Annotated in this window: 58 protein-coding genes and 1 pseudogene (1 of these 59 only partly in view); 26 read left to right on the forward strand and 33 right to left on the reverse strand. The window is 62.5% G+C overall.

Annotated features, from left to right (window positions below; translation table 11 throughout):
- Positions 1-36, forward strand: the final stretch of a protein-coding gene (locus NKH95_RS13495; protein ID WP_013530002.1) for a ribose-phosphate pyrophosphokinase. The gene continues 900 nt to the left of window position 1, outside the view; the window shows 36 of its 936 coding nt (coding positions 901-936); its start codon lies off the left edge, out of view; the stop codon is at positions 34-36.
- A gap of 117 nt (positions 37-153) precedes the next feature.
- On the opposite strand, the gene NKH95_RS13500 is transcribed toward NKH95_RS13495, so the two are convergent.
- A complete protein-coding gene (locus NKH95_RS13500) occupies positions 154-1,038 on the reverse strand; it encodes an AraC family transcriptional regulator (RefSeq protein WP_023809816.1) in 885 nt (294 codons plus the stop codon).
- Positions 1,039-1,211: 173 nt separating this feature from the next.
- Here NKH95_RS13500 and NKH95_RS13505 point away from each other — a divergent pair, with 173 nt between their 5' ends.
- A complete protein-coding gene (locus NKH95_RS13505; protein ID WP_023809817.1) occupies positions 1,212-2,453 on the forward strand; it encodes an MFS transporter in 1,242 nt (413 codons plus the stop codon).
- Positions 2,454-2,529: 76 nt separating this feature from the next.
- On the opposite strand, the gene NKH95_RS13510 is transcribed toward NKH95_RS13505, so the two are convergent.
- Complete coding sequence (locus NKH95_RS13510; RefSeq protein WP_023809818.1) at positions 2,530-3,387, reverse strand: alpha/beta fold hydrolase; 858 nt, start codon at positions 3,385-3,387, stop codon at positions 2,530-2,532.
- A 150-nt stretch (positions 3,388-3,537) separates the two neighbouring features.
- Here NKH95_RS13510 and NKH95_RS13515 point away from each other — a divergent pair, with 150 nt between their 5' ends.
- Positions 3,538-3,966: a MarR family winged helix-turn-helix transcriptional regulator gene (locus NKH95_RS13515; RefSeq protein WP_023809819.1), complete on the forward strand. Its 429-nt coding sequence runs from the start codon at positions 3,538-3,540 to the stop codon at positions 3,964-3,966.
- A gap of 96 nt (positions 3,967-4,062) precedes the next feature.
- On the opposite strand, the gene NKH95_RS13520 is transcribed toward NKH95_RS13515, so the two are convergent.
- The 7 genes from NKH95_RS13520 to NKH95_RS13550 form a co-directional block, all read right to left on the reverse strand.
- On the reverse strand, positions 4,063-4,845 hold the full coding sequence (locus NKH95_RS13520) for an ABC transporter ATP-binding protein (protein ID WP_128303763.1): 783 nt from the start codon (positions 4,843-4,845) through the stop codon (positions 4,063-4,065).
- Between the two features lie 49 nt (positions 4,846-4,894).
- On the reverse strand, positions 4,895-6,244 hold the full coding sequence (locus NKH95_RS13525; protein WP_352440471.1) for an ABC transporter substrate-binding protein: 1,350 nt from the start codon (positions 6,242-6,244) through the stop codon (positions 4,895-4,897).
- 86 nt (positions 6,245-6,330) lie between these two features.
- A complete protein-coding gene (locus tag NKH95_RS13530; protein ID WP_128303762.1) occupies positions 6,331-7,662 on the reverse strand; it encodes an ABC transporter substrate-binding protein in 1,332 nt (443 codons plus the stop codon).
- Positions 7,659-8,729, reverse strand: a complete 1,071-nt coding sequence (locus tag NKH95_RS13535; protein WP_352630040.1) for a branched-chain amino acid ABC transporter permease — start codon at positions 8,727-8,729, stop codon at positions 7,659-7,661. The genes NKH95_RS13530 and NKH95_RS13535 overlap by 4 nt, the downstream gene beginning before the upstream one ends.
- A 3-nt stretch (positions 8,730-8,732) precedes the next feature.
- A complete protein-coding gene (locus NKH95_RS13540) occupies positions 8,733-9,614 on the reverse strand; it encodes a branched-chain amino acid ABC transporter permease (RefSeq protein ID WP_023809823.1) in 882 nt (293 codons plus the stop codon).
- The gene (locus NKH95_RS13545; protein WP_031212725.1) at positions 9,611-10,405 is read right to left on the reverse strand and encodes an ABC transporter ATP-binding protein; all 795 of its coding nucleotides are present in this window, start codon (positions 10,403-10,405) and stop codon (positions 9,611-9,613) included. The genes NKH95_RS13540 and NKH95_RS13545 overlap by 4 nt, the downstream gene beginning before the upstream one ends.
- Before the next feature lie 91 nt (positions 10,406-10,496).
- Positions 10,497-11,930, reverse strand: coding sequence for an LLM class flavin-dependent oxidoreductase (locus NKH95_RS13550; RefSeq protein ID WP_352759565.1), 1,434 nt, complete (start codon positions 11,928-11,930; stop codon positions 10,497-10,499).
- 233 nt (positions 11,931-12,163) lie between these two features.
- Here NKH95_RS13550 and NKH95_RS13555 point away from each other — a divergent pair, with 233 nt between their 5' ends.
- The gene (locus tag NKH95_RS13555) at positions 12,164-12,340 is read left to right on the forward strand and encodes a hypothetical protein (protein WP_352674774.1); all 177 of its coding nucleotides are present in this window, start codon (positions 12,164-12,166) and stop codon (positions 12,338-12,340) included.
- Between the two features lie 71 nt (positions 12,341-12,411).
- Here NKH95_RS13555 and NKH95_RS13560 read toward each other — a convergent pair whose 3' ends face one another.
- Positions 12,412-14,418, reverse strand: coding sequence for a putative bifunctional diguanylate cyclase/phosphodiesterase (locus NKH95_RS13560; RefSeq protein ID WP_352891746.1), 2,007 nt, complete (start codon positions 14,416-14,418; stop codon positions 12,412-12,414).
- Between the two features lie 293 nt (positions 14,419-14,711).
- Between NKH95_RS13560 and NKH95_RS13565 the strand changes: the two genes are divergently transcribed.
- The 7 genes from NKH95_RS13565 (at position 14,712) to NKH95_RS13595 (ending at position 20,851) form a co-directional block, all read left to right on the forward strand.
- Positions 14,712-15,746 (forward strand): class I SAM-dependent methyltransferase, encoded by a 1,035-nt coding sequence (locus NKH95_RS13565; RefSeq protein ID WP_352891748.1) that lies wholly within the window; start codon positions 14,712-14,714, stop codon positions 15,744-15,746.
- A gap of 247 nt (positions 15,747-15,993) precedes the next feature.
- Complete coding sequence (locus tag NKH95_RS13570) at positions 15,994-16,635, forward strand: 50S ribosomal protein L25/general stress protein Ctc (RefSeq protein WP_127412967.1); 642 nt, start codon at positions 15,994-15,996, stop codon at positions 16,633-16,635.
- Positions 16,636-16,658: 23 nt separating this feature from the next.
- Complete coding sequence (gene pth, locus NKH95_RS13575) at positions 16,659-17,384, forward strand: aminoacyl-tRNA hydrolase (RefSeq protein ID WP_352891756.1); 726 nt, start codon at positions 16,659-16,661, stop codon at positions 17,382-17,384.
- Positions 17,385-17,475: 91 nt separating this feature from the next.
- Positions 17,476-18,579 (forward strand): redox-regulated ATPase YchF, encoded by a 1,104-nt coding sequence (gene ychF / locus NKH95_RS13580; RefSeq protein WP_023809829.1) that lies wholly within the window; start codon positions 17,476-17,478, stop codon positions 18,577-18,579.
- 230 nt (positions 18,580-18,809) lie between these two features.
- Positions 18,810-19,784, forward strand: coding sequence for a magnesium/cobalt transporter CorA (gene corA / locus NKH95_RS13585; RefSeq protein WP_352630047.1), 975 nt, complete (start codon positions 18,810-18,812; stop codon positions 19,782-19,784).
- A 123-nt stretch (positions 19,785-19,907) separates the two neighbouring features.
- Positions 19,908-20,384: a MaoC family dehydratase gene (locus NKH95_RS13590; protein ID WP_023809833.1), complete on the forward strand. Its 477-nt coding sequence runs from the start codon at positions 19,908-19,910 to the stop codon at positions 20,382-20,384.
- Positions 20,381-20,851 (forward strand): MaoC family dehydratase, encoded by a 471-nt coding sequence (locus NKH95_RS13595; RefSeq protein ID WP_352891758.1) that lies wholly within the window; start codon positions 20,381-20,383, stop codon positions 20,849-20,851. Before NKH95_RS13590 ends, NKH95_RS13595 begins: the two co-directional genes overlap by 4 nt.
- A gap of 45 nt (positions 20,852-20,896) precedes the next feature.
- Here NKH95_RS13595 and NKH95_RS13600 read toward each other — a convergent pair whose 3' ends face one another.
- The 6 genes from NKH95_RS13600 to petA all read right to left on the reverse strand — a co-directional run bounded on the left by NKH95_RS13600 (position 20,897) and on the right by petA (position 26,375).
- Complete coding sequence (locus NKH95_RS13600) at positions 20,897-21,442, reverse strand: adenine phosphoribosyltransferase (protein ID WP_013529989.1); 546 nt, start codon at positions 21,440-21,442, stop codon at positions 20,897-20,899.
- Positions 21,443-21,451: 9 nt separating this feature from the next.
- Positions 21,452-22,597 carry an alpha-hydroxy acid oxidase gene (locus NKH95_RS13605; RefSeq protein WP_352891803.1) on the reverse strand — a complete coding sequence of 382 codons (1,146 nt, stop codon included), beginning with the start codon at positions 22,595-22,597 and terminating at the stop codon, positions 21,452-21,454.
- Positions 22,598-22,772: 175 nt separating this feature from the next.
- Positions 22,773-23,468, reverse strand: a complete 696-nt coding sequence (locus tag NKH95_RS13610; protein WP_023809836.1) for an acid phosphatase — start codon at positions 23,466-23,468, stop codon at positions 22,773-22,775.
- A gap of 127 nt (positions 23,469-23,595) precedes the next feature.
- A complete protein-coding gene (locus NKH95_RS13615) occupies positions 23,596-24,468 on the reverse strand; it encodes a cytochrome c1 (protein ID WP_352891759.1) in 873 nt (290 codons plus the stop codon).
- A 28-nt stretch (positions 24,469-24,496) separates the two neighbouring features.
- Complete coding sequence (locus NKH95_RS13620; protein ID WP_013529985.1) at positions 24,497-25,798, reverse strand: cytochrome b; 1,302 nt, start codon at positions 25,796-25,798, stop codon at positions 24,497-24,499.
- Between the two features lie 16 nt (positions 25,799-25,814).
- Positions 25,815-26,375, reverse strand: coding sequence for a ubiquinol-cytochrome c reductase iron-sulfur subunit (petA, locus tag NKH95_RS13625; RefSeq protein WP_023809838.1), 561 nt, complete (start codon positions 26,373-26,375; stop codon positions 25,815-25,817).
- 260 nt (positions 26,376-26,635) lie between these two features.
- Between petA and NKH95_RS13630 the strand changes: the two genes are divergently transcribed.
- The 3 genes and pseudogenes from NKH95_RS13630 (at position 26,636) to NKH95_RS13640 (ending at position 27,679) form a co-directional block, all read left to right on the forward strand.
- Positions 26,636-26,911 carry a type II toxin-antitoxin system Phd/YefM family antitoxin gene (locus NKH95_RS13630; protein ID WP_031212730.1) on the forward strand — a complete coding sequence of 92 codons (276 nt, stop codon included), beginning with the start codon at positions 26,636-26,638 and terminating at the stop codon, positions 26,909-26,911.
- Complete coding sequence (locus NKH95_RS13635; RefSeq protein ID WP_023809840.1) at positions 26,911-27,333, forward strand: type II toxin-antitoxin system VapC family toxin; 423 nt, start codon at positions 26,911-26,913, stop codon at positions 27,331-27,333. The genes NKH95_RS13630 and NKH95_RS13635 overlap by 1 nt, the downstream gene beginning before the upstream one ends.
- A pseudogene (locus NKH95_RS13640) lies at positions 27,334-27,679 on the forward strand (cupin domain-containing protein).
- Between the two features lie 62 nt (positions 27,680-27,741).
- On the opposite strand, the gene NKH95_RS13645 reads toward NKH95_RS13640, so the two are convergent.
- From NKH95_RS13645 to NKH95_RS13665, 5 genes are read right to left on the reverse strand one after another with little or no spacing between them, the layout of a single operon-like run.
- A complete protein-coding gene (locus tag NKH95_RS13645) occupies positions 27,742-28,053 on the reverse strand; it encodes a DUF6665 family protein (protein WP_023809841.1) in 312 nt (103 codons plus the stop codon).
- Position 28,054: 1 nt separating this feature from the next.
- Positions 28,055-28,546: a GNAT family N-acetyltransferase gene (locus NKH95_RS13650; RefSeq protein ID WP_023809842.1), complete on the reverse strand. Its 492-nt coding sequence runs from the start codon at positions 28,544-28,546 to the stop codon at positions 28,055-28,057.
- 3 nt (positions 28,547-28,549) lie between these two features.
- Positions 28,550-30,433, reverse strand: a complete 1,884-nt coding sequence (locus NKH95_RS13655) for an ABC transporter ATP-binding protein (RefSeq protein ID WP_352440373.1) — start codon at positions 30,431-30,433, stop codon at positions 28,550-28,552.
- Between the two features lie 10 nt (positions 30,434-30,443).
- Complete coding sequence (locus tag NKH95_RS13660) at positions 30,444-32,330, reverse strand: ABC transporter ATP-binding protein (RefSeq protein ID WP_352440372.1); 1,887 nt, start codon at positions 32,328-32,330, stop codon at positions 30,444-30,446.
- Positions 32,317-32,934 (reverse strand): hypothetical protein, encoded by a 618-nt coding sequence (locus tag NKH95_RS13665; RefSeq protein ID WP_352891760.1) that lies wholly within the window; start codon positions 32,932-32,934, stop codon positions 32,317-32,319. The genes NKH95_RS13660 and NKH95_RS13665 overlap by 14 nt, the downstream gene beginning before the upstream one ends.
- A gap of 284 nt (positions 32,935-33,218) precedes the next feature.
- Between NKH95_RS13665 and NKH95_RS13670 the strand changes: the two genes are divergently transcribed.
- Positions 33,219-33,677 carry a tRNA (cytidine(34)-2'-O)-methyltransferase gene (locus NKH95_RS13670; RefSeq protein ID WP_352891762.1) on the forward strand — a complete coding sequence of 153 codons (459 nt, stop codon included), beginning with the start codon at positions 33,219-33,221 and terminating at the stop codon, positions 33,675-33,677.
- Between the two features lie 161 nt (positions 33,678-33,838).
- Positions 33,839-34,300 carry a redox-sensitive transcriptional activator SoxR gene (gene soxR / locus NKH95_RS13675; protein ID WP_023809847.1) on the forward strand — a complete coding sequence of 154 codons (462 nt, stop codon included), beginning with the start codon at positions 33,839-33,841 and terminating at the stop codon, positions 34,298-34,300.
- On the opposite strand, the gene NKH95_RS13680 is transcribed toward soxR, so the two are convergent.
- On the reverse strand, positions 34,297-34,554 hold the full coding sequence (locus NKH95_RS13680) for a hypothetical protein (RefSeq protein WP_013529975.1): 258 nt from the start codon (positions 34,552-34,554) through the stop codon (positions 34,297-34,299). The two genes, soxR and NKH95_RS13680, sit on opposite strands and share 4 nt — an antisense overlap.
- Positions 34,555-34,721: 167 nt before the next feature.
- On the opposite strand from NKH95_RS13680, the gene hemF reads away from it, so the two are divergent.
- The 3 genes from hemF to NKH95_RS13695 all read left to right on the forward strand — a co-directional run bounded on the left by hemF (position 34,722) and on the right by NKH95_RS13695 (position 36,622).
- Entirely contained in the window at positions 34,722-35,636 is a 915-nt protein-coding gene (gene hemF, locus NKH95_RS13685) for an oxygen-dependent coproporphyrinogen oxidase (protein WP_023809848.1), read from the forward strand.
- Between the two features lie 311 nt (positions 35,637-35,947).
- Positions 35,948-36,208: a DUF1344 domain-containing protein gene (locus tag NKH95_RS13690; protein WP_023809849.1), complete on the forward strand. Its 261-nt coding sequence runs from the start codon at positions 35,948-35,950 to the stop codon at positions 36,206-36,208.
- Between the two features lie 228 nt (positions 36,209-36,436).
- Positions 36,437-36,622, forward strand: coding sequence for a DUF1059 domain-containing protein (locus tag NKH95_RS13695; RefSeq protein ID WP_013529972.1), 186 nt, complete (start codon positions 36,437-36,439; stop codon positions 36,620-36,622).
- Between the two features lies 1 nt (position 36,623).
- On the opposite strand, the gene NKH95_RS13700 is transcribed toward NKH95_RS13695, so the two are convergent.
- Genes NKH95_RS13700 through NKH95_RS13710 form a run of 3 tightly spaced genes read right to left on the reverse strand, consistent with a single transcriptional unit; the run spans position 36,624 to position 39,147 of the window.
- Positions 36,624-37,889 (reverse strand): CCA tRNA nucleotidyltransferase, encoded by a 1,266-nt coding sequence (locus NKH95_RS13700; RefSeq protein ID WP_352773798.1) that lies wholly within the window; start codon positions 37,887-37,889, stop codon positions 36,624-36,626.
- The gene (locus tag NKH95_RS13705) at positions 37,886-38,518 is read right to left on the reverse strand and encodes a CoA pyrophosphatase (protein WP_023809851.1); all 633 of its coding nucleotides are present in this window, start codon (positions 38,516-38,518) and stop codon (positions 37,886-37,888) included. Before NKH95_RS13705 ends, NKH95_RS13700 begins: the two co-directional genes overlap by 4 nt.
- Positions 38,518-39,147, reverse strand: a complete 630-nt coding sequence (locus tag NKH95_RS13710) for a DUF1285 domain-containing protein (RefSeq protein ID WP_352773799.1) — start codon at positions 39,145-39,147, stop codon at positions 38,518-38,520. The genes NKH95_RS13705 and NKH95_RS13710 overlap by 1 nt, the downstream gene beginning before the upstream one ends.
- A 154-nt stretch (positions 39,148-39,301) precedes the next feature.
- Here NKH95_RS13710 and NKH95_RS13715 point away from each other — a divergent pair, with 154 nt between their 5' ends.
- Genes NKH95_RS13715 through NKH95_RS13730 form a run of 4 tightly spaced genes read left to right on the forward strand, consistent with a single transcriptional unit; the run spans position 39,302 to position 46,170 of the window.
- Positions 39,302-40,306, forward strand: coding sequence for an AAA family ATPase (locus tag NKH95_RS13715; protein ID WP_352773800.1), 1,005 nt, complete (start codon positions 39,302-39,304; stop codon positions 40,304-40,306).
- Positions 40,306-41,271 (forward strand): DUF58 domain-containing protein, encoded by a 966-nt coding sequence (locus NKH95_RS13720; RefSeq protein ID WP_023809854.1) that lies wholly within the window; start codon positions 40,306-40,308, stop codon positions 41,269-41,271. The genes NKH95_RS13715 and NKH95_RS13720 overlap by 1 nt, the downstream gene beginning before the upstream one ends.
- Entirely contained in the window at positions 41,268-44,090 is a 2,823-nt protein-coding gene (locus NKH95_RS13725) for a DUF4159 domain-containing protein (protein ID WP_352891765.1), read from the forward strand. The genes NKH95_RS13720 and NKH95_RS13725 overlap by 4 nt, the downstream gene beginning before the upstream one ends.
- A gap of 1 nt (position 44,091) precedes the next feature.
- Complete coding sequence (locus NKH95_RS13730) at positions 44,092-46,170, forward strand: hypothetical protein (RefSeq protein ID WP_352773802.1); 2,079 nt, start codon at positions 44,092-44,094, stop codon at positions 46,168-46,170.
- A gap of 2 nt (positions 46,171-46,172) precedes the next feature.
- On the opposite strand, the gene clpS is transcribed toward NKH95_RS13730, so the two are convergent.
- The 4 genes from clpS to NKH95_RS13750 form a co-directional block, all read right to left on the reverse strand.
- A complete protein-coding gene (clpS, locus tag NKH95_RS13735) occupies positions 46,173-46,478 on the reverse strand; it encodes an ATP-dependent Clp protease adapter ClpS (protein ID WP_023809857.1) in 306 nt (101 codons plus the stop codon).
- Between the two features lie 240 nt (positions 46,479-46,718).
- Positions 46,719-47,084, reverse strand: a complete 366-nt coding sequence (locus NKH95_RS13740) for a hypothetical protein (RefSeq protein WP_352773803.1) — start codon at positions 47,082-47,084, stop codon at positions 46,719-46,721.
- Between the two features lie 215 nt (positions 47,085-47,299).
- Positions 47,300-47,533 carry a hypothetical protein gene (locus tag NKH95_RS13745; RefSeq protein WP_013529962.1) on the reverse strand — a complete coding sequence of 78 codons (234 nt, stop codon included), beginning with the start codon at positions 47,531-47,533 and terminating at the stop codon, positions 47,300-47,302.
- Between the two features lie 39 nt (positions 47,534-47,572).
- Entirely contained in the window at positions 47,573-47,875 is a 303-nt protein-coding gene (locus tag NKH95_RS13750; RefSeq protein WP_023809859.1) for a hypothetical protein, read from the reverse strand.
- Between the two features lie 252 nt (positions 47,876-48,127).
- Here NKH95_RS13750 and NKH95_RS13755 point away from each other — a divergent pair, with 252 nt between their 5' ends.
- Both NKH95_RS13755 and NKH95_RS13760 read left to right on the forward strand, forming a co-directional pair.
- Positions 48,128-48,844 (forward strand): response regulator, encoded by a 717-nt coding sequence (locus tag NKH95_RS13755; RefSeq protein ID WP_127290180.1) that lies wholly within the window; start codon positions 48,128-48,130, stop codon positions 48,842-48,844.
- Positions 48,841-50,247, forward strand: coding sequence for an ATP-binding protein (locus tag NKH95_RS13760; RefSeq protein WP_352773804.1), 1,407 nt, complete (start codon positions 48,841-48,843; stop codon positions 50,245-50,247). Before NKH95_RS13755 ends, NKH95_RS13760 begins: the two co-directional genes overlap by 4 nt.
- Before the next feature lie 51 nt (positions 50,248-50,298).
- Here NKH95_RS13760 and choV read toward each other — a convergent pair whose 3' ends face one another.
- The 3 genes from choV to NKH95_RS13775 all read right to left on the reverse strand — a co-directional run bounded on the left by choV (position 50,299) and on the right by NKH95_RS13775 (position 53,390).
- The gene (gene choV / locus NKH95_RS13765; protein WP_352773805.1) at positions 50,299-51,480 is read right to left on the reverse strand and encodes a choline ABC transporter ATP-binding protein; all 1,182 of its coding nucleotides are present in this window, start codon (positions 51,478-51,480) and stop codon (positions 50,299-50,301) included.
- The gene (gene choW, locus NKH95_RS13770) at positions 51,477-52,331 is read right to left on the reverse strand and encodes a choline ABC transporter permease subunit (RefSeq protein WP_023809862.1); all 855 of its coding nucleotides are present in this window, start codon (positions 52,329-52,331) and stop codon (positions 51,477-51,479) included. The genes choV and choW overlap by 4 nt, the downstream gene beginning before the upstream one ends.
- Positions 52,332-52,454: 123 nt before the next feature.
- Positions 52,455-53,390 (reverse strand): choline ABC transporter substrate-binding protein, encoded by a 936-nt coding sequence (locus tag NKH95_RS13775; protein ID WP_023809863.1) that lies wholly within the window; start codon positions 53,388-53,390, stop codon positions 52,455-52,457.
- Positions 53,391-53,648: 258 nt separating this feature from the next.
- On the opposite strand from NKH95_RS13775, the gene NKH95_RS13780 reads away from it, so the two are divergent.
- Positions 53,649-54,260, forward strand: a complete 612-nt coding sequence (locus NKH95_RS13780; RefSeq protein ID WP_023809864.1) for a thymidine kinase — start codon at positions 53,649-53,651, stop codon at positions 54,258-54,260.
- Positions 54,261-54,330: 70 nt separating this feature from the next.
- Here NKH95_RS13780 and NKH95_RS13785 read toward each other — a convergent pair whose 3' ends face one another.
- Complete coding sequence (locus tag NKH95_RS13785) at positions 54,331-55,227, reverse strand: DMT family transporter (RefSeq protein WP_023809865.1); 897 nt, start codon at positions 55,225-55,227, stop codon at positions 54,331-54,333.
- Positions 55,228-55,275: the final 48 nt, after the last annotated feature.

Below are 55,275 nucleotides of genomic sequence, written 5' to 3' on the forward strand. Positions count from 1 at the left end.
GCGACCGAAGAATCGGTGTCGAGCCTGTTCGACTAGAGCAATTCCAGGAAAAGTGTGAAGCGGTTTTCCGTCTAGAACCGCGTCAAAACAAAGAGTTAGAGCAGATCGCCGTTTCCGTGAAACGGTGAGATGCTTCTAGAACAGCACCTGCCGTTACGGCGCAGAGCTTTCCAACCGAACCGGCCCGATCAGGCGACGAGCGACCTCGACGCTCTCTCGTGCGCCGCGCATATAGCCGCGCGGCGAGGTCCCCAGCATGCGCTTGAACATGGTGATGAAGGCCGGCACGCTGTCATAACCGAGATCGAGCGCCACCCTGGTGATCGGCTCGCCGTCCGCCAGCCTGGGCAGCGCCGCGAACAGGCAGGCCTGCTGGCGCCATGTCGACAGCGACAGGCCGGTCTGGCGCTGGAAGGCGCGCGTGAACGAACGCCGGCTCATGCCGGCGGCATCCGCCCATTCATCGATCGTCGCGTGCGGCGACGGTGCGGCGACGAAGCGCCGGCACAGCGCCGACAGCCTCGGATCGGACGGGAATGGCAGCCCGAGAGGCCGTTCCGGCAAGGTCGGGATTTCGTGCAGCAAAAGGTTCATGATCAGCCCACCGCGTCCTTCCAGAACGCCGCCTTGCGGCAGCTTTTCCGATTCCACGATCAGGCTGTGCATCAGGTCGGTGACGCCGACGACGCGCAAGCCTTCGGGCAGCCCGGGGATCGCCTGTGGCATGACATAGACCGAACGCATCGAGACATCGCCCAGCATCTCGACGGAATGCTCGGTGCCGGCTGGAATCCACATCGCGTGGTCCGGCGGCACCATCCAGCGCCCGTAGCGCGTCGTCACCAACACCACGCCGACAAGCGCATGCAAGAGCTGGCTGCGGCTGTGGCGGTGCTGCGGCACACGGTAGCCATCGGGATATTCGGTCGGCAATGCCACCGCCGGCCCGGCCACTTGCTCAAGCCACTGCCAGCGGCTCTCGTGCAACTGGCCGAGATTGGCGTTGCCAGCGTGAAAGACTTCTTTGCCGTGCGGCATCCGATATGGCCCACTTGCGAAACTATTGGACCAAACCACGAAAGAAGTCATCCCGCAAGCAGCTTATAAGGCACCGTCCCCAAGCGCTCCACAGGAGCGTCCGACAAGGCGGCCGCAGGTGCGTCCGTCAACTGCCTGCGGGCCTGCCCGCCAAAAAGACCACGGAGCCTACCTTGACCGATACGATAGCCGCCAGCGTCGCCCCACCGGCGACCACCAGTCACGCTTCAGCCCAGGCGACGGCCTTCACCGTCATCCTGGCGGTGAGCTTCTGCCATTGCATCAACGATATCATGCAGTCGCTGCTGTCGGCCATTTACCCGCTCCTGAAAGAGAATTATGGCCTCGATTTCTGGCAGATCGGCTTGTTGACCTTCACCTTCCAGGTGACCGCGTCGCTGCTGCAGCCTGTGATCGGCATGATCACCGACAAGCGGCCGATGCCCTACTCGCTGCCCTACGGCATGGCGTCATCGCTGATCGGCCTGATTGTGCTCGCCTATGCCGGGCATTATTCGCTGCTGCTGATCGGCGCCTCGCTGATCGGCATCGGCTCGGCGATCTTCCATCCGGAATCCTCGCGCATCGCCCGCTTCGCCTCCGGCGGCCGCTTCGGCCTGGCGCAGTCACTGTTCCAGGTTGGCGGCAATTTCGGCCAGTCCATGGGGCCGCTGCTGGCGGCCTTCATCGTCGTGCCGTTCGGCCAGACCAGCATTTCCTGGTTCGCCGTCGGCTCGCTGATCGGCATCATCGTTTTGTGGCAGGTCGGCGGCTGGTACAGCCGGCTGCGTGCCGCGCAGGGCACCCGCAAGGCGGCGAGCTTCGTTTCGCCTTTCCCGCGCCGCAAGGTGACGAATGCATTGATCGTGCTGACATTGCTGGTGCTGAGCAAGAATGCCTACATCGCCAGCCTCGCCAGCTACTACACCTTCTATTCCATGCATAAGTTCGGCGTTTCGGTGCAGATGTCGCAGGTCATGCTGTTCCTGTTCCTCGGTGCCTCGGCGCTGGGCATCCTGCTCGGCGGCCCGTTCGGCGACCGCTACGGACAGAAGGCGATGATCTGGTTCTCCATCGTCGGCGTGCTGCCTTTCACGCTCGCCCTGCCCTACGCCAATCTGGAATGGACGATGGTGCTGACGGTGCTGATCGGCCTGATCCTGTCCTCGGCCTTCTCGAACATCGTCGTCTTTGCGCAGGAGCTCGTGCCGGGCCGCGTCGGCATGATCGCCGGCATCTTCTTCGGCTTCGCCTTCGGCATGGGCGGCATCGCGGCGGCCGTGCTCGGCATCGTCGCCGACATGAAGGGCATCGATTTCGTCTTCCAGATCTGCTCGTATTTGCCGTTTCTTGGATTGCTCACCGTGTTCCTGCCGAACATGAAGGAAGCACGCAAAGCGCAGTTAGTTGCCTAGATCACGCTAATCTGAACCTCACAAAAAATGCACCCGCCTGATGGCGGGTGCATTTTTGTAGGCTATTCGGAAAGCCCTATGCCTTGAAGAAGGCCAGCAGGTCGGCGTTGATGACATCGGCATGGGTTGTGGCCATGCCGTGCGGAAAACCCTCGTAGACCTTAAGCTCGCCCTTCTTGAGCAGCTTGATCGTCAGCAGCGCCGAGTCGGCGATCGGAACGATCTGGTCGTCGTCTCCGTGCATGACCAGGACCGGCACGTCGATTGCCTTCAGATCCTCCGTGAAGTCGGTTTCCGAGAAAGCCTTGATACAATCATAATGCGCCTTGGTGCCGCCCATCATGCCCTGGCGCCACCAATTGTCGATGACGCCCTGCGAGATGTCCGCGCCCGGGCGGTTGAACCCATAGAATGGACCGGCGGGAACATCGCGGAAGAACTGGGCGCGATTGGCTGCCTGGGCAGAGCGGAAGCCGTCGAAGACCTCGATCGGCAGGCCGCCGGGATTGGCAGCGGTCTTGAGCATGATCGGCGGCACCGCGCCGATCAGCACCGCCTTGGCGACACGGCCTTCGGCGCCGTATTTGGCGACATAGCGCGCCACTTCGCCGCCGCCGGTCGAATGGCCGACATGGATGGCGTTCTTGAGGTCCAGATGAGCGGTGAGTTCCGCGACGTCGGCGGCATAGGTATCCATCTCGTTGCCGATATCGGTCTGGGTCGAGCGGCCGTGGCCACGACGATCATGTGCAATGACACGGTAGCCCTGTGACAGGAAGAACAGCATCTGAGCGTCCCAATCGTCGCTGCTCAACGGCCAGCCGTGATGAAAGACGACAGGCTGCCCGGTCCCCCAGTCCTTGTAGTAAATCTGCGTTCCGTCCTTGGTGGTGATCGTACCGCTGCCGGAACTGGGCTTGGTTTGCGAGGTCATCTCAATCTCCTTCTGTTATTTTCGCGATAAACGATATCGCGATAACGATTTAGCTAGCGCGACTCAAAACCCTTGTCCACAAAAATATGTATCGCGATATTATTTTTTGTGGTATCGAATTGACGCCCATATTGGCAAAAGGAATGCGCCGTGCCTCTCCCGTTGGACAATCAGCTCTGTTTCACGCTCTATGCCACCAGCATGGCCATCAACCGCAGCTACAAGCCTATGCTGGACGAGATGGGCATCACCTATCCGCAGTACCTGGTACTGAACGCACTTGGAGAGGCTGACGGCATGTCGGTCGGCACGATCGCCCACAGGCTCGCTCTGGAATCGAGCACCGTCACGCCGCTGGTAAAGCGAATGGAGCAGGCCGGGCTGGTGACCCGCCAGCGCAGCCAGACCGACGAACGCCAGGTGCAGGTCGACCTGACATCAGCCGGGCGCGGGCTGCTGGTGCAATGCAACTGCCTGAATGAAGCCTTGATCGAGCGCTCGGGCATGACGCTGGCGCAGCTCGATGCCTTGAACCGGCAGATCCAGGCGCTACGCGCCGCGTTGATCGGCGACCGGTAGCCGGCCCGGCCTTCTCGACGGTCGGACCTCACCCGCCGGCCTCTGCCCGCGAGATGCATCCTCGAAGACATTCGCGGATCGAACGCGACGACTGCGTCAGGGCGCGTCGCCCAGATAGATGCGGTGGAGATCGTCACGCGCTGCAAGGTCGGCCGCCGGCCCTTCGAGCGCCACGCGGCCGGTGTCAAGAACATAGCCGCGCTGTGCGTAGGCAAGCGAGAGAGCCGCATTCTGCTCCGCCAGCAGAAAGGCCGTCCCTTTCTCCCGGTTAAGGCGCGCGATGATCGCGAAGATTTCCTGAACGATGCGCGGTGCGAGCCCCATGGAGGGCTCGTCGAGCAGGACGAGCCTTGGTTGCGTCAACAACGCCCGGCCGATGGCCAGCATCTGCTGTTCGCCGCCGGACGCAAGCCCGGCATGCGTGCGCCGCTTGTCGCGCAGGCGTGGAAACCAGCCGTAGACGTCGTCGAGCTGACGCTGCAGTTCCTTGCGGCTTGGCCGGTGCAGAAATGCGCCGGTCAAGAGGTTCTCCTCGACCGTCAGATGCGAGAAGACATGGCGCCCTTCCATGACGTGGACGATGCCCCGCGTTGCCAGTCTGTTGGCCGCAAGCCCGAGAATATCCTCACCGTCGAGGCGAATATGCCCCCGGCGCACCTTGGCCCGATCGGCGCTGGCCAGGCCCGAAATCGCCTTGAGCACAGTACTCTTGCCGGCACCGTTGGCTCCAAGCAAAGCAACGATTTCGCCGTTGCCGATCGTCAGCGACACATCGGCGACGGCCAGAATGGCGCCCCCATAGACGACTTCGATGCCCGACACTTCGAGAAGGGTGTCCTGATCAGCCGCCGGGGCGACGGGCTTCGATGTCGTGGTCATGGCGTTTCTCCTTATCGTGGGAAACCGTCAAAGCGGCCGCCGCGTCCTGTCAGTTGCTGCCGATATCGCGGGGCGTAATTCCATGCTCCTTGGCATAGGCCTCGGATTTCGCGTCGATCAACGGACGCAGCGTTGTGCGATCGGCCTGCACCCAGTCGCTGACGAGAGACCATTTGGACCCGTTCCATTGCTGCACGCGCACCGCGCCGCCGCCCTCATGGTCCGCGGGCGTCAGTTGGAGGTTCTGCACCAGGCCTCGGAAACCTGCCCTTTCAAGGGCTGCGTCATCAAGCTTCAGGTGCTCCAGCGCCCACTGGCCTTCTTCTCCGGTGATCGGGCGGTTGCCGAACTTGGCCTGGGCCTGCCGAACGATCTCCACAGAGAGCAGGGCGCCGACGAGACCTGAATTGTAATAGACGCTGCCGAAGGCCTTGGTATCGCGCAGGTCGGACTTGCCGGCGTCGATGATGTCCTTCTTCAAACGCTCGTGGATCTTGAAGTCGGCGCCGGCCGGATAAGGCGTCAGCGCCAGATATCCCTTCGCCGCTTCGCCGGCCGGGATCACGTCTTCCTCGGACGAAGCCCAGACATCGCCGATGATGTGGTCGGCGGGAAAGCCGAAACGCACCGCGGTCTTGATGGCTACCGGCGTCGAAACACCCCAGGTTCTCAGGAACACCCAGTCCGGCTTTGCTTCGCGGACCTGCCGCCACTGCGAGGATTGTTCGCTGCCCGGATCGGCAACGGGAATCTGGATATTCTCGAAACCGTATTTCTTTGCCAGAAGGGCGAGCGGATCAAGCGTCTCGCGGCCATAGGCGCTGTCATGGTAGACGGTGGCGATCTTCTTTCCCTTGAGCTTGTCGAAGCCGCCTTCGCGCTCGGCAACATAGTTCACGACCGCCGACGCCTCGCTGTAGAAGGTCACCATGACCGGAAAGATATAGGGGAACACACGCCCGTCGGTGGCCTCGGTGCGACCGTAGGCAAGTGTTACCAGCGGTATCTTGTCCGCGGCCGCGCGGTCGGAAAGTGCATAGGCGGCAGGCGCGCCGTTCGGGAAATAGGCGGCGACCGGAGCGCCGTTCAGCCCGTGCTTGAAGCGCTCATAGCATTCGATGCCCTTTTCGGCCGTCCATTCCGTCTCGCATTCCTGCCAGGCAATCTTGACGCCGTTTATGCCGCCTTCGACTTCGTTGATATAGCGGTAATAATCGATCTGCCCGGCCCAGATGGAAGCGCCCGACGCCGCATAGGGGCCGACGCGATAGCTGGCGATCGGGAAAAACTGTTTGTCGCTGTCGGGACCCGGCTGGGTTTCAACGGCCTTGGCTGCACTGGCAAGCAGCAGCAACGAAGTGGCAGCCGCCAGGGCAGCGCGCAAGAGCTTTTGGTGCATGGCGAGCTTTTGGTGCATGGTGAACTCCTGTTTCAGGCAAGGAGGGGCACGACGCCCCTCCCCCGGTGGGACTATCAAGTGGAATATCAATTGGTTTCGGTATCTGGCGTACGCGGTGCGATGCCGTGTTCCTTGGCATAGGCGGCGGCTTGCTGCTCGATCAGCGGCCGTAGCGCTTCGTGGTCGGCCTTGATCCAGTCGGTCTGGAGAACCCACTTCTTGCCATCCCAGCTCTGGATGCGGGCAGCGCCGCCGCCTTCATGGTCAAGCGGCGTGATCTGGATCGGCTGCAGCAGGCCGACAAAGCCGATCTCCTTGAGACGGTTTTCGTCGATGGTCAGATGCTCGAAGGCCCACCGGCCTTCCTCGCCATTCAGGGGACGAGCGCCAAACTTCTTGTAGCCGGTGCGGAGCGCCTCCACGGCGAGCGCGGCATTGACCAGACCGACATTGTAATTGACGGCGCCGAAATACTTCTGATCGCGCAGGTCGGACTTGCCGGCGTCGAGAATGAATTTCTTGAGCCGCTGATGGATCTCGAAATCGGCCCCCGCCGGATAAGGCGCAAGGGCGGAATAGCCGATCGCCGCCTTCCCGGCCGGGATGACGTCGGATTCGGAGCCGGCCCAGACGTCGCCGATGATATGATCGGCCGGAAAGCCGAAGCGGGCTGCCGTCTTGATGCCCACCACGGTGGAGACACCCCAGGTGCGCAAGAACACCCAGTCCGGCTTCAGCTCATGGACCTGGCGCCATTGCGGCGACTGTTCATTGCCTGGATCGGCGACGGGGATCTGGATGTTCTCGAAGCCGTATTTCTTGGCGAGCAGGTCGACAGCGGGCTGGGTGGCACGCCCATAGGCGCTGTCGTGATAGACGGTTGCTATCTTCAAGCCCTTGAGCTTATCGAAGCCACCGACCTTGGACGCGATATAGTTGATGCCGGTCGAGGCCTGGCTGTAATAGCTGAACAGCAGCGGGAAGGCATACGGGAACACCCTGCCGTCGATGGATTCGGTGCGCCCACCGGCCGGATCGATCAGCGGGATCTTGTCGGCGGCAGCCTTCTCGAGCAGCGCATAGGTCGCGGGCGTGCCGTGCGTGAAGAAGAAAGCGATCGGCGAACCATCCTTGCCGCCCTTGACCCGCTCGTAGACCTCGACAGTCCGGTCCGGGCTCCACTCGGTCTCGAACTCTTCGTAGTTGAGTTTTATCCCGTCGATGCCGCCCTCGACCTCATTGATATAGCGGAAATAGTCCCTTTCGCCTGCCCACCAGAGTTCGCCCGAAGAGGCGTAGGCACCGACACGATAGGTCGGCAGCGGGATATATTGCGACACGTCCGCGGCGTTGAGCGTGGCGGGGCTCGCCACGAAGGCGCCACCCGCCAAAAGCGCGGCAATGATCAGTTTCTTCACGTCTGTCTCCTGATTTTGAGCCGCGCAAGGCGGCGATTGCCTAAATCTCCACGCTGTCTTTGCAGCAAGCGGGCTAGTCCCTCCGGTTCCTTGATGAGAAACCAGAGGATGAGGACCCCGAAGATCACCTTCTGGATGTTTTGAAGCAGTCCGGCGTCGACATGGCCGCCGAGCAGCCGCTGGAACAGCCAGTCGAGCGCCAGCGGCAACAGGCTGACGAAGGCGGCTCCGAAATAAGCGCCGCGAATGGTGCCCATGCCGCCAATGATGATGATGAAGAGTATCTGGTAGGATCGCGTCAGGCCGAAGCTCTGCACGCTGGCCGATCCGAGATACGCAAATGCCCAGAGTGCGCCCGCAATGCCCAAGATGAAGCTCGATACGGCGAAGGCCTGGAGTTTCGCGCGCAGGATCGGCACACCGATCACGGCCGCTGCCGTATCCATGTCGCGGATGGCCATCCAGTTGCGACCGGTCTGGCTGCGCACGAGATTGTAGGAAAGCCAGGTCAGCACGGCGACGCTGGCGAGCGTCAGGTAATAGCGTCCGTGCGGGCTGTTGAGATCGATGCCGAAGACGGACAGACCCGCTGGAAGCGAGATCGTGGCGGACGGATCACCGTTGTAGAACCACGGAAATTTGAGAAACAGCCATTCGAAGAAGAACTGCGCGGCAAGCGTGCTGACGATCAGATAGAAACCCTTGATGCGGGTCGAGGGAAAGCCGAAGGCGAACCCGACCGCGCCGGCGACGATGCCGGCTGCTATCAGTGCCAATGGCAGCGGCAGTTCGGGCAGCCGCAGCTGGAAGGCAAATGCCGCATAGGCGCCCACCATCATGAACGCACCGGCGCCGAGCGATATCTGGCCGGCATAACCCGTCAAAAGGTTGAGGCCGAGACCTGCCAGCGACAGAATAAGGAACGGCACGGCGATAGCATTGATCCAGTATTCCGTGGCGAGGAAAGGTAGGGCAACAATGAGGGCAGCCGCGGCTATGCCGACCAGTGTCCGGGTGCTTGCGCCCTCGCCTATGCCGCCGGTAAGCCGGAGTTCAATATCGGACATGATTCAGACTCTTTCGATTTTCTGTTCGCCAAACAGACCTGCGGGGCGGATGAAGAGGAAGGCGAGCGCCAGCGCATAAGCAAACCAGGGCGTGATGCCGCCGCCGAGGAAGGGGCCGATATAGGTTTCGGCTAGGCTTTCCGTTGCACCGACAACGAGCCCGCCGACGATGGCGCCGGCGATAGAGGTGAAGCCGCCGATGATGAGCACCGGCAGGGCCTTCAGCACCACCAGCGACAATGAGAACTGCACGCCCTGGCGGGCGCCCCAGAGCAGACCGGCCACAAGCCCGACGAGCCCCGCAATGGTCCAGACGATCTGCCAGATGCGGTTGACATCGATGCCGATGGAGAGAGCGGCGCGAGTATCGTCGGCCACGCCCCTGAGCTCAACTCCGAGGCGGGTCTTGTTGAACAGCAGCGACAGGGCCACCACCAGGACGAGCGCGACTGCGGCGGCGGTGAGATCAAACTGGCTGATCATGATGTCGCCGAGGAAGATCGGCAGATCCTCGATGCCGAGATCGAGCGCCCTGACCTGCGACCCCATGAGCCCTTGGGCTGTCCCTTCGACGATGTAGGCCAGCCCGAGCGTCGCCATGAACAGCGTCATCGGGCTGCGGTTGACGAGCGGGCGCAGGATCAGCCTCTCGATCCCGACTGCCATCAGCGCAAGCACGACCACCGTGATCGCCAGCGCCACCAGCACCGGCACACCCTGATCGGTCAGCGACACGAAGGTCAGGGCTGCAAACAGCAGGATGGACCCCTGCGCGTAGTTGAAGACGCCGGAGGCCTTGTAGATAAGCACGAAGCCGATGGCGACGAGCGAGTACATCGTGCCCGCCAGCAGGCCGCCGATGAGGGTTTCGAGAAACATGTTCATGCGGCGATCTCAACCTTGTCGTGGCCCAGATACGCGGCGATGACCTCGGGATTGTCGCGAATGGTATCCGGCGCGCCATCGGCCAGCTTGCGCCCGTAATCGAGCACGACGACATGGTGAGCGAGCTTCAGCACGATGCCGATATCGTGCTCGATCAGCACGATCGTCAGCTTCAGGTCGCGGTTCAGCCTGGCAATGATCTGCGCGATTTCCTGTTTCTCGGCGCTGTTCATGCCTGCCAGCGGTTCATCGAGAAGCAGCAGGCGGGGAGCCGCGACAATGGCGCGCGCTAGTTCGACCTTCTTCTGCACGCCGTAGGGCAGCAAGGCCACGGTGGTCTCGGCATGCCGCTCCAGATCGAAGAGGCGCAGGACTTCATGGGCGCGCTCGCGGAAACGGCGCGCCTCGGCGCGTGCGCGCGGCAAAAGCAGTGCTTCTTCCAGGAGCGTTGCGCGAGCATGCCTGGACAGGCCGGCAATGACATTGTCGGCGACACTCATTCCCGAAAACAGCGCGTTGTTCTGGAACCCGCGGCCGATGCCGCGGCGCGCGGCCTCCAGCGGCTGCATCCGATGGAAATGTTCGCCCTCGAAGATGATCTCGCCTGAATCGGGAACATAGACGCCGTTCAGTATGTTCAGCAGCGAGCTTTTTCCCGCCCCATTCGGGCCGATCAGGGCGCAGATTTCCTGAGGCGCCACCTCGAAACTTAGATCGGAGATCGCCTTCACGCCTTTGAATGCGAGGGAGATGTTCTTGACTTCCAATGCGGGTGCGGATGGCGTTGTCATGAATTCAGCGCTCCATGGTGGCTAACAGAGGCAAAGTCCGACGGTCCGGCGGCGCGGGCCGCTTTCCCTTCGGCGCCGTGCAGGGATGATGTCAGGCCGGTTCGGATTGGCGGGCGTGCCCTTCGGTCAAGGTTGATTGCGCCGCGGCCTCGTCGCGCTTGACGCGTTCGATGTCGCGGAAGCGATGGGCCGGATGGTTTGCCGGCAGATAGGGGCCTTCGCCGAACAGCTTTTCGCGCAGTGTGCCCTCGCGATACTGCGTCGCGTAGACCCCGCGCTTCTGCAGTTCCGGCACGACGTATCCGATGACGTCGGCAAAGCTGTCATGCGCCAGCGCATAAGCCAGGTTGAAGCCGTCGATGTCGGTTTCCTCGACCCACTCCTGCAGAAGATCGGCGATCGTCGATGGCGATCCCACGAAAAGCGGCCCGAGACCGCCAATGCCGCCCCATTTTGCAAGCTCTTCGATGGACCAGACCTTGTCGCCTCCGGCCAGATGCTCGACGGCGGAGATGATCGCGTTTGTCTTGACCTTCTTGACCGTATCCGTCGGTTTGTAGTGTCCGAAATCGATGCCGGTCCAGCCAGACATCAGGACCAGGGCGCCGTCATAGGAGGCGTGGTTCGCGTAATCCTGATATTTAGCCCGTGCCTTTTCGTCGGTTTCATCGACGATGATGGTTGCCATCGCGTAGATCAGCACCTTTTTCGGATCGCGACCCTGCTCGGCGGCGCGCTTGCGGATTTCCGCGACATAGGCGCGGGTGGCATCCTTCAGAGGCGTCGAGATGAACACGCATTCGGCGTGGCCGGCGGCGAACTGCTTGCCGGCACCCGAGGCGCCGGCCTGGAAGAGAACGGGCGTACGCTGTGGCGAAGGTTCGCATAGGTGAAAGCCCGGCACATCAAAATATTTTCCCTTGTGGCCGATCTCGTGGATTTTTGTCGGATCGGCAAATATCCCGCGCTCCTTGTCGCGCAGCACGGCTCCCTCTTCCCAACTGCCCTCGAACAGCTTGTAGAGGACTTCGACATATTCGGTTGCAACGTCATAACGATTGTCGTGGCTGCGCAGCCCGCCCTGGCCGATGTTCTTGGCCCCGCTCTCCAGATAGGACGTGACGATGTTCCAGCCGATACGGCCCTTGGTATGGTGGTCCGCCGTCGAGAGGCGGCGTGCGAAGGTGTAGGGGTGCTCAAAGCTCGTCGAAGCCGTGATGCCGATGCCGAGATGTTTGGTGGCCAAGGCGATCGGGTTGGCGAGCTGCAACGGATCGTTCACCGGGATTTGCACGCCTTGCAGCAACGCATTGTCGAGGTTGCCCTTGTAGACATCATAATAGCCGATCACATCGGCGATGAAGACGGAGTCGAAGAATCCGGTCTCCAAAAGCCTGGCGAGATCTGTCCAATACTCCAGATCCTTGTAGTCCCAGGACCGGTCACGCGGGTGGCGCCAGAGGCCAGGCGACTGGTGACCGACGCAGTTCATTTCGAAGGCATTGAAGCGGATGGTCTTGCTCATTGTCGGTTCCGGAATCCTGCAAGCAATCGTGGTTGAGCTGGCAGGGTAGGGCCGGGAGCCAAATATCAAAGTAAATATATGGTTTTAATAGACTAATCTAGGGAATAGCATTCCTCGATCGAGCCGTTTCGCGGAAGCAAGGTGTTTGCGCGAGATCCCCATCAGGAAAAAGTAGACGCAATCACCTTGCCGCCGGTGGCGATCTTGACCCGGTCCGCCAAGCGGATGGTGCGATGATCCTGACGGCGATGGTCGGGCTGATCTGGCGCCGGCCTTCTCCACGTGGTCGTCTTTGGTGCCGGGCCGCGTCTCGACATCCGCCGCGGCTCAGCCCGCTGACGGTGTTCCTGCCGAATATGAAGCAGGCCAGAAACTGGAAGCCGGCGCGGCGCTCAGGTGAAGTCAGCTAGACTTCGGCTTTTGGCCCGTCGCGGCCAAATAGCGGCCTAAGCTCTAAGCCAAATGCCACCGCCCACACGTATCATGCGGACTTAAGCACGGCAAATGACCGTTTGCGCATGGCCCGCTTTGCCTGGAAACTGACGGCGGGAGCGGGGCGGCCGACATGGAAGCCCTGGATCTTGTCTATGCCGAATTCGCGCATCAAGACCATCTGCTCGTCGGTTTCCACCCCTTCGACCAGGATCTTGTGGCCGCGATTTCGGACCAGGGTGATAATGTCCTGCAGCATTGCCTTGCCGCTCGGGGAACTGCAGTCGTGAAGAAACGAGCGGTCGATCTTCACCGTATCGAAATCGATCAGGCGAAGCCACGAAAGGCCCGCGAAGCCCGTCCCGAAATCATCGAGCCATATCTTGATCCCGAGCAGCTTCAGGTCGCTGATGCAGCGCAGGATGTCCGAATGCATCTCCATCTCCAGCCCTTCGGTGATCTCGAAGGCCAGTCTGCTGCCGGCGACGCGGGTCTCGCCCAGAATGGTCGCAACAGACGTTGCGAAGCCCGGTGTCTTGAGCTGGATCGGGGAGACGTTGACACTGACGACACGGACGTGGTCATCCGCCAGGAGCTCGGCGCACACCGTCCTTATCGCCCAGCGCCCGAGCTCCAAGATCGCGCCGGTTCGCTCGGCGACGGGAATGAACAGGCTCGGCGGAACCGATGTACCGTCCAGCATCTTCAGGCGCATCAGAGCCTCTACCGCTTCAACCCGGTCCGATTTGACATCCTGGATGGGCTGATAAACGAGTGAAACGAGATTCTGGCCGATCGCGATCTTCAGCAAGGCCGCAATGTTCTCGCTCTCGTCGCTGCTTTGCGGATCGGTTGGGTCGAACAGCCGGGCACAGTTTCGGCCACCGGCTTTTGCCAGATAAAGCGCGCGATCGGCCTCGTGGATGATCTTCTCCAGCTTGGCCCCGGTCTGCGTCCTGGTGAATGCCGCGCCAACGCTCACGGTTACGATCGAGACGCCGTCGCGCCGCAGTTCGTGCGTCAGCGCCAGGTTCTCCACCGTGCTGCAAATGGCTTCCGCGATGTCCAGGATCTGCTCTTTTTTCTCCATGCGAGCCAGGACGATGAACTCTTCACCGCCATAGCGGCCGATGGAGCCATTGTACTGTTTGATCATATCGCTAAGGGCATTGGCGACATGGATCAGGCAGCGGTCGCCTTCCTGATGGCCGTAGCAGTCGTTGAATTTCTTGAAGAAGTCCACGTCGATGAGGATTGCCCCGAAACTGGTGCCGACCTTTTGCCAATCGCTCCAATAGTCCCGCAGCTTCTCGTCGATCGCGCGCCGGTTCTCCAGACCTGTCAGCGGATCGGTCCGCGACAATCTCAGCAGGGCCTTGCCGCGTTCGGTCGCCTCATTGTGCTGGATCTTGGCTTCCAGGGCATTCAGGAAGACGTTGTAGCGTTCCTCATTCAGCTTCCAGTTCACATACGAGGTGAACGTGAAACAGGATATATAGAAAGCCCCGAATACCATTTTGTATGTAAGGGTTGAAGGAACGAAATAATTCACGATGTAAAGTATGCACAATATTATTGCGGAAGTTACGATGGAAAGCTTGAAATTGAACGTAAAGAAAAGGTTTGCGCTCATCATGAATATGGTCCCGAAGACCATATAGTAGGAGACGCTTTCCTTGTCCGCGCCAAGAACCGCTGGGCACAACCAACCAACATAGCCGAAGATGATGGCTCCGGCACAGGTCACGTCGAGCCATTCCGTTCCAATCCCCCGGCGAAGCTGTGCTTCGAGGATCAAAAGCGCGCTCAAGCCGACCGCGAAGCGCGCCGTGATCGTGTAGGCCGCAACATCCGGGATCAGCAGCAGATCGGTTGCCGAAAACAAGAGATAGATGGCAACCGCGATCCAAAGCCCTGGCCTGGCTTCTCCTCTTCGCGTCGCCTGCGCTTCGGTGCGGTAAAGGGTGCGGAGCTCGTCGGCGCTCAGTTCATAGCGCGGCTCGTACGGCTCCGCATCAACCGCATCGACCAACACGGATGACAGGTGTTCGTTCATGACAATAGACCCCGTTTGAAAGGGATTTTGTTTTCCGAACTCATTTCCAGCTTCTGCCCCCACGCGGGCCGGCTCCTTAGGACGCGACGGCGATTGCGACGCCGGGCAAACAAATGCAATCGGGCAAGACAAGTTTCCGTTAACTCGAACCCGGAATTCGGGCCGGAAGCCGTCTAAAGAGGAACATGGTTTGCGGGAAATTAATCATAAAGATAAAATGCCGTTGGCCCGACATTGGCAAAGGGAGCATTCTACGCAATAAGTTAACCGACTGTTAACTATGGAGTGATGGCGTGCAGACCGTTCTTGATGGCAAAAGCTTGATTACTGCCGAGATGCTCGCCGGCACGCTGCCTCGGGGAAAGCTCGAGCATCATGGCGAGGCGTTCGAAACCGCGCGCGCGGAGCTGGTGCTCATTCTCCACGCGACACAGCAGCAGATCGAACAGGACAAGAACCCCGCCGAGATCGTCGGTCGCTTGCTGTCCTTCCTCAATGGCCTGCATTCCAAGGTTCATCCCGACGTCTGGCATGCGTTGATACCGGTTGCGCAGAACCATCCGATCCTGAAGTATTTTCTCGAGGATCCGCTGACGCACTGGTCCTTCACCAAGCCCAGGGGCTATTCCGGCGACGCGCAGTTGCTTGATTACATTTATTGCGATCCGCATGTGGCAGAGAGCGTGGCCAGCGCCTCGGAGGTCGGCAAGGCCCTGTACAGCCATACCCAGAACGTACCGTCATGCGTCGCCGCACGGGAGCGGCGCGATCTCTTGACCCGATACGTCGATCAGATCGCAACCAAGAACGGACCGGAAACCGAGGTCCTGGCGATCGCGGCCGGCCATTTGCGGGAAGCCAATCGTTCGGTCGCCTTGGCGGAGGGCCGGCTCAAGCGTTGGGTAGCGCTCGATCAGGACCCCCAGAGCGTTGGGCTGATCGCGCGCGATTTCCAGGGCACCGCGGTCGAAGCCATCGACGGCTCGGTGCGGACCGTGCTCACGCGAGGCCACAAGCTCGGCAAGTTCGATTTCGTCTATGCCTCCGGCCTTTATGACTACCTCGCCCACAACGTCGCGGTGAAACTCACGAAGACCTGCCTGCAGATGTTGAAGCCGAACGGGACGTTCCTGTTTGCCAACTACGCCGAGGGCACGCCTGACGCCGGCTACCGGGAGACATTCATGGACTGGGTGTTGCTGCTGCGGTCGGAGGTCGATATGTGGAACATCGTCAATGCCAGTGTCGACCGCAACGCCGTCGAGGCGCAGGTGTTCTTCGGCGAGAACCGCAACGTGCTCTATGCCGTCATTGAAAAGCGCGGATAGCACCCGCCTGGACTGCACCGGGCCGGGCGTGCCTTTGGCTTGCACCTCCGGCCGCCTTCCGCTATAGAGCCGCCACCCGCGTAGACACCCTTGGAGGCAACGCGGCGGAAGGCCGCCTTCCCGCATGATCCCGAAAAGTGGATTCCGGTTTTCGGACCAGATCATGCGTGGGTATGTCGGCTTTCGACGTTTACGGTCCAGGCACTCTGCCAACCGTGAGCGCTCCAGTAAACCGAAAGGAAATGCCATGAGCCACGACACTTACGAGCTCAAGGCCGAAGCACGCGAACAGGTCGGTAAGGGGTCCGCCCGTGCAGTTCGCCGCAACGGTAAAGTGCCTGCAGTAATCTATGGTGACAAGCAGCCTCCCCTGGCTATCGCGCTCACCTACAAGGACATCTATTACAAGATCCATGGCGGCGGGTTCCTGACCACGATCGCCACGATCGATGTCGACGGCAAGAAGATCCAGGTCCTGCCGAAGGACTTCCAGCTCGACCCGGTCAAGGATTTCCCTGTCCATGTCGACTTCCTGCGCATCGGCAAGGACACCCAGGTCAATGTCGACGTGCCTGTCCACTTCATCAACGAGGACAAGTCGCCCGGCATCAAGCGCGGCGGCGTGCTCAACATCGTGCGTCACGAAGTCGAGTTCCACTGCCCGGCCAATGCGATCCCGGAATTCATCACCGTCGATCTCACCGGCGCCAACATCGGCGACTCGATCCACATCTCGGCGGTCAAGCTGCCGGCTGGCGTCAAGCCTGTGATCTCCGACCGCGACTTCACCATCGCGACCATTGCCGGTTCGTCGGCGATGAAGCCGGAGACGGAAGAGACGGCTGAAGTGGCTGCACCCGAAGCGGCTCCTGCCGCCGAAGAGAAGTAACTCTTTCCCGCCCGGAGCAGACGATGCTTGTCTTTGCAGGCCTCGGCAATCCGGGCGCGAAATACGCCAGCAACCGCCACAATGTCGGTTTCATGGCGGCGGACGCAATCGCCCGCCGCCATTCCTTTTCGCCCTGGACGAAGAAATTCCAGGGCCTGATTTCCGAGGGCACGCTTGGCGACGAAAAGATCGTCCTGATCAAGCCGCAAACCTTCATGAACCTGTCCGGGCAGTCCGTCGGCGAAGCACTGCGCTTCTACAAGCTCGAGCTTTCCGCACTCACGGTCTTCTATGACGAGATCGACCTTGCTGAAGGCAAGCTGCGCATAAAGACTGGCGGCGGCGCCGGCGGCCATAACGGCATTCGCTCGATCGACGGCCATGTCGGCAACGCCTATCGCCGCGTACGCATCGGCGTCGGCCATCCCGGCGTCAAGGAAATGGTCCAGCACCATGTGCTCGGCGATTTCGACAAGGCCGACCGCGAATGGCTCGAACCGCTGCTCGACGCGATCGCCGACAACGCCGCCATGATCGCCAAGGGCGACGAGTCCGGCTTCATGAACAAGACCAGCCTCGCCGTCCAGGGCAAGGCCGGCTCGCAACCGGAAAAGCAGGCACCGAAGCAGCCGGCGCAGAAGCAGCAAAGTCACGTCCGCCAGGCACGGCCGCAGCAGGTGCCAGCCAAGCTGCCGGAAAGCGGTCCAATGGCCGCCATGCTGAAGAAGCTGTTCGGCGGCAAGGACTGAGCATCAAGGGGACCGAAGGGCTTGACGTTGATCACCCCTATCGCCCATAGCCCTGATCAAATTTCTATTTTCCCGATAGGACCGAACAAAAATGGGTTTCAAATGCGGCATCGTTGGCTTGCCCAACGTCGGCAAGTCGACGCTTTTCAACGCGTTGACCAGAACGGCTGCGGCGCAAGCCGCCAACTATCCATTCTGCACCATCGAACCGAACACCGGCGAGGTGGCGGTGCCAGATCCGCGCCTGCAGAAGATCGCCGCGATCGCCAAGTCGAAGGAGATCATCCCGACCCGCATATCCTTCGTCGACATTGCCGGTCTGGTGCGCGGTGCCTCGAAGGGCGAAGGGCTGGGCAACCAGTTTCTCGCCAACATCCGTGAGGTCGACGCCATCGTGCATGTGCTGCGCTGCTTCGAGGATGACGACATTACCCATGTCGAGGGCCGCATCGACCCCGTCGCCGATGCCGAGACGGTCGAGACCGAGCTGATGCTCGCCGACCTCGACAGCCTCGAACGCCGCATCGTGCAATTCCGCAAGCGCGCCGGCAGCAAGGACAAGGAAGCGACGACCGTGCTGCCGCTGATGGAGGCAGCGCTCGAACTGCTGCAGGCCGGCAAGCCGACCCGCATTCTGCTCAAGGGTATTTCGCCCGAAGATTTGCGCATCCTGCAGGGCTTGAACCTTCTGACCTCGCATCCCGTGCTCTATGTCTGCAATGTCGCCGAGGCCGACGCCGCCACCGGCAACGAGCACACCAGTGCCGTGGAAAACATGGCCACCGCCCAAGGCGCCGGCACCGTGGTGATCTCGGCGGCGATCGAGGCGGAAGTCGCCCAGCTCTCCGACGAGGAAGAAATGGAATTCCTGTCGTCGCTGGGCCTCGACGAACCCGGCCTGAACAAGGTCATCCGCGCCGGCTACGACCTGTTGCATCTCATCACCTATTTCACCGCCGGGCCGAAGGAGACGCGCGCCTGGACCATCCATAAGGGCGACAAGGCGCCACAGGCCGCCGGTGTCATCCACACCGATTTCGAGCGCGGCTTCATCCGCGCCCAGACCATCTCCTACAACGACTTCGTCACACTGGGCGGCGAAGTGGCGGCCAAGGAAGCCGGCAAGGCGCGCGACGAAGGCAAGGAGTATGTCGTCCAGGACGGCGACGTGCTGCTGTTCAAGTTCAACACCTGACGCCGGCCTGTCAGGCACCCAAACATCCGACGAGTAATCGGGGAAGCTTTCTCGGCGTGATCTTCCGATCCGGCCCGTGGCGATCGGTTGGGTCGCCACTTGTCTTGATTTTGTCACGTCACAGGTCTAAGCGGCAGAAGCACGGTCGGCGCTGACGTCGAGAACCGTGCAATCCAACACGACGCGTCAATCCGAACGCACCCTTTGGCCCCAGCAAGGGATACCAGGCGATGATCAAGGCCTTCGTCGTGGACAATGATCGCCTGCGCGTCGTCGACGATCTCCTGGCAAACAGCGAGACCATCGTCTGGGCGGACCTGTTCAACCCGACAAAGGAAGAGGAAGCGACGATCGAGAGCTGGCTCGGCGTTGCCATTCCGACGCGCGAGGAGATGGAGGAGATCGAGATTTCGAGCCGCCTCTATGTCGAGGACGGCGCCTATTTCATGACCGCCACCCTGCCCGCCCAGACCGAAATCGACGATCCCTTGATGTCGCCAGTTACCTTCGTGCTGGCCGGCACAAGGCTGATCACGGTGCGCTACCACGAGCCGAAGGCCTTCAAGACCTTTCCGCAGCGCGCCGAGAAGGTGGCGACCGGCTGCACCAGCGGCGACACCATCCTGATCGGCTTGCTGGAGGCGATCGTCGACCGTCTCGCCGACATTCTGGAACGCGCCGGCCGCGACATCGAGGCGATCTCGCGCGATATCTTCGAAGCGCGATCGACCAAGGTTTCCAAGCGCAATCGCGACTTCCAGGAACTTCTGAAAGCCATCGGCCGCAAGGAGGACATCGCGTCTTCGATCCGCGACAGCCTGATCTCGCTGCAGCGCCTGGCAGGCTTTTTCGCCCATGCCTCGACCCGCACCAAGATGAGCAAGGACACCAAGGCGCGCATCAAGACGCTGTCGCGCGATGTGCTGTCGCTGGCCGACCACGCCACCTTCCTGTCGCAGAAGATCTCCTTCCTGCTCGACGCCACCCTCGGCATGATCTCGATCGAGCAGAACGCCATCATCAAGATCTTCTCGGTCGCCGCCGTCATCTTCCTGCCGCCGACTTTGGTCGCCTCGATCTACGGCATGAATTTCGACGTCATCCCCGAGTTGAAATGGGAGCTTGGCTATCCCTTCGCCATCGCCATGATGGTGCTGTCGGCGATCCTGCCCTTCTGGTACTTCCGCCGCCGCGGCTGGCTCTGAGTGGCCCTGTCGATCGGCTGCCACAGGCTGGCGCAGTAGAAATCGCTTGACCAAATGAACGCCGGCCTGCATCCGGAAACCCCGATCCTGGGGATCGTGGGTCGACAAGCCGGATTCCAGACCATGACTGCAGAGATAAAAACATGGGCCTATGAGGACTTCATCGAGGGCGCGTCGATCGACCTCGGCTCGAAGCTCGTGAGTGCCGCCGAGATCGTCGAATTCGCCGGAGAATTCGACCCGCAGCCGATGCATCTCGACGAGGAAGCCGGCAAGGCCAGCATCCTCGGCGGGCTGGCAGCGTCGGGCTGGCACACCTGCGCAATGTTCATGCGCATGCTGTGCGATGCGTTCCTGCTGGACTCGACCTGCCAGGGCGCGCCCGGAGTCGATCAGGTCAAATGGAAAAAGCCGGTCTTGGCCGGCGACCAACTGACCGGCACCCTGATGGTTATTGCCAAGCGCCTGTCGAAATCGAAGCCGCAACTCGGCTTCGTCACCATGCGCAGCGAACTGTTCAACCAGCGTGGCGAAAGCGTCTTCGAGCTCGAGAACTCCGTCATGTTCCTCACGCGCGATGCCGCGGGGAGCCAAGCATGACACTGGACGAGTTCTTCCGTATCGGCGCCACCGTCACGCTCGGCTCGCACACATTCGAGCCCGAGGCGATCAAGGCCTTCGCCCGAGAATACGATCCGCAGATCTTCCATATAGACGAGGAGGCCGCGAAGAAAAGTGTGCTCGGCGGCCTCTGCGCATCCGGCTGGCACACGGCCGCGACCTGGATGAAACTCAATCTGGAAAACCGTATGGACGCCGAGAGCGCTGCGTGGAGCGGTCCCGGTCCAGTGCCGGAATTCGGCCCCTCGCCCGGCTTCAAGAACCTGAAATGGCTGAAGCCGGTCTATGCCGGGCAAACCATCACCTTCACGCGCACCGCGCTGTCGCACCGCCCAATCGCCTCACGCCCCGGCTGGCGGCTGCTGGCGCTGCGTTCGGAAGCTTTCGATTCCACCGGCGACAAGGTGCTCGAGTTCGAAAGCGCCGTTCTGGTGAAGGCCGAGTAACGCCACTTTCCCTCTCCCTTCTTGTAGGAGAAGGGAGAGCACTCCTCAATGTCCTTCGAACCCTATCAGCGTTCTGACCGGCACACCGAGAGCTTCGAGCTTGGCGCGGCCGCCGAGGTCCGGCAGGTCGATGACAAAACAGGCAGCGAGGATGTCGGCGCCGATCTGGCGCAGAAGTTTGACCGCGGCTTCAGCCGTTCCGCCGGTGGCGATCAGATCGTCGACCAGGATCACCTTCTCGCCCGGAGCAACGCCGTCCTTGTGCATCTCCATTTCGTCCAGTCCGTATTCCAGGCTGTAGGCGACGCGCACCGTTTCGTAGGGCAGCTTGCCCTTCTTGCGGATCGGCACGAAACCGGCCGAGAGCTGATGGGCGACGGCGCCGCCAAGGATGAATCCACGTGCCTCGATGCCGGCGATCTTGTCGATCTTCTGGCCGGCATAGGGATGCACCAGTTCGTCGATGGCGCGGCGGAAGGCGCGCGCATTGCCGAGCAGCGTGGTGATGTCGCGAAACAGGATGCCGGGCTTGGGATAATCCGGAATGGTGCGGATCGCGGCGAGCAATGTGTCTTCGAGGGAGGATTTCATGGGTCGAGATTACCTGAAACGGACGTTCTTGCGCGACAATTGTTCGATCGAACTGCAGCCCATCAGCTTCATGCCGCGTTCGATCTCGACCCGCATCTGCTCAAGCGCCCGTTCGACGCCGGGCTGGCCTGCCGCCGCGAGCGGGAACAGATAGTAGCGTCCGACGCCGACGGCCTTGGCACCGAGCGACAGCGCCTTCAGCACATGCGTGCCGCGCTGCACGCCGCCATCCATGATGACGTCGATCCTGTCGCCAACGGCGTCGACGATCTCGGCAAGCTGATCGAACGCCGCCCGCGAGCCATCCAGCTGCCGCCCGCCATGGTTCGACAGCACAATGCCGCTGCAGCCGATGTCGACGGCGCGTCTTGCATCCTCCACCGACATGACGCCCTTGAGGCAGAACGGACCCGACCAAAGCTTGACCATCTCGGCCACGTCGTCCCACGTCATCGACGGGTCTAGCATCTCGGTGAAGTAGCGGCTGATCGACATCGTGCCGCCGCCCATGTCGACATGCTCGTCGAGCTGCGGCAGCTTGAACCCCTCATGGGTGAAATAGTTGATCGCCCAGGCCGGCTTGAGCGCGAACTGTGCCATTCCGGCGAGATTGAGCTTGAAGGGAATGGCAAAGCCGGTGCGTTTGTCGCGCTCGCGGTTTCCCCCGGTGATGCTGTCGACGGTCAGCATCATCACCTCGACGCCGACCGCCTTTGCGCGCTGCATCATCGCCCGGTTGAGGCCGCGATCCCGGTGGAAATAGAACTGGTAGACCTGTGGGCTGCTGCTGATGCCGCGCGCCTCCTCGAGGCTGACGGTGCCAAGCGAGGAGACGCCGAACATGGTGCCGTATTTGGCGGCGGCCCTGGCGACCGCGCGCTCACCCTGATGGTGGAACAGGCGCTGCAAGGCGGTCGGCGAGCAATAGAACGGCATCGCCAGCTTCTGGCCCATGACCGTCACCGACATGTCGACCTCGCTCACTCCGCGCAGCACGTTGGGAACAAGGTCGCAGGTCTCGAAGCTTTCGGTGTTGCGGCGATAAGTGACCTCATCGTCGGCCGCGCCGTCGATGTAATTGAAGATCGGCCCGGGCAGCCGCTGCTGTGCCATCCGCCGGAAATCGGAAAAGTTGTGACAGTCGCTGAGCCGCATCATCGAATTCCAAAGGCCATGGCGGGACGAGCTTCTCGCCACCGTTCGATGCGTCGAATATCAACCTGATGCCGCCATGCCAACGGACTAATTGCCGAACTTTCGCTTGAGCACTGGTGCAGACGGAAAAGGAGCGCCTGAAGCGCCCCTTCCCGTCTGACCCGGCCGACAAAGATTACATGCCGAGATCGGAACGAAGCTCGGCTCTGGCCACTTCATATTCAGCCTTGAAGTCGTCCCGGTTGAGCAGGACCGCGGCAATAACGCTGCCGGAAATCTTGCCCATCTCGACGTCGGACGCATAGTGGATGCCGCCGACCTCGCGGTTGTGGGCGTATTCGGCCGCACGCGCCATGATCTCGGCGCGCTTTTCCGGGACCATGTCGGACAGGATGATGCCCATCATCGTGCCGACGGTGGCATGGCCGGACGGCCAGGAACCGGAGCTCGACAGCTTGACCGCCGGCTTGACGAGATCGCTGAGCTGATGCGGGCGCGGGCGCTTCCAGACATCCTTGGCCGGGTCGACTACAGCCCCTTCGGTAGCCACCACGCGATCGAAGAAAGCGCTGAATTTCGGCAGCGTTTCCTTGTTGAATTTCGGCCCCATGACGTCGGCAAAGCGCCAGACATTCTCCTCGGCATCAGCCACCGCGCTGGCGACCATCTCCGGGGTGCGCGTCACCTGCAGCGTCAGCACCTCGCCGAGTTCGGCCTTGGTCTGCGCCGAATCGTTTGCCGGCGGCGGCGGCAGGATCATCGTCAGGTCGACGTCCTTGTTGGTGACGAAGGGCTGGGCGTCTTCCGCTTGCGCTGCCGAGCCGAGGATGAGCAGCAACAGGCCTGCCGCGAGCGATGCGTATCTTTTCATAAATGCGATCCTTTGATGAGAGCAGCACAGGATCGCCGGATGCGATGACGGCCATGTGACATGACCAGCCTCCGGAAATGCAAAAGGGCGCCTCTCGGCGCCCTTCGCGATCACTTGATTGTGTGGCCTAGTGGGCCACGCCTTCCCACACCTTGCGCTTGGTGAGATAGACCAGCGCGCCGAACAAAAGCAGGAACACCAGAACGCGAAAACCGGTCTTCTTGCGGTCTTCCATATGCGGCTCGGCCGCCCACGCCAGGAAGGCGGAGACGTCGCGGGAATACTGGTCGACGGTCTGCGGCGCACCGTCATCATAGGTCACCTGGCCGTCGGAGAGCGGCTTGGGCATTTTCAGCGACACGCCGGACATGAAGTACGGATTGTAGTGGGTGCCTTCCGGGATCACCATGCCGGCCGGCGGCGTCTGGTCGTAGCCGGTCAGCAGCGAGTGGATATAGTCGGGACCGCCGGCATCGTATTGTGTGAAGATGTCGAAGACGAATTGCGGAAAGCCGCGCTCGACGCCGCGCGCCTTGGCCAGCAGCGACATGTCGGGCGGGGCAGCGCCGCCATTGGAAGCAGCAGCCGCTTCCTCATTGGCGAAGGGCGGCGGGAAATGGTCGGACGGCTTGCCGGGACGGTCGAACATGTCGCCGGCATCGTTGGGGCCGTCATGGATTGTGTACTCGGCCGACAGCGTCTTGATCTGCGCATCGGAATAGCCGAGGTCCGACAGCGTGCGGAACGCCACCAGGTTCATCGAATGGCAGGCCGAGCAGACTTCCTTGTAGACCTTGAGGCCGCGCTGCAACTGCGCCTTGTCGTAAGTGCCGAATGGGCCGGTGAAACTCCAGTCCATTTCCTTTGGCTCGTCGATCGGGAAATGCGTCGGATTGGCCACATTGTGTGCCTCTTCGGCGGCGATCGCCCGAGTGCCCGCGGCCCCAGTGGCGACCGCCACGAGGCCGATCAGCGCCAGCGAGGTGAGAATCTTTTTCATGCCAAATCCCCTTAGATTCTCTACCCGCTCAGCCTTTGGTTTCCGGAGCCGCCGTAGCGCCCGCCGGATGTCCGCTGCCGCCCTTGTTCTTCTCGAGCACCGCCTCGGTGATCGAGTTCGGCAGCCGTCGCGGCGTCTCGATCAGGCCGAGCACCGGCAGCGCGATCAGGAAGAAGGCGAAGTAGAACAATGTCGCCATCTGCGCCATGAACACATAGCTGCCTTCGGCCGGCTGCGAGCCCAGCCAGCCAAGCAGGATGGCATCGGCCACGAACAACCAGAAGAACAGCTTGTACCAGGGCCGGTAAACGGCCGAGCGTACCTTCGAAGTGTCGAGCCACGGCACCAGGAACAACATGACGATGGCGCCGAACATGCACAGCACGCCGCCGAGCTTGGAGTTGATCGGCCCGACATTGAAGGTGATGGCGCGCAGGATCGCGTAGAACGGCAGGAAGTACCATTCGGGCACGATGTGGGCCGGCGTCTTCAGCGGGTTGGCGACGATGTAGTTGTCGGGATGGCCGAGATAGTTCGGCAGGTAGAAGACGAAATAAGCGAAGAAGAACAGGAACACGATCATGCCGAACGCGTCCTTGATGGTCGCGTAGGGGGTGAAGGCGACAGTGTCGGTCTTCGACTTGACCTCGATACCCGTCGGGTTCGACTGGCCCACGACATGCAGCGCCCAGATGTGCAAAACGACGACGCCGGCAATCATGAACGGCAACAGATAGTGCAGCGCAAAGAAACGGTTCAGCGTCGGGTTGTCGACGGCAAAGCCGCCGAGCAGCAGCTGCTGAATCCAGTCGCCGACCAGCGGAATGGCGCTGAAGAAGCCGGTGATGACGGTGGCGCCCCAGAAGCTCATCTGGCCCCATGGCAGCACGTAGCCCATGAAACCGGTCGCCATCATCAGGAGATAGATGATGCAGCCGAGGATCCAGAGCAGTTCGCGCGGCGCCTTGTAGGAGCCGTAATAGAGGCCACGGAAGATGTGGATGTAGACGGCGACGAAGAAGAACGAGGCGCCGTTCGAATGCATGTAGCGCAGCAGCCAGCCGGAATTCACGTCGCGCATGATCTTCTCGACCGAGCCGAAGGCCAGATTGGTGTCAGCCGTGTAATGCATGGCCAGCACGATGCCGGTCAGGATCTGCGCCACCAGCATGATCGAAAGGATGCCGCCAAAGGTCCACGCATAGTTGAGGTTGCGCGGCACCGGATAGGCAACGAAGCTGTCATAGACCAGCCGCGGCAGCGGCATGCGGGCGTCGAACCAGCGTCCGAGACCGGTTTTGGGCGTATAGGTCGAGTGTCCCTCGCTCATCGAAATATCCCCTGCCTCAACCGATAAGGATCTTGGTATCGGAAATGAACTTGAATACCGGAACCGCCATGTTCTCAGGCGCCGGGCCTTTGCGGATGCGGCCGGCCGTATCGTATTGCGAACCGTGGCACGGGCAGAACCAGCCGCCGAAATCGCCTTCCTGGCCAAGCGGAATGCAGCCGAGATGCGTGCAGACCTGAACCATCACCATCCAGGCCTCCTTGCCGGGCGTGGTGCGATTGGCGTCGGTCGCCGGCGCATCGGACGGCAGATTGGCGTTGCGGGCGATCGGATCCTTGAGATCGGCGAGATTGACAGCCTCGCCGTCCTTCATTTCCTGTTCGGTGCGGTTGCGGACCACGACCGGCTTGCCGCGCCACTTGACGATCAGCGACATGCCCGGCGTCAGCGAGGCGACGTCGACTTCGACGGAAGCGAGCGCCAGCGTCGAGGCATCGGGGCGCATCTGGTCGATGAACGGCCACGCGAAAGCACCCGCGCCGACCACTGCGGCCATGCCGGTGGCGACGTAGAGAAAATCACGACGGTTGGGATCCTGGGTGTCGGTTGCGCTCACGGGTGCCTGATCCTTTCGCCTCTTCCGTGCCGGTGGCTGAGCCTTGTTCCCCGCTCAATTACGCCAACCCGACAGCGCATGGCGAACAGGCTTGCGAATTCCTCCGGCATTTGGACTTCGGTTTATGCGTGAAGCCCGTTTTTGTCCAGACGGGTGAAGGCACAAGGGCAGATTGTCGCGGGCGTTCCGCACAGCGATGAATTTGACGTGCTTGGCTAAATGTAGCAATATGTCTACATCTACTCGACGGAGGTGCTGAAATGAACATCTCAACGAAGACGATCACCATCATGTCGAGCCGTGAATTCAACCAAGACACGGCGCTTGCGAAGCGGGCTGCCAGGAACGGACCGGTTATCATCACCGATCGCGGCAAGCCTTCCCATGTGCTGATTTCGATGGAGGAATACGAGCGGTTGGAGAAGAAGCCGAGAAGCCTCGCGGACGCGATTGCCGACGATCGCCCCGAAGCAGACTTCGACTGGGAACCACCTCGCCTGGAAGGACCGTTTTTCAAGATTCCCGATCTCGACTGATGTTTATTCTCGACACCAATGTCGTTTCGAATCTGCGTCGTCGGGACAAGGCCGATCGCAACGTTTTAGCCTGGTCTGAGACCCACGACGTCGCCAGCTTTTTCATGTCGGTGATTTCGATCCTGGAACTCGAAATCGGAACACTGTTGTTGTCGAGGAAGGACACCCGCCAGGCCGCCATGTACCGTGAGTGGTTGGATCAAATACTAATTCCACAGTTCGACGACCGGATACTGAGCATAGACACGGCCGTTGTCGTGCGTTGCGCAAACCTCCACGTTCCTGACCCTAAGCCGGAACGCGATGCTCTCATTGCCGCCAGCGCGCTTGTCAATAATTTGACAGTCGTGACACGCAATACCAAGGATTTTGAGGGCACCGGGGTGAAGCTTTTCAATCCCTGGATACCCGCGAAGGGCTAGATAGCCAGGGCACAAATCATAGACCGCGACACCTGGTCTGTTCGCTCCGACCATTGGAAGGGCGAATTGCAATGTGGCGCCTACGGCTCTCCTGCCTGATCTTCAACTATCTGCCTGGCGTCGGAGGCGGCCCCGCCTGCATACACATCCCTACGCTGAGATCTTCATCATTCGCCAGGGCACCGGCCTGTTCACCGTCGGCGACCAGGAGATCGAGGCATCCGCCGGCCAGATCCTGATCGTGCCGCCCAATACGCCGCACAAATTCACCAATCTCGGCCCAGGCCCGCTGGAGACGACCGACATCCACGAGAATGGCAGCTTCATCACCGAATGGCTTGAGTAGACCATGATCCCGAAAAGTGGGAACCGGTTTTCGGAATAAGATCATGGTCCAACAAAAGAGAGTTATTTCGCGCCGAGCCTGGCCAGCACCGCTTTCGGGATGTTGTATTCACGAATGACGGTATCGTGCTTGCGCAAGCCGCACAGCTCGCGCTGGATGAAATAGCCATGCACCGCCTCGGCGGCATCCTTGAGCAGCCGGGGGCGCAGTTGCTCGTCGGCATTGTCGCGCAGCCTGGCCAACGTTTCCTCTACCCGCTGGCCGGCGCGGCCAAGTGCTGCCGCCTTTTCCGCCAATATTTCATGGCCGAGCGCGTCGAAGGCGGCTTCCGCGGACGAGGCGCCGGCTAGATGAGATGGCGGACGCAAGGACATTTCAGCTTCCTTTCCCGAAGACCATGCGGTGTGTGACGAATTCTTCGCCTTCCACGCGCTGAAAGCCAAGCCGTTCGTAGAAACCGAAGGCTTCTTGCGGCGCGCGGGTGTTCAGCACGGCGAAATGGTGACGTGCCCTGTCGATAACGGTCTCGACCAGCATCCGGCCAAGACCGTTGCGACGGTGGCGCGCACTGACGAACAGGTGCCGGACCCGGCCGTGGCCCCTGGCCTCGAAATAGGGATCGATGTTCAGCCCGCACACGCCGGCGAGTTCCCGGCCATTCCAGGCTCCGTAGAGTGCCTCGCCGCGCTTCAAGAACTTGTTGCGGCCGCTAGCCCAGCCATCCGCCAGGCGCACCAGCATCCAGTAGCCCCCAAACCGGCTTTCCTGCTTCAGCGCGTCGAAGGCCGGCGTGGTTGGCCGGAGCCGCTTGAGCACATAGCTCACTCCGGGGCCGATCTCTGGAATTACCTCTGCCGATCCAACCATGCCCTACTCCGCAGGCCGCGTCTCTTCGAGCACGCTGTCCTCGTGATAGAGAAAACCGCCGGACTGCCGCTTCCACAGCCGCGCATAGAGCCCGTCGAGCGCCACCAGCTGGTCATGCGTGCCTTGCTCGACGATGCGGCCGCCGTCGAGCACCACCAGCCGGTCGAGTGCTGCGATCGTCGACAGCCGGTGGGCGATGGCGATGACCGTCTTGTTCTCCATCAGCCGCGTCAGATTCTCCTGGATTGCCGCCTCGATATCCGAATCGAGCGCCGAGGTCGCCTCGTCGAGGATCAGGATCGGCGCGTCCTTCAGGAAGACACGGGCGATCGCCACGCGCTGGCGCTGGCCGCCCGACAGTTTGACGCCGCGCTCGCCGACAAAGGCCTCGTAGCCGGCGCGGTCCCTGTTGTCGCGCAAGGTCAGGATGAACTCGTGCGCTTCGGCCTTTTTCGCCGCCGCGATCACCTCCGCATCGGTCGCGTCAGGCATGCCGAGCTTGATGTTGTCGCGCAGCGAACGGTGGAACAGCGCCGTGTCCTGGCTGACGACGCCGATATTGGCGCGCAGCGAATTTTGCGTGACTTTGGCGGCATCCTGGCCATCGATGGTGATCGACCCGCTCTCCAGATCGTAGAGCCGCAGGATCAGATTGGCGAGGGTCGTCTTGCCCGCGCCAGACGGTCCGACCAGCCCGACCTTCTCGCCCGGCTTGACGACAAGGTCGATGCCGTTCAGTACGCCGAAACCTTTGCCGTAATGGAACTCGACGTTCTTCACCTCGATACGCCCGCCTGCCACCACGAGTTCCTTGGCGTCGGGCGCATCCGTGAGGCCGAGCGGCTGCGAAATCAGCGCCTTGGAGTTCTCCAGCACGCCGAGGTTTCGCAAGATGCTGTTGAGCTGCATCATCAGCCGGCCAAGCAGCATATTGAGCCGCAGCACCAGCGACAGGGTGAAGGCGACAGCGCCGACGGTGATCGAGCCCTCGACCCAGAGATAGACGGCAAAACAGCCGATCGCCGTGATCATGATGCCCGACAGCGTCGTCAGCGCCATGCGCACGCCGGTCAGCCGGCGGGTGAACGGGCGCAATGCGTCGAGGTAGATGTCGAAACCGTTCCTGATGTAGCGGTCGTCGCCATCGGCCGAGAACAGTTTCAGCGTCTGCACGTTGGAATAGGAATCGACAATGCGGCCGGTGATCATCGAGCCGGCCTCGGCTGTTTCCTCGGCATGCTTGCGGATTGCCGGCAGATAGAGCTTGGCCAGCCAAGCGAAAGCGGAAATCCAGATCACCACCAGCACCGCCAGCCTGAGATCGAGGCCTGCGACCAGCGCCAGCGTCGTCACCGTATAGACGATCATGAACCAGACGACCTCGATGAAGCTTTCCATCAGGTCGCCGGTGGCCTGGCCCGCCTGCCAGACCTTTGTTGCGATGCGGCCGGCGAAATCGTTCTGGAAGAAGGCGTAGGACTGGCGCGAGACATGCCGGTGCGCCTGCCAGCGCACCAGATTGTAGAAGCCGGGCGTGATCGTCTGTTCGTCGACCAGCGCCGAAAGGCCGACGACGACGGTGCGGATGACCAGCACCACCACGGCCATGAAAACCAGTTCAGGGCCTGCGGCGGCCCACAGTGCGTGCCAACTGCGCTCGGCGGGAAGCTGGTCGAGAATATCGACCAGCCGCCCGACGAAGTAGAACAGGCCGGCCTCGACCAGCGGCGCGATGCCGCCGATGACCAGCATGGCGAAGAAGGCGAACTTCGCCTGGCCGACATAGTGCCAGAGAAAGCCGCCGACGCTGGTCGGTGGCCGAAGATTCGCTGGCTCCCTGAACGGATAGACCCAGTTCTCGAACCAGCGATAGACGGCTGTCATCATGCGGCGGCCATCATTCTGCGGCTTGCCCCTTTGCAAGTGCGTCGTTGGCGGCGTCGGCGGGACCGTCCTCAAGCAGGAACCCGCCCGACTGGCGCTGCCAGAGCTGCGCGTAGAGCCCGCCCTTGGCGACGAGTTCCTCGTGCGAACCCTCCTCGATGACACGACCCTTGTCCATCACCACCAGCCTGTCCATCGCCGCGATGGTCGACAGCCGGTGCGCTATGGCGATGACGGTTTTGCCTTGCATGAGCTTGTAGAGATTCTCTTGGATCGCCGCCTCGGCTTCGGAATCAAGCGCCGAAGTCGCTTCGTCAAGGATAAGTATAGGTGCGTCCTTCAACATAACGCGAGCAATGGCGACGCGTTGCCGCTGGCCGCCGGACAATTTGACGCCGCGGTCCCCGACATGGGCATCGAAGCCCTTGCGGCCGCTGGCATCCGAAAGCCCTGATATGAAGTCCAGCGCCTCGGCGCGGCGCGCCGCCTCGACAAGCATCTCGTCGGTGGCATCGGGCCGGCCATAGAGGATGTTCTCGCGCACCGAACGATGCAGCAGCGAGGTGTCCTGCGTGACCATGCCGATCTGCGCACGCAGCGAATCCTGCTTCACACCGGCGATCTCCTGGCCATCGATCAGAATCCGGCCGGCTTCGAGGTCGTAGAAGCGCAGCAACAGGTTGACCAGCGTCGACTTGCCGGCGCCGGAACGGCCGACGATGCCGACCTTTTCGCCCGGCTTCACCGCCAGCGACAGGCCTTCGATCACCCCCTTCTGCTTGCCGTAGTGGAAGCGGATGTCCTCGAAGCGGATCTCACCCCTGGAAACGCTGATCTCCTTCGCGTCCGGCCTGTCCTCGACAAGGCGCGGCAGCGAGATCGAGGCGATGCCGTCCTGCACCGTGCCGATGTTCTCGAACAGGCCCGACATTTCCCACATGATCCATTGCGACATCCCCCACATCCTGAGCACAAGGCCGATGACCACGGCGACCGCGCCGATCGTCACTGCTTGCCCCAGCCACAGCCACAACGCCATCGCGGTGACAGAGAACAGGAGCAATGCATTCAGGATGTAAAGCGAGCCAAAAAGCACTGTCACCAGCCGCATCGACCGGTAGACCGTTTCGAGAAAGCCGGACATGCCGTCTTTGGCGAATGACGCTTCGCGGCGTGCATGGCTGAACAGCTTGACCGTCTGGATGTTGGAGTAGCTGTCGACGACACGGCCCGTCATGATCGAGCGCGCATTGGCCTGTTCCTCGCCAACCTTGCCCAGCCGGGGAATGAAAAACCGCAGCAAAAGGATATAGCCGACCAGCCAGACGCCGAGCGGCGCGGCCAGCCGCCAGTCGGCCGAGCCGACGATGAGCAGCATGCCGAGGAAATAGACGACAACGTAGTTCAGGACGTCGATCACCTTGATGACGCATTCGCGCACGGCGAGAGCCGTCTGCATCAGCTTGGTCGCGATGCGGCCGGCGAACTCGTCCTGGTAGAAACTCATCGACTGCTTGAGCAGATAGCGGTGCACCTGCCAGCGGATGCGCATGGGATAATTGCCCATCAGCGTCTGCTGGTTGAGAAACGAATGCAGCCATACCGTGCCCGGCAGCGCGAACAGCACGATGAAGGCCATGCCGGCGAGCTTCCAGGCTTCCGTCTGCAGGAAGGTTTCGCGATTCTGCCCCGACAGCCAGTCGACGATGCGGCCGAGGAAGCCGAACATCCATACTTCGGCAATCGCGATGGCCGTCACCAGCACCGCGTCGAAAAGGATATAGGGCCATGCGCCGCGCGTATAATGCAGGCAGAAGGCAACCAGCGTCTTGGGCGGCTCGACCGGTTCCGCTGCGGGGAACGGATCGAGCCTTTTTTCAAACCAGCTAAACAACAACATAGGTTATGCCTGTGAAATGTGTTTGCCGCTTACGCGGCACGTGAGCGTACGAAATCCCAGTACCCATGGCATCAAGGGCCGACGGTCCAGAATCACCCGGACCGTCGGCCATCCCTCGTGCAATATAGGGGCTCGCGGGCTTTTCGCCGACAGCTGCGCCAGCCGATCCTGACGACACGGTGCCGCCAGCCCGATTTTTCGCGCCCGGCCTGACCAGCCGGATGATCCGGCGCACCAGCGACGGGCGGCTCGGATCGGGAACCGCGCGCGAAAAATCGACATCCGGCAGCATGCCGCGATGCGGCCGGCGGCGAACCTCGGCGTGAACCGCCGACGAATAGGTGTCGCCGATCAGCAGCGCCCAGGTCGGCAGTCGGTGAATATGCAGGCTCCTTGAGCCGGGTATTCTGTAGGGATCGAACATCGGTCCGTCCTCCGTGTGAAAATAGAGATAAAAAGGCGAAGCAACATCGTCCGCCGGCATTCGGCCGGAGGCACGCATTGCGTCGGTCTGGACACGATAAGCATCGGTCGGGGCACGATAAGCATCGGTCCGGACAGCTTCAGTTGGGGCGTTTAGCCCTTTTGACTTTTTGAAAAACATCGCAGGATTCCTTCGAGAGCCGAAAAATCGTTTCGGCGGGAATCGGTGCGATCAAGTCTTAGAGAGTCAGGAGAATCGTCGTACCGAAACCGCCGGCAGGCAGGTAAGCCCACGAGAGGGGCGCTGGATGTGCATGGTCATCATGAATTACCCCTCCATCGGTTCGGGTTGACAATGGAGCTGACATACCCGACTTCGCAGAAAATGGCCACCCGCAGGTCCAGCAATTTCCAAAACCGCGAGCCCGCTGTGGCCGATTTGCCACTTATTAGAAAGACGCGGAAATGAACTGTCCTCTCCGCATCGCGCTCTACCAGCCGGATATCGCCGGCAACACCGGGACAATCCTGCGCTTCGCCGCTTGCCTCGGACTTGGCGTCGACATCATCGAACCGGCCGGATTTCCGCTCTCCGACAAAGCGCTCAAACGAGCCGGCATGGACTACCTCGAAATGGCTGCCCTGACCCGGCATGTCGACTGGCACGCCTTCGAGGAACGGCGCAAGGCTGGTTCGCACCGGCTGGTGCTGCTGTCGACCAAAGCCACGACGGCCTACACCGACTTCACCTTCGCCGAAGGCGACATTCTGCTGTTCGGTCGCGAATCCGCAGGCGTGCCGGATCCTGTCCATCAGGCGGCGGATGCGCGGCTGACCATCCCCATGCAGGGCACGGCGCGCAGCATCAATGTCGCGCTTTCGGTCGCCATGGCGGCGGGCGAAGCCATCCGGCAACTCGGATAGGATCCGCAACCCATCGACAACACCATGCTTGCCGCCGCCGACGACAGTGGTTTCTCCACTCATTCTTACCCAGGCACACATCGCCTTCTCCTTCGTTTGCAGACCCCGGGTTTCTTCGCTACAAGCTCAGCTTAACTTGAGGTCAAGCGGGAAAATCAGGAATGGCACCGATAACGGAATTAACGGTCGGCCAGGTCGCCATGCGCAGCGGTGTGGCGGTGTCGGCATTGCATTTCTATGAGGCCCGCGGCCTGATCCGCAGCCACCGCACGGCGGGAAATCAGCGCCGCTACGGCCGTGACGTGCTGCGGCGCGTGGCGATCATCAAGGTGGCGCAGGAGGTCGGCATTTCGCTGGCCGAGATCGGTGAAGCCCTGGCATCGCTGCCAGAAGGCCGCACGCCGACGCGCGATGACTGGAACCTTTTGTCGACCGCCTGGCGCGACGGGCTCGATCACAAGATCGCCCAGTTGAAGAAACTGCGCGACGGGCTGACCGACTGCATCGGCTGCGGCTGCATGTCGATCGACAAATGCCCGCTGCGTAACAAGGGCGACCGGCTGGCGCGCGAGGGGACAGGGGCAAGAAGGCTGGTTGCTCCGCCTCTCTCGAGGACATCCTAGTCAGCCGCAGGCAACCGCCTGATGGTGAACTCAATCAAGTCGCCCGGCCGCTCGAACCAGCTTTCGATCTCGGTCCAGTAGGCCTGCTTGGGAAAGCGCTCGAACCATTCCTTGGCCTTGAGCCGCGCATCGGAGCGCGGCAGCACGAAGGTCTCGCGCAGGAAACCGTCGCGCGGCATACGAACACGCTCGGCACGGCTTTGGTCGAGCCTTTTCTTCAGGCCATCCAGCGGCGGTCTTGCCGGGGTGCGCACGAAACAACTCCTTGCACCTGGCGCATGACCCCGAAATCGGAATCGAGTTTCGGAAAGGATCATGCGCAAAACCAAAGTGACTTGACCCTTGCCCTTAAGAGATTAGGGATCGCGCCGGCAAAAGACGAGTCATTTGTGGGACTCGCCGCCCCAACCGGAGACGGCACTTGGAACGACCAGAAATACCGGCAGGCCTGCCCGCCGACATCGAACAGAAGAAGATGAAGGCAAGGCTGTGGTTCGAGGCGCTGCGCGAACGCATCTGCGCCACCTTCGAGCAGATCGAGCAGGATCTTGGCGGGCCGCTGGCCTCGTGGTCGCCCGGCCGCTTCGAAAAGACGCCATGGGAACGTGACGAGGGGCGCGGCGGCGGCGGCACCATGTCGATGATGCACGGCCGCGTCTTCGAAAAGGTCGGCGTCCACACCTCGACCGTCCACGGCGAGTTCTCACCCGAATTCAGGAAGCAGATGCCGGGCGCCGAGGAAGACCCGCGCTTTTGGGCATCTGGCATTTCGCTGATCGCGCATCCCTGGAACCCAAACGTTCCGGCCGTGCACATGAACACGCGCATGGTGGTCACATCTCGCCAATGGTTCGGCGGCGGCGCCGATCTAACGCCGGTGCTCGACAGCCGCCGCACGCAGGACGACCCCGACACGGTCGCCTTCCACCGCGCCATGCAATTCGCTTGCGAGAAGAACGCCGACGTCGCCGATTACCCGAAATACAAGGCCTGGTGCGACGAGTATTTCTATCTGTCGCACCGCAACGAGCCGCGCGGCACCGGCGGCATCTTCTTCGACTGGCTGCATTCGGGCGAGGACAAAGGCGGCTGGAATGCCGATTTCAACTTCGTCCAGGATGTCGGCCGCTCTTTTCTCGTCGTCTACGGCCACCTCGTGCGCGCCAACTTCAACGAGAACTGGACCGATGGCGACCGCGACGAACAGCTCATCCGCCGCGGCCGCTATGTCGAATTCAATCTGCTTCACGATCGCGGCACCATCTTCGGACTGAAGACCGGCGGCAATGTCGCGTCCATCCTTTCCAGCCTGCCACCCGAGGTCCGCTGGCCGTAACAAAATGGTGAGCCCGGCGTGAGCCGCATTGATGTCCCATTCGCTCGAAATGGGCATGGAATGTGGCACACGGTGCGGCGAAAAATTTCTTTTCCGTCTAATAGGCTGTTGAAAAGACTAGTCTATTTGTGGCGCCGGGTCGGGAAGCGCCGGCGGCTCGCCTGCGCGCAATTCCAGGAAAGTGCGAAACGGCTTTCCGACGGGAATTGCGTCAAGACAAAGCGAGCCGCGACCCGACGCGACCGGACGGCCCAAGACGATGCGGGACATCTTCGTCAAAAAGATACCCGCCTTTCCAGGAGTACTTCGCAATGCGCAAGATCATTGTTTCGGCTGCCGCCGCTGCCCTTCTCGCTTCCGGTTCAGTGGCATTCGCCGCCGTCAAGCACACCACCGGAACGATCAAGACCTTTGACACGACGGCCATGAGCCTGGTCCTCGATGATGGATCGTCTTTTACGCTTCCCAAAACCTTCAAGGATCCTGGCCTGACGGTCGGTGAAAAGGTCCGCGTCTCATGGGATATGAAGGGCAAGAACAAGGTCGCCGAGGCCGTCAAGGTCGCAAAATGATGGCTTGCCCGCCAGAGCAGGATGAGACGATATCCGGTCCTGTTTGGGGGTAGCGTAAGAGGGCGGAGCAGCGCCTGCTCCGCCTTTTCGCCGTTGACTGCAACCAATGCCACCCCATCTGTGTTATGCTTCTCCCGCTCGCGGCCCCAGGATCCGATCTCGGATTTGGACCGTCAGCCAAAAAAGTGCCGGAGCCTCGGGCTCCACGGAGGAAAAGGAGAAAATCCCATGAAGGAATTTCACTGCGGGTCGCTCGTGCCCGGCTGTGACTGGCACACGCGTGCCGACGAGGAGGCCGAGGTCATGCGCCGTGCCGTCGAGCACATGCGCGAGACGCATGGCGAGACGGTGATCCGCGAGACGATGATCGAGGCGATCCGCTCGCGCATCGAAAAGACCCGCGACGCGGCCTGATCTACCCGGCCTTCAAGGCTTCGGCGGCGCGCTTGAGGAGCGCGTCGCGATCAGGGGCAAACCCGGCTTCGACCCATTCCGCCTCGAGATTCCTGAGGACTTCGCCGAGTTTCGGCCCCGGAGTTGCGCCGAGCGCCGAGAGATCGGCACCTTTCAGTGGAAACAACGGCTTTTCCCATTTGATGGCGAAGGCGAGCAGGCGCGAAAAACCACCGGCTTCGAGCAGCGCCTCATTGTCCTCGACGGCGCGCACCCTGGCTGCCGCAAGCGACAGCCGCAGACGGTCGACAAACCCCTGCCGGTCACCGCGATAGAGCCTTTTCGCCAGTTCGCCCTCGGTCGTCTTCGGCTCGACGGCGCTGGCAAGCGCCCAGTGACGCAGGCGATCCGCTTCGGCGGTCGAGAGTTTGAGCCGCTCGGCGAGCGTCTTCATGCGCGCGGCATCGGGCGGCACGATCGCTTCCAGTCTGAGCAGCGGGTCGGGTGCCCAGCCCAGATCCTTCCCGGCCTTGGCCAACCCATGGATGGCATCGATGCCCCATTTCTCGCTTTCCGGCAGCGCTGCGGTCAAGACACCTGCCTGCCGCATCCAGAGCAGCGCCCGTGACGGATCGGGCGCCGACAAAAGTTTCTTCAGTTCCGACCAGATTCGCTCGGACGAAAGCTGGGCCAGCCCTTCCTTAAGCCGGGCACAGGCTTTCAGCCCTTCGGCGTCCGGCCGCCCGTCGCCGTACCAGGCGAAGAAGCGGAAGAAGCGCAGGATGCGCAGGTAGTCTTCGCGAATGCGCGCTTCCGGGTCGCCGATGAATCGCAGCCGGCGCGCCTCGATGTCGGCAATGCCGCCGACCAGGTCGACCACCTTGCCATCGGCCCCGGCATAGAGCGCGTTGATGGTGAAGTCGCGCCGCTCAGCATCGAGCTTCCAGTCGCGCCCGAACGACACTTTCGCGCGCCGCCCGTCGGTCTCGATATCAGCGCGCAAGGTGGTGATTTCATAAGGTTTTCCGCCGGCAACCACGGTGATTGTCCCATGCTCGATGCCGGTTGGCACCGCCTTGAACCCTTCCGCTTCGGCGCGGCGGAGGGTTTCCTCCGGCAGGCAGGTGGTGGCGATGTCGATGTCGGCGACCGGCTGGCCCATCAGCGTGTTGCGCACCGCGCCGCCTGCGACTCGCGCCTCTTCACCGCCTTCGGCCAGTGCGAACAGCAGGCGCTGCAGATGCTTGTCGCCGAGCCAGTCGGCCCTGTCCGCGATCGAGACACTCACGCATAAAGCCTTTCATAGAGGGTACGGATGATGCCGGCGGTGACGCCCCAGATGCGCCGTTCGCCGTAAGGCATGTCGTAGAAGAACCATTCGAGATCGTTCCACATACGGCTGTCGCGCTTGTGGTTGGCCGGGTCCATCAAGAAGCGCAGGGGCACTTCGAAAGCGGCGTCGACCTCGTCGGCGTTGAGCGTCAGTTGGAAACCGGGCAGCACGATGCCCAGCACCGGCGCGATGCGGTAGCCGCTGCCGGCCACATAGTCGGGCATGCGGCCGATGATCTCGATGCGGTCTCGGCCAAGCCCGATCTCCTCGAAGGTCTCGCGCAGCGCCGCAGCCTCAGGGCTCGGATCGGTCGGATCGATTGTGCCGCCGGGAAATGCCACCTGCCCCGAATGGCTGCGCAGCTTTTCGGCCCGTTTGGTCAGGAGAACCGTCGCATCGCCCTCATGATCGACCACCGGGATCAGCACCGCGGCATTGCGCAGCGCCATGCCCTGATTGAGGCGCGGATGGCCGGGGTTAAAGCGATGATCGCCATAATCGTCGCCTGCATGCGCATCGGGCTGCACGGCAAAACGCGCGCGAAAATCCGCGGATGAAAACGGCGCCGGCGTCACCTGGTCCATCACGCGCTCAGCCGCTTCAACTGGTCCGCCGGCATGATCGGGAACACGGCGCCCTTGGAGCGCACCGCGAACATCGTCTCGCCGCCGATCTCGACCTCCTCGCAATGCCCGACCAGTTCATACATCACCGGCCGCGCCACCAGCGCCTCCAGACGGCCACGCACCAGCACATAGGGCTTCAATCCGCCGGTCTCGTTCTCGTCGACAAAGCGCAGCGGCCGTTCCGGCCCGGCCTCGACGACATCGCCGACATTGGTGCGGAAGGTGATGGTCTGCGCTTCGCCGCTACCCGAAACGTCCATTTCGACGGCGATGAACGGCGCATCGGCGACGCGGATGCCGACCTTTTCCACCGGTGTCACCAGATAGGTCCTGCCATCGGCGTCCTTGCGCAGCACCGAGGAGAAAAGCTGCACCAGCGGCATGCGCCCGATCGGCGTGCCCAGATAGAACCAAGTGCCGTCGGACTTGATCTCCATGTCCAGATCGCCGCAGAAGTCGGGATTCCAGCGTTCGACGGGTGCCGCGCCCTTGCCGGCACGGGCGGCGCGCGAGATGAGTGCCTCGAGGCCACGCGCCTCGGTGGCACCAGTCAGGCTTTCTTCACGATGTCCCAAGGGTCCCGTCATGGTCACGAAATAGTCACTGTTGTTCCGCTTGTCAGCCTAAGTCTGTGATTTAAGTTTCGACATAGCCGCCACGCGAGGCCGAATCGCGGCAACTTATGGTATGGTGCAGCCGTTGTTCCAGCCATGGTATTCCAACCACAAGGATCGATGCGGCATGAGCGTGATGGTCAAGGAAAGCCCGATCAGCGAAAAGGACATGATCGCCGAGGCCGAAAAGGCGCTTGCCGACATCTCCCGGATCCGCGACGGGGTCGGCCGGGTCATCTTCGGACAGGAAAGCGTCGTCGAGCGTACGCTGGTGGCGCTGCTGGCCGGTGGACATGCGCTTTTGGTCGGCGTGCCGGGCCTCGCCAAGACCAAGCTGGTCGAAACACTTGGCATCGTGCTCGGCCTCGATTCGCGTCGCATCCAGTTCACGCCGGACCTGATGCCGTCCGATATCCTCGGCTCCGAAGTGATGGAGCAGGACGAGACCGGCAAACGCTCCTTCCGCTTCATTCCCGGGCCGATCTTCGCCCAGTTGCTGATGGCCGACGAGATCAACCGCGCCTCGCCGCGCACCCAGTCGGCGCTGCTGCAGGCCATGCAGGAATACCACGTCACCATTGCCGGCGCCCGCCATGACCTGCCGGCCCCCTTCCATGTGCTGGCAACCCAGAACCCGCTGGAGCAGGAAGGCACCTATCCGTTGCCCGAGGCCCAGCTTGACCGCTTCCTGATGCAGGTGGATATCCTCTATCCCGAAATCGAGGCAGAGCGCCGCATCCTTCTGGAAACCACCGGCATCGAGGACGCGAAAGCGCAAAACGTGCTGCAGCCGGTGCGGCTGAAGGAGATCCAGACGCTGATCCGCCGCATGCCGGTGCCGGAAAGCGTCGTCGAAGCGATCCTGACGCTGGTGCGCTCGGCGCGCCCGGGCCAAGGCAACGCCGAGACCGACAAGAACGTCGCCTGGGGTCCCGGCCCGCGCGCCAGCCAGGCGCTGATGCTGTGCACAAGGGCGCGCGCGCTTTACGACGGACGGCTGGCGCCCTCGGTCGACGACGTGCGTGCGCTGGCCGAGCCGGTGCTGCAGCATCGCATGGCGCTGACCTTCGCCGCCCGCGCCGAAGGCATCAGCGTGCGTGACGTGGTGGCGAAACTCGTGAAAGGGATTTGATGCCGCGCATCGGCGAGGTCCAGGCTCCGGCAGCGACGCGCGACGCGCTCGCCCGTGGCCGGTTGCGGGCCTCGCTTGTGCCAGACCTGCTGGTCGAGGCGCGGCGCATCGTCAACACCGTGATCGCCGGCTGGCACGGCCGCCGCAAGCGCGGCATCGGCGAGAATTTCTGGCAGTTCCGGCCCTATGTCGAGGGCGATTCCTCGCGCATCGACTGGCGCCGCTCGGCCCGCGACGACCACACCTATGTGCGCGACCGCGAATGGGAAGCCGCCCATACCGTCTGGCTGTGGGCCGACCCCTCGCCGTCGATGCTCTACAAATCGACCGGCGCCAGCGTTTCCAAGCAATCGCGCGCGCTGGTGCTGGCGCTGGCCATGGCCGAGCTGTTGTCGCGCAGCGGCGAGCGCATCGCCTGGCCGGGCCTCACCGATCCGTTCACCGCCCGCAACGGCGCCGAACGCATCGCCGCCCAGTTGATGCATGCCGGCGATTTGCCGGCAAAACCCGATTTGTCCGATATCAGGCGCTTCTGCGACATCGTCATCGTCAGCGATTTCCTCGATCCCGTCGAAGAGACGATGGCCTGGCTCGACGTGCTGGCCCGCCACGGCGTACGTGCCCACCTGATCGAGGTCGCCGACCCGGCCGAGGAGACCTTCCCCTATGCTGGCCGAACCGAGTTCACCGATCCCGAGACCGGCGACAAGCTGACCGCCGGCCGCGCCGAAATGCTGGGGGATGAGTATCGCCTGCTCTACGCCGCCCGACGCCACGAACTGGCAGCCTGGTGCAAACGGCTTGGCTGGAGCTTTACCGTCAACCACACCGATCGGCTGGCTTCCGACGCGCTGGTGCGGCTGCACATGGCGATGACCACTGATGGCCCCTCAGTCAGGCCGACCGCTGACGGTCGTGCCGGCACGATCGCCGGTGGCGATCGGCCAGGAAAGGCTGTCGCATGAGTTGGCTGCCGCTTTCCTTTGGCGCCCCCATGGTGCTGTGGGGCCTCCTGGCACTGCCGGTGATCTGGTGGCTGCTCAGGCTGACGCCGCCCAAGCCGCAGACCGAAATCTTCCCGCCGCTGAAGATCCTGGCCCGCGTGCTGAAGCGCGAGGAGACGCCGCAGCAGAGTCCGTGGTGGCTGACGCTGCTCAGGCTCTTGATGGCGGCCCTCATCGTCGCCGCATTGGCCGACCCGGTCTTCAATCCGCGCGAAAAGCTGCCGGCCGAGGGTGCAGCGCTTGCGCTCGTCATCGACAATGACTGGGCAAGTGCCGCCGACTGGGGCAAACGCGTCGCCACCGCCGAGCGGCTGATCAACGACGCCGGCTCCAACGGCGTGCCGGTCGTCATCGCCTTCACCGCCGAAAAGGCCAATGCCGAGATCGGGCCGTTCGATGCCGCCACCGCCCTTGACCGGCTGCGTGCCGCCAAGCCGCGGCCGATCCCGACCGACCGGCCCGCCGTCTATGCCCGCGTCGCCGGCGTGCTGGAGACCTTGCCCGGGGCCAGTGTCGCCGTGCTTGCCGACGGCCTGGCGGCAAAAGGCGATGAAGCCGCCTTCAACACACTTTTGTCGAAAAATGCCACCCGTGTCGTCTGGGCAACCGCAGACAGGCTGTCGCTGACCGGCCTGACCACCGCCGACAACCAGGTCGACGGCTTTGCACTGACCGCCATCCGCGCGCCGGGCGACCCTGCCCCGGCTCAGGTCACCGCCGGCGCCTTCGATGACAAGGGCCGCCGCATCGCCGATGCTACGCTGACCTTTTCGCCTGGCGAAACCACCGCCACCGGCACCATGGCGGTGCCGTTCGAGCTGCGCAACGACTTCGCATCCATCGCGCTCGACGGCGAGCGGCAGGCCGGTGCGGTCCGCGTGCTCGACGAAAGCTCCAAGCGGCGGCGCGTCGGTCTATTGTCGCAGGCCGAGGCCGACCAGGCACAGCCGCTTTTGTCGCCGCTCTACTACATCAGGCGGGCGCTGCAGCCATTCGCCGATCTGGTCGAACCCTCCAGCGCCGATCTTGCCGACGCCATCCCGCAGATCCTCGACCAGAAGCCCGCGATGGTCGTCATGGCAGATATCGGCACCATTCCCGGACAAGTCCGGCAGAGGCTTGTCGATTGGGTCGACAATGGCGGCACGCTGGTGCGTTTCGCCGGTTCGCGGCTGGCTACTGCGGGCGATGACGACGATCTGCTGCCGGTCCGCCTTCGCACCGGCGAGCGTTCGCTCGGCGGCGCGCTATCATGGACGTCGCCGCAGCCTGTCACCGAATTCCCCAAGGCCGGCCCGTTCGCCGATCTGGCGCCCCCGACCGAGGTCACCGTCAGCAGGCAGGTGCTGGCCGAGCCGACACCCGATATCGTCGAGCGCACCTGGGCGGCCCTTGCCGACGGCACGCCGTTGGTCACCGGACTGAAGAAAGGCAAGGGCACGCTGGTGCTGTTCCACGTCACCCCTGAGGCAACCTGGTCGAACCTGCCGATCTCTGGCAGCTTCGTCGAGATGCTGCGCCGCATCGTGCAGCTGTCGCGCAACCAGGGCGCGGCCATCGCCAATGCCGAAGCCGCCGCGGCGTCGCTGGCGCCCTATCGCATGATTGCAGCCGACGGCTCGCTGGTGCCGCCGACGCCGGACGCGCGGCCGCTTGTACCGGGCGCCGGCGCGCTGCCGGTGACTTTTGAAAACCCGCCCGGTCTCTATGGTTCCGAGACAGGTGTATTTGCCCATAATTTGCTTGAAGCCGACAGCACGCTGGCTCCGCTGGCGCGCCCGCAAATCACTGTTCCCATCACCTCGATCCAGTATGCCTTTGACGAATCGCGCAATTTGAAAGGCGCGCTGGTCGCGGCCGCCCTGGTGCTGATGCTGCTTGATACGCTGGCGGTGTTCTGGATGGGCGGCCTGTTTTCACGCCGGCCGCGTCGCGCCGGTGCCGTGGCAACCACCGCCGCGGTCCTTATTGCGCTGGGTAGCCTGTTCGGTCATGCCGACCTTGCCCGCGCCGACGACGCCACGCCGGGAGACGAGGTGGCCATCGAGGCGATTTCGAAGACCCGCATCGCCTATGTGCTGACCGGCGTGCCGGGTGACGATTCGATCAGCCGCGCCGGGCTCGAGGGCCTGACCCGCTTCCTGGTCGAAAAGACGGCACTAGAACCGGGCGAGCCGGCCGGCGTCGACATATCGAGGGACGAGCTGTCGTTCTATCCGCTGATCTACTGGCCGATCGATCCGGCCGCCCCGATGCCCAGCCAGGCCGCCATCGCCCGCATCGACGCCTATATGCAGCAGGGCGGCACGGTGCTGTTCGACACCCGCGACCAGTTCGCCAACGGCATCGGCGCCGATTCGACCAGCCCAGCGACGGAGCGGCTGCGCGACATCCTCGGCAAGCTCAACGTGCCGCCGCTGGAACCGGTACCGTCCGACCACGTGCTGACCAAATCCTTCTTCATCCTGCCCGAATTCCCCGGCCGCTTCGCCGGCAGCCCGCTCTGGGTCGAGGCCTCGCTCGACGCCAGCAACGCCGAGAACCGGCCGGTGCGTACCGGCGATGGCGTCTCGCCGATCATGATCACCGCCAATGATTTCGCCGGCGCCTGGGCGGTCGACGAGAATGGCGATGCGCTGCTGCCGACCGTGCCGGCGGACCCGATGCAGCGCATCTACGCGCTGCGCGCCGGCGTCAACATCATGATGTACATGCTGACCGGCAACTACAAATCCGACCAGGTGCACGTGCCGATACTGCTCGAACGGCTGGGGCAGTAGAATGAACTGGTCGATCTCCTTCGAACCGCTGATCTCCTGGCCCTTGCTGGCCTTGGCGCTGGTGCCGCTGGCGCTGCTTGCGCTGGTCGGCCTGTGGTTTCGCCAGCGCGGCTCGGTCTTCCGCTTCATCGCCCTTCTGGCGCTCGCCGCCGCTTTGTTCAACCCGGTGTTCCTCAACGAGGAGCGCGAGCCGCTGAAAAGCGTCGTCGCCCTCATCGTCGACCGCAGCCAGAGCCAGGACATCGGCGACCGCACCAAACAGACCGACGAGGCGCTGGCCGGGCTGCAGCAGCGTCTTGGCCGCTTCAAGCAGTTCGACGTGCGCGTCGTCGAAGCGGGTAAATCCGAAGCCGCCGAGGAGCGCACCGAGACACGGCTGTTCGGCGCGCTCGAGGGCGCCTTCCGCGACGTGCCGCCGTCGCGCATCGGCGGCGCCATCATGATCACCGATGGCGAGGTCCATGACGCCCCCCCGGCCGCGCCCGATTTCAACGCCCCGCTGCATGCCCTGATCACCGGCAACGACCACGAAAAGGACCGCCGCATCCGCTTCGAGAACGCGCCGCGCTTCGGCCTTGTCGGCAAGCCGCTCGACATGACCTACCGCGTCATCTCGACCGAAAACGAGACCGGCCCGGTCGATGTGCGCGTCTCGGTCAATGGCGAACAGGTCGCGGTCGAGCACGCCACCGTTGGCCAGGCGATGCCGCTGCAGGTGACCATTCCGGGTGCCGGGCGCAACATCGTCGAGCTCGCCATCGACCGCGAACCGGGCGAACTGACCGACACCAACAACCGCGCCATCGCGCTCATAGACGGCATTCGCGAGAATCTGCGCGTGCTGCTCGTCTCCGGCGAGCCGCATGCCGGCGAACGCACCTGGCGCAACCTGCTGAAATCCGACGCCTCGGTCGATCTCGTCCATTTCACCATCCTGCGGCCGCCGGAAAAGCAGGACGGCACGCCGATCAACGAATTGTCGCTGATCGCCTTCCCGACCCGCGAACTGTTCGTCGAGAAGATCAAGGATTTCGACCTCATCATTTTCGACCGCTACCAGCACCGCGACGTGCTGCCGATCCTCTATTACGACTACATCTCCGAATATGTCGAAAAGGGCGGCGCGCTGCTGATCGCGGCCGGCCCCGAATATGCCGGCGAAAGCTCGATCGCGCGCACGCCGCTGATGTCCGCCCTGCCGGCGATGCCGACCGGCGAGGTGGTCGACAAGGCCTTCTATCCGCGCCTCACCGAACTCGGCCAGCGCCACCCGGTGACGCGTGGGCTGGATGGCTCCGCCACCGAGCCGCCGCACTGGAGCCGCTGGTTCCGCACCATCGGCGTGCAGAACCCCGAAGGCGCAGTGGTGATGAAGGGCGCCGACAACCGGCCGCTGCTGTTGCTCGACCGCAAGGGCGAAGGCCGCGTCGGCATGCTGCTGTCCGATCAGGGCTGGCTGTGGGCGCGCGGCTTCGAGGGCGGCGGCCCGCATGTCCAGCTCTACCGGCGCATCGCCCACTGGCTGATGAAGGAGCCTGAGCTCGAGGAAGAGCGGCTGACCGCCGACGGCCGCGGCATGGTGCTGGAAATCCGCCGCCAGACGATGGCCGACGATCCCGGCCCCGCGCAGATCATCACCCCGTCCGGCAAGACCTTGACCGTCAAGCTCGATAAATCCGAGCCCGGGGTCTTCCTCGGCAGCGTCGAGACCAGCGAGATCGGCCTCTATCAGGTCGCCAATGGCGACCTCACCGCGCTCGCCCATGTCGGGCCGGTCAACGCACCGGAATTCGCCGACGTCATTTCCACCGAAAGCCGGCTGAAGGCGCCGGCTGAAGCCACCGGCGGCAGCGTGCGCCGGCTGGCGTCGTCCACAGCCCTTGGCAGCGACGTGACGCTGCCCTCCATCGTGCCGGTGCGCTCGGCTGGTGCCGCGTCCGGCAACGACTGGATCGGACTGCGCACCACGGACGACAGCGTGCTCAAGGCCGTCTCGCGCGTGCCGCTGTTCGGCGGCTTCCTCGGCCTCGGCCTGCTGCTTCTGGCAATGGGTTCGATGTGGTACCGCGAAGGACGGTAGGGCTACTCTTCCGGCTCCGTCGTGAACATCAGCGGATAGCCCTTGGCCTTGCCGGCATCGGTGGCACGCGTCGCCTTGGTCTCGGCGACATCCCTGGTGAACACGGCGACGACGCAGACGCCACGCCGATGCGCGGTGATCATCACCCGGTGCGCCTGGTCTTCGCTGAGCTTGAACTCGCCCTTCAGCACCGTCACCACGAATTCGCGCGGCGTGAAATCGTCATTGATGAGGATGACCTTGTAGAGCTTTGGCCGTTCGACCTGCGGCTTGACCTGGACGCGCGGTTTTGTGGTGATTTCAGGCATCGGAACCGACCGTTAGAGCAATTCCCGGAAAAGTGTAAAATGGTTTTCCGCCCGGAATTGCGTCAAGACAAAAGATCAGAACAGTTCGCCGTTTCCACGAAACGGTGAATTGCTTCTGGCGTAGCAACCTTGCCGCCATTCTGGCACCAGCGAAAGCGGCCGTCTATTTCGAGCGACGCGCAAAGCCGATGTCCGCGGGCGCGGCCATTCGCAACTATGTGGGAAAGTGTCGGTTGCCGTTCAACGGTCCTGACGGCCGAACATGCGGCGGCTGGGAATCTGCCGAGCGGCCGTGGCCGACGGCATATCGGACCGAAAGCGGTTTCCACCGGCATCCGCCCGGCGTTCCAGCCAGGTCGCGATCGGCCACGCGGCGACGCAGATCAGCGTCGCGCCGGTCAGCACGACCAGCAGCCAGGTCTGTGCCGGCGTGATGTAGTCCCAGCTGGTGGAAATCGCCGGCGCGAACAGCGAAGGCTCGGTGCGTCCGCTGGCCGGATCGGGCACCGGGCTGGCGGTGAACAGGATCAGCACCCTGGCGACGCCGGTGGCAACCAGGCCGCCGATCACCATCGAGCGCAAAATGGACGAAAGCCGCTTCTTCATGCGGATTGTCCTACACGGTCGGCGTTGCAAACGGGTTAAGTGTCAGTCGAGGCGGAAGCTGCCGGTGCCAGACTTCGCCAAAGATCGGTTGAACCATCGACCCGCTTCATCGCCAACGTCAGGGCTTCAGCGGTTCGGACAGGAAGAAGGCCGCTCCAGCCGAAACCAGCTGGAGCGGCCTTGGTCAACAGGCCGGCATTTTGCGCCGGACCTTATTAGGTCTTCGGGGCGTCCTTCTTGACGGCCTTCTCGGCAGCCTTCTTGTGCTTCTTGACGGTCTTCTTGACGACCTTCTTCGGAGCAGCCTTGGCCGGAGCGGCAGTCGCCGGAGCGGTGGTCGTCGAAGCAGCCGGAGCAGCGGTCGTGGTGGCGGCGGCGTTGCCGAGAGCCGGCATCGCGAAGGCGAGAGCGACGGCGAGACCGGTTGCGGAGAGGATGGACTTTTTCATGGCTTCGTTTCCTTTTTATGCGGGTCAAGTTTCGGAGTGTTACTGAACCGGGTCGTTCGGCGTCACTCCAAGCAGCTTCAAAGCACTGGCGAGCATCCGGATGCCCTGCGCCTGTTTCTTGGCGGCGCAGTACCGGTTGCCCTTTCTCTGAAGTGCCTTTGCCGCGGTGACCTGCGTTGCCGTGGCATGGGTTTCGAGGGCTTCATCAAATTGGTGGCTAAGATTGGCGCACCGTTCGCTCCGGGTTGTGAGCGTCACCTTTGCGTCCGATTGTCCGACAGCGGCAGTGACCAGGCAGAAGCCCAGCAACGCACCCAACAAACTGATCGACAATCTTGGCATCGGTTTACCCGTAAACCCGGAGACTAGCGTCGCAGCCGATGACCTGACCGCCACGAGACCAGTTATGCCCTTGAAATTTTTCAGGAGTTTTTCTGAACTGTAGAATTTTGTTTCTGGATTGTGTCTGAGAAAGCCGGTGTGAACCCGTCATAGCCACTGGCCAACATATGGCCTGAATTCTATCGTGTGGGTTGCGACAGAAGGGCTTGGCAATCAAAGACAGAAGGGCTTGGCAACAATGACAGGGCTGCTGTGAAATCCGACGCACACATACTGATCGTCGACGACGACAAGGGTATCCGCGACCTGCTGCAGGAATTCTTCCAGAAGCGGGGCCTGCACACCTCGGTTGCCGCCGACGGCATCGAGATGGAGACCATCCTGCGGCGCGTCCAGGTGGACCTCATCGTCCTCGACGTGATGCTGCCCGGCAAAAGCGGGCTGGAGCTGTGCCGCGACCTGCGCGCCCAGTATTCGACGCCGATCATCATGCTGACCGCCGTCACCGAGACGACCGACCGCGTCGTCGGCCTGGAAATGGGCGCCGACGACTATGTCCCCAAACCCTTCGATCCGCGCGAGCTTTTGGCGCGTATCCGCGCCGTGCTCAGGCGCAATGGCACCGCCGAGCCTAAGCGCGCCACCACCAAGCAGATCTACCGCTTCGCCGGCTGGACGATGGATTGTGCTCGGCGCCGGCTGATCGCACCCGACGATGTCAGGGTCGAGCTGACCATGGCCGAATTCAACCTGCTGCAGACCTTCGTCAAGAGCGCGCAGCGCGTGCTGACCCGCGACCAGCTCATCGAGCTGTCCGGCGGCGACAGCGACTATTCCTTCGACCGCAGCATCGACATCCTGGTCAGCCGGCTGCGGCGCAAGATGGAGGACGACCCGAAGACGCCCAAGCTGATCCTGACCGTACGCAGCGGCGGCTACCAGTTCCTGCCCGAGACGACCTCCGAATGAGACGTTTCCTGCCGCAGACCTTGCCTGTCTGGGTGCTGCTGATCGTCATTGCCGGCCTGCTGATCAGCCAGGTCGCGACCCTTTACATCGTGTCGCGCGACCGCGCCGCCGCCAACGGTGTCGTCGACCTCTACCGGCTCAACGACCGTGCCTTCTCGCTGGTTCAGCTCATGCATGACGCCAGTCCGGACGAGCGCAAGGCGACGGCGACCGGCCTGTTCAACTCCACCTACGCGCTCACCGTCTCGGACACGCCGGCGGTCACTTCGTCGATCGCCGGCGACGACGAACTGGCCGAACTCGAAGACATCCTCGTCGGACGGCTGTCGAAATTCGGCATCACCGATGCACGCGTACGCCGCGATCCGGCGACGCGCGAGGCCGATGACGCGGACGGCACGGCGCCGGGACCCGACATCGGACAGGTCGAGCGTGACCTTCTGGTGCTGGCCGCCGACTTCGCCCAGAGCGACAAGCTGACGGCCTCGCTGCGCTTCGCCGACGGCCAATGGCTGAACTTCACCGAACCGATCACGCCCGTCGGCCCGATCCTGAGCTTCGACAGCCTGCCGCTTTATTCGCTGATCGCAGGGCTGGTGGTGATCATGTCGATCTGGTCGCTGCGCCGGCTGACGGCGCCCTACCGGATGATGGAAACCGCCGTGAACCGGATCGGCAAGGATCTGAAGAGCCCACCGATCGCCGAGAGCGGCAGCCGCGAGGTCCGTGCCGCCGCCAAGGCGATCAACGCTATGCAGGCGAGGTTGCGCGAATATGTCGAGGACCGCGAACATCTGGCGGCGGCATTGGCGCATGATCTGCGCACGCCGATGACCAGGATGCGCCTGCGCCTGGAGCTGTTGCGCAAATCGGCGGTTCGCGAGGCGTTGGCGCACGACCTCGCCGATGTCGAGAGCATCGCCAGCTCGGTGATCGACTTCGCCACCTTCGAAGTGACCGAGGAAAAGAACGAACGCATCGATTTCTGGTCGCTCGTGGAATCGATCGCCGACGGCTATGACGACGTGTCGTTCGACGACGAGACCCGTTCGCGCGGGCTGATCTGCATGGCGCGGCCGGTCGCGCTCAAGCGCTGCGTCACCAATCTGGTACAGAACGCGGTCACCTACGGCAAGAAGGCGCATCTTTCGCTGCGCCGGTCGGAGGACATGATCTTGCTCACCATCCGCGACGAAGGGCCGGGCATACCGCAGGCACAGATCGACGCCGTGTTCGGCTCGTTCGTGCGCCTTGAACAATCGCGCAACCGCCAGACCGGTGGTCTGGGCCTCGGCCTGACCATTGCCCGCAACATCGCGCGCGCCGCAGGTGGCGAGATCCGCCTGTCCAACAACCCGGGCGGTGGCCTGCTGACGCAACTGCGCCTGCCGCTGGTGGCATAAAAAGCATTCAAGCAGCCTCCGCTGCCCGCGGCGGCGTCCACGAATTTGGCGTTACCGCCGCAGCACCGCGCTCAGCACATCGCGGATGCCGATGGCGCCGACGAAGCGCGACTGGTCGTCGAACAGCGCAACGGGAGCGGTCTGCGAACGGTGCATGGCCAGCATGACGGTTTTCAACGAGGTGCCGGGGTTGGCCCAGAACACCTGCGCTACTTCCTCGGGCTGGCCTTCGACGTCGGCGCACGACACCCACACCGCCGGCTTGCCGTCGCGTTCGGCCGCCGCCACCAGCCCGTGATCGTCGATCTTGAAGCGCGTCGTCTTGCGGCGGTCGAGCCACACCCAGCCGTCCTTGCCGTGCTCCAGATCGCGACGGTCGCGCATCACGTTCCAGGCGGTCAGCACCGACAGCGGGTTCACATTGGCGATGAAGTCGCGGACATAGTCGTTGGCAGGCCGCAGCACGATGTCCTCCGGCGCGCCGGTTTGCACGATGCGCCCACCCTCCATGATGGTGATGTGGGAGCCAATCTTCAGCGCCTCCTCGAGGTCGTGGCTGACGAAGATGATGGTCTTCTTCAACTCGGCCTGCAGCTGCAGCAATTCGTCCTGCAGCTTGGTGCGGATCAGCGGGTCGAGCGCCGAGAACGGCTCGTCCATCAACAGGATCGGCGCCTCGGTGGCGAAGGCCCGCGCCAGGCCGACGCGCTGCTGCATGCCGCCCGACAGCTCATGCGCGTATTTCTTCGACCACTGGTCGAGATTGACCAGCTTGAGCTGGCGTTGCACGCGCTCCTTGCGCTCTTGCTCCGGTACGCCGGCGAGTTCGAGGCCGAGACCGACATTCTCCTCCACCGTACGCCAGGGCAAAAGGCCGAACTGCTGGAACACCATCGCCACCTGTTTCTGGCGCAGGCGCCGCAGGGTCGCCTCGTCGCAGGTGACGACGTCGACGGTCTTGTCGCCATCCTTGACCAGCACCTGGCCGCGCGACACCACGTTGAGCCGGTTGACCGCCCGCAGCAATGTCGACTTGCCCGAACCGGAGAGACCCATCAGCACGGAGATTTCGCCCTCGTTCACGGTCAGGCTGGCGCCGGCGCAACCCAGTACATTGCCGGTCTTGTCGAGGATCTCGGCGCGGCTGGCTCCGGCGTCGACCATCTTCAGCGATCCGGCCTGGTCGGCGCCGAAGACGATATCGACGTTCCGGAAATCGACGGCGACGGTCATTTCTTGCCTCCAACGGCGATGCGGGTCATCCGGTCGAGCACGATGGCCAAGACGACGATGGCGAGGCCCGCCTCAAGCCCGAGGTCGATCTTGCGCGAACCCAGCGCCCGGTTGATTTCGGTGCCGAGGCCGCCAGCGCCGATCAGTGCGGCAAACACCACCATCGACAGCGACAGCATGATGGACTGCGTCAGACCGGCCATGATGGTGGGCAGCGCCGAGGGCAGCTCCACCTTCCACAGCAACTGGCTCTTGGTGGCGCCGAACGCCTCGCCGGCTTCGACGATCGACTTCGGCACCGAGACAACGCCGAGATGCGTGAGACGAACCGCGGTCGGGATGACGAAGATGATGGTGACGATGAGGCCGGGCGCATTGCCGAGGCCGAACAGCGTCAGCACCGGGATCAGGTAGACGAAGGTCGGCAGCGTCTGCATCAAATCGAGCACCGGCAGCATGACGCGATAGACCTTCGGCTTGTGCGCCGCCCAGATACCGAGTGGCACACCGATGGCCATCGAGACGGCGGCGGCGGCAACCACCAGCACCAGCGTCTCTACCGTCTGCTTCCAGAGGTTCTGGTTGAGGATGAACAGCAACCCGAGAAAGACAGCCACGGCCAAGCCTCTCGATCGCTGCAGATAATAGGCAAGCAGTGCAATCAGCGCGATGAGAAGGACCGGCGGTACCAGCAGCAGCGTGTCGACCACTCCGTCGAGCAGGAAATTCAAACCGCCGGAGAGACCGCGGAAGAAGGTGTTGAAATTGTCGGTAAGGAAGGTGAAGAACGCTTTGCCCCATTCGCCTATGGGGATCTTGTAACTGACAAAGAATTTTGAAATCGGATCCATCTTGCCCCTCTTTGACAGTCGCCGTCCTTGCCGGACGGTCATCTTGTCACAGGATATGAAAAAGGGCAGCCCCTTCTAAAGTGACTGCCCTTCTTGATCGGTCACGCCGAACGCAAGACCTGCTCAGCTTCCGAGCGCAGTCTTCACGGCTGCAGCCGCGTCGCCGCCATCGAAAGTGGTCACGCCGGCAATCCATGGAGCAACCGCGTCCGGATGCTTCTTGAGCCAGTCGGTCGCAGCCGTATTGGCATCGGCGCCCTTGAGGATCGCGTCCATTATCTCGCCTTCCATGTCGAGATTGAACTTCAGGTTGGCGATGAATTTTCCGGCATTCGGGCACTCGGTGGTGTAACCCTTCCGCACATTGGTATGCACGGTGGCTGCGCCAAAGCCGCTGTCGCCCATGCCATCGAGATAGGTGATCTTCATGGCACCCATCACCGGATGCGGCGTCCAACCGAGGAACGCGATCCACTCATTGCTCTTGATCGACTGCTCGGCCTGCGTGAGCATGCCAGCCTCCGAGGATTCGACCAGCTCGAAGCCTTCGAGATTGTCCTTCGGGTTCTTGATCATGTCGAGGATGATGCGGTTACCATCATTGCCGGCCTCGATGCCGTAGATCTTGCCGTCGAACTTGTCCTTGAACTTGCCGAGGTCGGTCAGCGTCTTGACGCCGGCGTCCGCGACATAGGTCGGCACGACGATACCGTAGCCGGCGCCACTGAGGTTTTCGCTGATGGTCTCGACCGAACCGTCGGCGGTGTAGTCCTTGATGTCGTTGGTCATCGACGGCATCCAGTTGCCGAGGAAGACATCAAGATCCTTGTTCTTCAGCGACGCCATGGTCACCGGCACCGACAGCTGGATCGTCTGCGGTTCGTAGCCGAGCGCGGTGAGCAGTACCGATGCGACGCCGGTCGTCGCCTGGATGTCGGTCCAGCCGACATCGGAAAGACGCACCGCCTTGCAGCTCGCCGGATCGCCGGCAAAGGCAGCGCTGGTGGACAAAAAAGCCGCCAGGCCGAGGCCGGCGACGAAAGAGTTCATACGCGACATAGACAGTCTCCCATTGTGATTCTTTGGCGAAGCGTAGCTACGGTTTCTATGCCCGCCTTGTTTCGTCAGCCAAACACCATTCTGGTGTGGTTTCAAGCATTAAGACAATCACGATCAACGGCGCGGGCTGGCCAATCAGCGACACATCAGGCGCTTTTGCCATGCCGGACGGTTTTTTCGAAGACGGGCGGGCTTTTTCAGGGGAATGCGGGCGACCGCCCCTCCCCGTATCAGGGCAAGTCGGCTTAAAAGAGCGGCATGGCCAAGCTTTACTTCCACTACGCGACTATGAACGCCGGCAAGACGACGATGCTCTTGCAGGCCTCTTACAATTATCGCGAGCGCGGCATGGGCACGATGCTGTTCGTCGCCGGCCACTACCGCAAGGGCGACACCGGCCTGATCTCGTCGCGCATCGGCCTGGAGACGGAAGCCGAGATGTTCCGCGATGGCGACGATCTGTTCACCCGCGTCGCCGATCATCACGCGCATACGTCAGTGCATTGCGTCTTCGTCGACGAGGCGCAGTTCCTCGAGGAGGAGCAGGTCTGGCAGCTCGCCCGCATCGCCGACCGGCTGAATATCCCGGTCATGTGCTACGGCCTGCGCACCGATTTCCAGGGCAAGCTGTTTTCCGGCTCGCGCGCGCTGCTGGCCATCGCCGACGATTTGCGCGAAGTGCGTACAATCTGCCGCTGCGGCCGCAAGGCGACGATGGTCGTGCGCCTCGGCCCCGATGGCAAAGTGGCGCGCCTGGGCGAGCAGGTGGCGATCGGCAAGGACGTCTATGTCTCGCTCTGCCGCCGTCATTGGGAAGAAGAAATGGGCCGCGCCGCGCCCGACGACTTCATCGGCTTTATCAAGGGCTGACTCTGTCTCTTGGTTTTTGGAGCAGTTCCCAGGGGGAGCGCTATGTGCTTTTCTTGGAATTGCACCGGGCTCATACGGTCGAGACACGCCACTTCGGAAACCGCCAACCCAGCCGCACACCCAGCGTCGCCACTGCAATCAGCGCCATGCCGGCAGCCTGCGCCAGCCCGAGCGGATGCCCATAGATCGCCCAGTCGACGATGATGGCGACGACGGGATAGATGAAGGTGATGACGCCGATCACCGGTGTCGTCAGGCGCGGAAAGGCCGAATTCATCAACACGTAGGCAATGCCGGTGTGCAGCACGCCGATGCCGAGCAGCCAGCCCCATGACGCAAGCGCAATATGTTGGCCGACGCCGGCGAACGGGGCGAGCATGACGACCCCCACCACCGTCTGGCAGAGTACCGTAATTTCGGCGCGCTGCTGACCAAGGCCCTTGGCGAGGATCGTTGTAACGGCGTAGAGCATTGCGCCGCCCAGCGTCAGCGCAATGCCCGGCGCCCAGTTGGCATCGTCGTGGCCGTGCGCGAAGACGAGGCCGCTGGCCAGCACGACGCCGAGAAACGCACCGAGCATCCACAGCAGTTGGTCGAGCGAGATGCGCTCCTTGAGGAAGACGACACCGATCAGGACCACGAAGAACGGCTGGATATGGTAGATAATCGTCGTCGTGGCGATCGATGTCATGGCGAAGCCGGCGAAGAAGGCCGTCCAGCTCAGCACCATGCAGACGCCGGCAAGTGCTGCAAGGGCAAGCCGAGACGGCGACAGCGTCCGATCCGGCAGATAGCCGCGCAACAGGCACCATAAGAAAAGGAATATCGCGCCGAACACACATCGCCAGAAGACGACGGCAACGGGATGCAGCCCCGATTCCGTGGCGAAGGCGCCGACCGTGCCTGCGATCACCATTGCCAGAGCAAGGCTCGCGGCCGGGAAGCGGGCTGTCGAGGCGTCCGTCATGTGATGGTTCCCAGCGATCCCAGCAACCATCTGGTCACTGGCGCCACC

It is taken from the genome of Mesorhizobium sp. M0848 (assembly GCF_040319805.1).
Taxonomy (GTDB): domain Bacteria; phylum Pseudomonadota; class Alphaproteobacteria; order Rhizobiales; family Rhizobiaceae; genus Mesorhizobium.

Excerpts from the sequence above, each read along its gene's own strand:
- NKH95_RS13510 (WP_023809818.1), bottom strand. The coding sequence starts at position 3,387 with ATGACCTCGCAAACCAAGCCCAGTTCCGGCAGCGGTACGATCACCACC.
- corA (WP_352630047.1), top strand. The coding sequence starts at position 18,810 with ATGATCAAGGCCTTCGTCGTGGACAATGATCGCCTGCGCGTCGTCGAC.
- NKH95_RS13660 (WP_352440372.1), bottom strand. The coding sequence starts at position 32,330 with ATGTTGTTGTTTAGCTGGTTTGAAAAAAGGCTCGATCCGTTCCCCGCA.
- NKH95_RS13620 (WP_013529985.1), bottom strand. The coding sequence starts at position 25,798 with ATGAGCGAGGGACACTCGACCTATACGCCCAAAACCGGTCTCGGACGC.
- NKH95_RS13670 (WP_352891762.1), top strand. The coding sequence starts at position 33,219 with ATGAACTGTCCTCTCCGCATCGCGCTCTACCAGCCGGATATCGCCGGC.
- NKH95_RS13650 (WP_023809842.1), bottom strand. The coding sequence starts at position 28,546 with ATGGTTGGATCGGCAGAGGTAATTCCAGAGATCGGCCCCGGAGTGAGC.
- NKH95_RS13705 (WP_023809851.1), bottom strand. The coding sequence starts at position 38,518 with ATGGACCAGGTGACGCCGGCGCCGTTTTCATCCGCGGATTTTCGCGCG.
- NKH95_RS13525 (WP_352440471.1), bottom strand. The coding sequence starts at position 6,244 with ATGCACCAAAAGCTCTTGCGCGCTGCCCTGGCGGCTGCCACTTCGTTG.
- NKH95_RS13775 (WP_023809863.1), bottom strand. The coding sequence starts at position 53,390 with ATGTCGCGTATGAACTCTTTCGTCGCCGGCCTCGGCCTGGCGGCTTTT.
- NKH95_RS13710 (WP_352773799.1), bottom strand. The coding sequence starts at position 39,147 with ATGACGGGACCCTTGGGACATCGTGAAGAAAGCCTGACTGGTGCCACC.
- NKH95_RS13610 (WP_023809836.1), bottom strand. The coding sequence starts at position 23,468 with ATGAAAAGATACGCATCGCTCGCGGCAGGCCTGTTGCTGCTCATCCTC.
- NKH95_RS13535 (WP_352630040.1), bottom strand. The coding sequence starts at position 8,729 with ATGTCCGATATTGAACTCCGGCTTACCGGCGGCATAGGCGAGGGCGCA.
- NKH95_RS13690 (WP_023809849.1), top strand. The coding sequence starts at position 35,948 with ATGCGCAAGATCATTGTTTCGGCTGCCGCCGCTGCCCTTCTCGCTTCC.
- NKH95_RS13780 (WP_023809864.1), top strand. The coding sequence starts at position 53,649 with ATGGCCAAGCTTTACTTCCACTACGCGACTATGAACGCCGGCAAGACG.
- NKH95_RS13665 (WP_352891760.1), bottom strand. The coding sequence starts at position 32,934 with ATGTTTTTCAAAAAGTCAAAAGGGCTAAACGCCCCAACTGAAGCTGTC.
- NKH95_RS13555 (WP_352674774.1), top strand. The coding sequence starts at position 12,164 with ATGATCCTGACGGCGATGGTCGGGCTGATCTGGCGCCGGCCTTCTCCA.
- NKH95_RS13635 (WP_023809840.1), top strand. The coding sequence starts at position 26,911 with ATGTTTATTCTCGACACCAATGTCGTTTCGAATCTGCGTCGTCGGGAC.
- NKH95_RS13760 (WP_352773804.1), top strand. The coding sequence starts at position 48,841 with ATGAGACGTTTCCTGCCGCAGACCTTGCCTGTCTGGGTGCTGCTGATC.
- NKH95_RS13520 (WP_128303763.1), bottom strand. The coding sequence starts at position 4,845 with ATGACCACGACATCGAAGCCCGTCGCCCCGGCGGCTGATCAGGACACC.
- NKH95_RS13630 (WP_031212730.1), top strand. The coding sequence starts at position 26,636 with ATGAACATCTCAACGAAGACGATCACCATCATGTCGAGCCGTGAATTC.
- ychF (WP_023809829.1), top strand. The coding sequence starts at position 17,476 with ATGGGTTTCAAATGCGGCATCGTTGGCTTGCCCAACGTCGGCAAGTCG.
- NKH95_RS13645 (WP_023809841.1), bottom strand. The coding sequence starts at position 28,053 with ATGTCCTTGCGTCCGCCATCTCATCTAGCCGGCGCCTCGTCCGCGGAA.
- NKH95_RS13605 (WP_352891803.1), bottom strand. The coding sequence starts at position 22,597 with ATGCGGCTCAGCGACTGTCACAACTTTTCCGATTTCCGGCGGATGGCA.
- NKH95_RS13545 (WP_031212725.1), bottom strand. The coding sequence starts at position 10,405 with ATGACAACGCCATCCGCACCCGCATTGGAAGTCAAGAACATCTCCCTC.
- NKH95_RS13720 (WP_023809854.1), top strand. The coding sequence starts at position 40,306 with ATGCCGCGCATCGGCGAGGTCCAGGCTCCGGCAGCGACGCGCGACGCG.
- NKH95_RS13740 (WP_352773803.1), bottom strand. The coding sequence starts at position 47,084 with ATGAAGAAGCGGCTTTCGTCCATTTTGCGCTCGATGGTGATCGGCGGC.
- pth (WP_352891756.1), top strand. The coding sequence starts at position 16,659 with ATGCTTGTCTTTGCAGGCCTCGGCAATCCGGGCGCGAAATACGCCAGC.
- NKH95_RS13615 (WP_352891759.1), bottom strand. The coding sequence starts at position 24,468 with ATGAAAAAGATTCTCACCTCGCTGGCGCTGATCGGCCTCGTGGCGGTC.
- NKH95_RS13590 (WP_023809833.1), top strand. The coding sequence starts at position 19,908 with ATGACTGCAGAGATAAAAACATGGGCCTATGAGGACTTCATCGAGGGC.
- clpS (WP_023809857.1), bottom strand. The coding sequence starts at position 46,478 with ATGCCTGAAATCACCACAAAACCGCGCGTCCAGGTCAAGCCGCAGGTC.
- NKH95_RS13730 (WP_352773802.1), top strand. The coding sequence starts at position 44,092 with ATGAACTGGTCGATCTCCTTCGAACCGCTGATCTCCTGGCCCTTGCTG.
- soxR (WP_023809847.1), top strand. The coding sequence starts at position 33,839 with ATGGCACCGATAACGGAATTAACGGTCGGCCAGGTCGCCATGCGCAGC.
- NKH95_RS13745 (WP_013529962.1), bottom strand. The coding sequence starts at position 47,533 with ATGAAAAAGTCCATCCTCTCCGCAACCGGTCTCGCCGTCGCTCTCGCC.
- NKH95_RS13785 (WP_023809865.1), bottom strand. The coding sequence starts at position 55,227 with ATGACGGACGCCTCGACAGCCCGCTTCCCGGCCGCGAGCCTTGCTCTG.
- NKH95_RS13550 (WP_352759565.1), bottom strand. The coding sequence starts at position 11,930 with ATGAGCAAGACCATCCGCTTCAATGCCTTCGAAATGAACTGCGTCGGT.
- NKH95_RS13655 (WP_352440373.1), bottom strand. The coding sequence starts at position 30,433 with ATGATGACAGCCGTCTATCGCTGGTTCGAGAACTGGGTCTATCCGTTC.
- NKH95_RS13595 (WP_352891758.1), top strand. The coding sequence starts at position 20,381 with ATGACACTGGACGAGTTCTTCCGTATCGGCGCCACCGTCACGCTCGGC.
- NKH95_RS13540 (WP_023809823.1), bottom strand. The coding sequence starts at position 9,614 with ATGAACATGTTTCTCGAAACCCTCATCGGCGGCCTGCTGGCGGGCACG.
- NKH95_RS13560 (WP_352891746.1), bottom strand. The coding sequence starts at position 14,418 with ATGAACGAACACCTGTCATCCGTGTTGGTCGATGCGGTTGATGCGGAG.
- NKH95_RS13600 (WP_013529989.1), bottom strand. The coding sequence starts at position 21,442 with ATGAAATCCTCCCTCGAAGACACATTGCTCGCCGCGATCCGCACCATT.
- NKH95_RS13725 (WP_352891765.1), top strand. The coding sequence starts at position 41,268 with ATGAGTTGGCTGCCGCTTTCCTTTGGCGCCCCCATGGTGCTGTGGGGC.
- NKH95_RS13695 (WP_013529972.1), top strand. The coding sequence starts at position 36,437 with ATGAAGGAATTTCACTGCGGGTCGCTCGTGCCCGGCTGTGACTGGCAC.
- NKH95_RS13500 (WP_023809816.1), bottom strand. The coding sequence starts at position 1,038 with ATGCCGCACGGCAAAGAAGTCTTTCACGCTGGCAACGCCAATCTCGGC.
- choV (WP_352773805.1), bottom strand. The coding sequence starts at position 51,480 with ATGACCGTCGCCGTCGATTTCCGGAACGTCGATATCGTCTTCGGCGCC.
- NKH95_RS13715 (WP_352773800.1), top strand. The coding sequence starts at position 39,302 with ATGAGCGTGATGGTCAAGGAAAGCCCGATCAGCGAAAAGGACATGATC.
- NKH95_RS13750 (WP_023809859.1), bottom strand. The coding sequence starts at position 47,875 with ATGCCAAGATTGTCGATCAGTTTGTTGGGTGCGTTGCTGGGCTTCTGC.
- NKH95_RS13570 (WP_127412967.1), top strand. The coding sequence starts at position 15,994 with ATGAGCCACGACACTTACGAGCTCAAGGCCGAAGCACGCGAACAGGTC.
- choW (WP_023809862.1), bottom strand. The coding sequence starts at position 52,331 with ATGGATCCGATTTCAAAATTCTTTGTCAGTTACAAGATCCCCATAGGC.